Genomic DNA, 55,060 nt, shown 5'->3' with positions numbered 1-55,060 from the left:
AATGCACTTGGCCGGGTTCGTCTTCCGGTCGTGCGTCACGACCTCGCGGCCGTCGGAGGTGATCTGGAGATCCATCTCCAACGTGGTCACGCCGACTTCAAGCGCCTTGTCGAACGCCGCGAGGGTGCTCTCGACCGTCAGGCCGATCCCACCCCGATGCGCCTGGAGGTCGAACTCCCGCCCGTGGGCGTCCGCGACGCCGGGGGCCAGCAAACCGATCGCTACCGCTACCGCGAGTGCCCGCATGACTCCACCGTGGCAGAGCCAGGTGAACACGCGGTAGCGCCGAGGAAGGCAACCCAGGAGGACTCGGGGAAGGCGAGAATGCCGGCGGCGGTGTTCTTGGAGTCCCGGACACCGACCAGCGGACCGGAGAAAGCGACCTCGACGCAGTTGCCGTTGTTGCCGTTGCCACTGCGGCTGCTCTTGCGCCACACCGCGCCGGTGAAGTCCACAGTGGACACCGCGATCGCCTCTTTCACTCGGGGCCGTACTGCTCGGCAAGCACCCGTTCGATCAGCGCGATCGACTCTTCGGGATCCAGCGCCCTGGAAGCCAGGTGCTCGAACACGAGTTTAGCCTCCCTGACCTCGTTCTCAGCCTCGATGTGGAGCGACCCGGTGGGGTACTCGACGTAGAGCACCTCAGGGTCGTGGGGCTCCGGAAAACTCAGCATGGTGAAAGCGCCGTTCATGCCGTCATGGGCTCCGGCACGGTCGGGGAGGACTTGGATGGTCACCGTAGACAACCGGCTCGCCAAGATCAGGTGGCGCAACTGCTTGCGCATGACCTCCGGACCACCGACGTGCTTGCGGAGCACCGCTTCGTCGATCAGCGCCACCAACCGGAGTGAGTCGTCGGAGTCGGTGAGCCGCAATTGCCGGATGAGCCGCACCTTGACCTGGTTCTCGATGTTCGCGGTCGATCCCCGGACTCGGCGAGCCGCGAAGAACGCCCGCATGTAGGACTCGGTCTGCAAGAGTCCGGGAATGAACAGCAAGGACAGTTCTCGCACCACCGACGCCTCGGTTTCCACATCGATGTAGCCCAGGTCTTGCAATCCGTAGGTGACCCACCAGCCCGGTTTCCCGGCGCGGCGGGTCTGTTCGAGCAGGTCTGGCTCGTACTGGTCGTAGAGGTCCATCATCGAGCGGATCAGGTGGATGTCGACCCGTGTTTCGCCCTGTTCGATGCGGTGCATGGTGCTGCGGGCCTTGTCCAGGGCTTCCGCGGCGTCGTCGAGGGTCATCTTCGCCCTGAGCCGCATGGCCTGGAGCCGGGCTCCCAGTCGGCGGCGGCGAAACGGCGGTCGGGTGGGCATCCGCCGATTATGACTACGGAAAATCCGGAAGCGGGATTTCCACATCGACTCACCGGATCGTGTGGTCGTCCCGTGTGGACACTCGTTTCATGGAGGCAACCCTGTTCGCACTGGTGACCGACGAGGCCGAGCTGTTCGCGTTCGGCATGGAGATCACCAACGGCGATCACACCGAAGCCGTCGTGTACCGGCGGGATCCGGACACGCGCAAAACGATGTTCGGCGTGCACGACTCGGCCGAGCGGGCCAAGCGGCACTACTCGCGGATGGTCCCCGTGGACATCCTGTGGGCTCCCGACGACTGGGAGAACGAGACCGTGTAGCCAGGTAGCCAGGACCAGCGGTAGCCAGGACTAGCGCGCGGAACCGGCGTAGCGCTGGGCCCGCAGCGGCGGGGCGGGCGCGTCCTTCACGCCGACCACGCGCATGAACCGGACGGCGGACGGGTCGACCGGCAGCAGCAGCGTGGTGACGCGGCGGACCAGCAGCACCGTCGTCACGGCCACGGAGGCGGTGAGGAGGTCCGCGACCGCGTGCAGCAGCACGCCGTCGGCGAGCGCCTGCACGCTGGAGCGGAACGACCAGGCCAGCGTGAACGTGACGAACAGGGCGTTGGCGACCCACAGCGCCCACCAGACCCGGACGAGCCGGGACGGGTTCGGGCGCTGGTCGACGGGTTCGCGGAGGGCGGCGTGCTCCAGTTCCGCGGCGGTCGAACCGGGGACGACCAGGTTCATGCCGGGCACGACCAAGCCCACGACGACCTGGAGGTCCGAGCGGGACGGGGCGTAGCCTGCGGCGTCGGCCGCCGCGTCGCGGGCGCGGCGCAGCCACAGCAGCGTCAGCACGATCGCCAGCGCCGACGACACCCACGTGACGATCGACGACGAGACGACCAGCGCGTCCGACACGCTGACGGTCGTCGGCGACAGCGCGCCGAACCGGCTGAGCGCGAGGAGCACGTACCGCCAGATCTCGCTGCCCGCGGCCCACACGGCCATCAGGGCGGCGAGGCCCAGCGCGTTCGACGCCGCCCTCGCCTGGCTGCGGACCTGGTCGACCGAGACCGGGGCCGAGGCGTCGCCCATGACCGACGTCGGCCAGCGCCACGCCAGCAGCGGGAAACCCCACCGCGGCGGCACCGGGTACGACGGCGGACCTTGGTAGCGCGGGAGGAACCGCGGCTGCCGACGCTGGTAGGCACCGGGCGGCGGGGTCGCCACCCAGTCCACGCGCAACGGCTGCAACGGCTGCACGGTCAGATGACCTCGGGGTCCGCGCCGCCGACGCCGCCCACGAGCGGGCGGCCCTGCGCGGCCCAGAGCTGCATGCCGCCGTCGACGTTCACCGCGTCCCAGCCGTTCTGGTTCAGGTACTGGGTCACGCGCGCCGACCGGCCGCCCATCCGGCAGACCACGTAGAACTCGCTGTCGGCGGGCAGCTCCTCGAGCCTGGACGCCAACTCGCTCATCGGGATGTGCAGGGCGTCGGGCGCGTGCCCGGCCGCCCACTCGTCGGCTTCGCGCACGTCGAGCAGCACCTTGCCCTCGGGCAGGTCGACGGGCACCTCGGACACTTCGACGGTAGGCACGGTCACGTCGTAGATGGTGCCACGTGACCCGGTCGGGCGCGTGTGAGGAACGCCGTCACCGGGCCCGCGCGACGAGTTCGCCGATCGCCTTGAGCTGCTCGGTGCTCAACGGCGGCGTGGCGCGGCCATGTGCGCGGTGGTCGACGAGCGTGCCGTTCGGGTTCGTCCGGAAGTCGGGGGTGCCGTGGTCGCGCTGCACGACCTCGATCAGCACCCCGTCGGGTCGGTAGATCCGCAGCGCTTGCGACAACGACTGGAACGGCTCCCCCGGCGTGACCGAGTAGTGCTGGACCACGGTCCCGTCGTCCAGCACCAGGCGGTTCGGCGGTGCGCAGTTGCCGTAGAAGAACCCGTCGCGGTCGGCCGCCATCAGCGGTTCACCGCCGAACGCCCACTGGTTGATCGCCACGCTCCCGGTGCCCGCGGCGTCGCTCACGTCGATCCACCGCGCGTAGCGCGGCCCGTCCCCCGACCGGAACGGCGGCAGTTCGGCGGTCTGCTGCTCACCCGCGACCGCGGGCCGGGCGACCGCGTCGACCGCGGCGCCGAACGCCTCCGCCACGGCGGGCGCCACCGGGACGTTCCCGACCTCGGCGCCCACACCGATCCCCGACGAGGCGCACAGCGGGATCGAGGAGATCGACCGTCCATCCGGCGGCGTCCCGGTGACGTCCGGGTGCTGCACGGGCAGGTCGACCGCGGGCCACGGGGTCGTGGTCGCCACGACCGGACCGCCGTCGGCAGGTGGCAACGACGTCGGCGCGCTCCGCAGCGTCAACGCGGTGAACCCCGCGCCGACGATCACGGCGACCACTCCCGCCGCCGCTCCGGCGCGCAGCGCGAACACCCGTCGCCTGCCGCGGCGCAGCACGTCGTGCAGCCCGGTCGTGGCCGGGGGAACCGCCAGGTCGGCCATCGCCCGCAACTCCTGTTCGAGGTCCGACATCAGGCACGCTCCGAGGTGTCGACGGGGAGGTAGGCGGCGCGGAGCGCTTCCAGGCCGCGGGCGGTCTGGCTCTTGACGGTCCCGGACGAGCAGCCCAGCGCCTCGGCGGCCTGGTCGACCGAGAGGTCGTGCACGAACCGCAGCACCAGCGCCGCCCGCTGCCGGGGCGGCACGACCTGCAACGCGCGCAGGAGGCCGTGCCGCTCCGGGGTGATCGGGTCGTGCGACGCGACGTCCGGCGGCTCGGCCACCGACCGTTCCCTCCCCCGCACCCGGCGGCGGGCGTCGAGGAACAGCCTGGTCATGACCGTGCGGAGGTAGGCGTCCGCGCTGTCCCGGCGGATCCGCGGCCACTTCGCGTAGACCTTGACGAACGCCTCCTGCGCGATCTCCTCCGCCTCCGACCAGTTGCCGCACAGGGCGAAGGCCGAACGACGAGCCTGGTCGAACCGGCTCGTGAAGAACTGGGAGAACTCGTCGTCGCGTCGCACGGCTCACCTACGCACTTGTGGTGGCGGCGGTTGCACGGCTTTGAGATTTCTTGAAGGTGCGCCCGACATCCTGGTCCAGGGGGTACGAGGGGGAGGAGTCCGGCGTCGGGAGGGGTGGCGGGCCCCCCGCTCCCCCGCTTGCCGATCACCCCCCCACCCCGCCCCGGGCCGGGGGGCCACCCGCGACTGGCTACCGCGCGACTAGTGCGAGGTCGCCTTTTCGGCGCCGACACCGGTGAGGGCGCGCACCTCCATCTCGGCGTACTTGGCCGGGTCCTTCTCCTTGGAGAGAACGGTGCCGAGGTAACCGAGCAGGAACGACAGCGGAATCGACACGATGCCGGGGTTCGACAACGGGAAGACGTCGAAGTCCGCCGTCGGGAACATCGACGTCGCCTTCCCCGACACCGCGGGCGAGAGGACGATCAGCAGGATCGTGACCGCCAGACCGCCGTAGATGCTCCACAGCGCGCCCGCCGTGTTGAAGCGCTTCCAGAACAGGGAGTACAGGATGGTCGGCAGGTTCGCGGACGCGGCGACCGCGAACGCGAGGGCCACCAGGAACGCGATGTTCTGGCCGTTGGCCGCGATGCCGCCGCCGATGGCCACGACGCCGATGACGACCGCCGTGATGCGGGCGACCCTCACCTCCGCGTCCTTGTCCTCCATCTTCCCCTTCTTGAGGATGTTCGCGTAGATGTCGTGCGCGAACGACGCCGACGCGGTGATCGTCAACCCGGCCACGACCGCGAGGATCGTGGCGAACGCGACCGCGGCGATCAGCCCCAGCAGGATCGGGCCGCCGAGCGCCTCGGCCAGCAGCGGGGCCGCCGAGTTCGCCTTGCCGGGAGCCGCGTTGATCTTGTCCGGGCCGACCAGCGCACCGGCGCCGTAGCCGAGGACCAGCGTGAACAGGTAGAAGATGCCGATCAGCCAGATCGCCCACACCACGGAACGACGGGCTTCCTTCGCGGTCGGGACCGTGTAGAAGCGCATCAGGATGTGCGGCAGACCGGCGGTGCCGAGCACCAGCGCGAGGCCCAGCGAGAGGAAGTCGAGCTTCGACGTGCCGGTCGCGCCGTACTGGAGGCCGGGGCCGAGGATCTTCTCGCCCGCCTTCGGGGCGTTGTCCACGGCCGCGCCGAGCAGCGCGGACAGGTTGAAGCCGTACTTGCCGAGCACCCAGAGGGTCATCACGCCCGCGCCGATGATCAGCAGCACGGCCTTGATGATCTGCACCCAGGTCGTGCCCTTCATGCCGCCGATCAGCACGTACGCGATCATCAGCGCGCCGACGACCGCGATGACCAGCGCCTGGCCGCCCTTGCCGGTGATGCCGAGCAGCAGCGCCACGAGACCGCCCGCGCCCGCCATCTGCGCCAGCAGGTAGAAGAACGACACGGCCATCGTCGACGTCGCCGCCGCGGCGCGCACCGGGCGCTGGCGCATGCGGAACGCCAGCACGTCGCCCATCGTGTACTTGCCGGTGTTGCGGAGCAGCTCCGCGACCAGCAGCAACGCCACGAGCCACGCGACCAGGAAGCCGATGGAGTAGAGGAAGCCGTCGTAGCCGTTGACCGCGATGGCGCCCGCGATGCCGAGGAACGACGCCGCCGACAGGTAGTCGCCCGCGATGGCGATGCCGTTCTGCGGCCCGGTGAACGCGCGACCCGCGGCGAGGTAGTCCGCCGCCGTCTTCTGGTTGCGGCTGGCCCGGATGACGACCACCAGGGTGATCGCGACGAACACGGCGAAGATGCTGATGTTCAGCACCGCGTTGCTGTTCACGCCTGGCCCCCTTCGAGTTCGTGGCGGAGCTTCTCGGCCAGCGGGTCGAGCTTCTTGTTGGCGTGGCTGACGTACAGCGTCGTGATGGCGAACGTCGACACGAACTGGAGGAGACCGAAGATCAGCCCGACGTTGATGTTCCCGACGACCTTGGTCGCCATGAAGCCGTGGGCGTAGTCCGCCAGCAGCACGTAGGCCAGGTACCAGACCAGGAACAGCCCCGCCATCGGGAAGACGAACCTGCGCAGCCTGCGACGCAGTTCGACGAAATCAGGGCTGGCCTGAACATCGGCCCAGTTGTGTTCGTCAATGGGATTCGACCCTGCCGGGGGGTGCTCAGTCGTGCTCACAGTCCCCTCCTCGCGTCCGTGTCGTAGGTGTCAGCACCGTGACGGGCACGTAATGCCTTCCTGAGTGCTTCAGGTACGCGGTGCACCGTAGAGACGTGCGCATACTCACAGTAAGACCCCGTTGGGTGCATTGCGCTCAACAGTCGAGTGATGCGATGAGCGGTACAGATGCCGAGACGAACTGCCCTTGAGCGGACAAACCACACCGTTAACCGGATCGATGCACAAGCCTTAACCCATTCGAGACCTTCGTGACACTCCGCTGTCAGGAACGGGAACCGCGGTGCTTCACGTCCAGCCGGGCCTTTTCCTCCACGGAACCGAATCGGGCCACGTCCCGGTCCTGGATGAAACCGAGCGGGTCGGGGGCGTGCAGGCGCAGCAGGATCTGGTTCACGTCCTCCGGCTTCCGCCGCCGCGTGCCCTTGCTGACGACGATCATCGTGAGGAACGCGATCGGCACCGTGATCAACGCGGGCTGAGCCGCCACCGACGGAGCCCAGTGGCCGGTGTAGCTGCTGGCCACGGTCACGCCCTGGGCGATGATCACCAGCCCCCCGCCGACGACCAGCCCGCAGATCGCGCCGACCCACGTGAGCCCGCGCCACCAGATCCCCAGCACCAGCATCGGGCAGAACGTCGACGCGGCCAGCGCGAACGACATCGCCACCGTCAGCGACGCGTCACCGCGCGGCAGGATCAGCGCCAACCCGATCGCCACCGCGCCGGTCAGCACCGTCGCCCACCGGAAGTCCCGCACCTTGCCCGGCAGGATGTCCGTCGACACCACCCCGGCCACGCTCACGACCAGGCCCGACGACGTCGACAGGAACGCGGCGAACGCGCCCGCCGCCACCACCGCGCCGAGGATCTGGCCACCGAGGTTGGGCAGCACGGTGTTCGGCAGCATCAGCACCGCCGCGTCCGTCTTGCCCGTGACCAGCAGTTGCGGCAGGAACTGGCGGGAGATCACGCCCAGCACCGTCGGGAAGATGTAGAACAGGCCGAGCAGGTACAGCACGTGCAGCGCCGTCCGGCGGGCCGCCGTGCCGTCCGGGTTCGTGTAGAACCGCACCAGCACGTGCGGCAGGCCCATCGTGCCGAGGAACGTCGCGAAGATCAGCGAATACGTCTCGAACAGCCCCGAAAGCCCGTTCTGCTGGGGTTTCAGCCACGACTCGTTCGTCGTCGGCACGCCGTCCACGACGGGGACCGCGCTGCCCGCCCTGACGCTCAGCACGGTCTCCGCGCCGAGCGTGTACACGCCCCTGTTCCAGATCGCCGGACCGTCGATGGCCGTGCCGTCGACCACCCCGCGCACGTCGAGCGTGATCGGCTCGGACACCCGGATCCGCACGGGGTCGCCGGTGGTGAACGTGATGTCCTGGTGGAACCGCAGCAGGCCGTTGTCGTCGATCGCCTGCGCGCCGTTGCCCGGACCGCCGAGGAACACCACGAACAGGATGAACGTCGGCGCGGCGATCGCGAACAGCTTCCCCCAGTACTGGAACGCCTGCACGAGCGTGATCGCCCGCATCCCGCCGCCGAGCACGTTGACCACCACGATGATCGTGACGACCGCACCCCCGAGCCAGGCGGGGAGACCGGTGATCGTGTTCAGCGTCAGACCGGCGCTCTGCAACTGCGGCACCAGGTACAGCACGCCGATGCAGACCACGAAGAACGTGCACACGTGCCGCAGCCCCGCCGACCCCAACCGGGCCTCGGCGAAGTCCGGCAGCGTGTACGCGCCTGACCGGCGCAGCGGCGCGGCGACGAACAGCATCAGCGCCAGGTAGCCCGCCGTGAAGCCGATCGGGTACCAGAGGGCGTCGATGCCGTCCTTGAGCACCAGGCCCGCGACCCCGAGGAACGACGCGGCCGACAGGTACTCGCCGGAGATGGCGGCGGCGTTGCGGGTCGACGGCACCGACCGGCGGGCGACCAGGAAGTCAGGGGTGGAGTTGGCGCGGCGCGAGCCGACGTAGCCGAGCAGGAACGTCACCACCGCGACGACCACGACGCCGGAGAGGCTCCACAGGTCCTTGGTCATGTCAGCGGTCGACCATGTTCACGAAGTCCCGCTCGTGGCGCTCGGCGGCGCGGCGGAACCAGAAGCCGATGGCGTAGAACAGCGGGAACGGCAGCAGCGCCAGGACGATCCACGGCAACCGGATACCCACGAGCTGCACGTTCGACAACCCCGGAACCCACAGGAACAGGGCGGGCAGCGCGCACAGGAACAGCAGCGTGCCGCCACCGAGCAGGAACGCCGTCCGCAACTGCTGGTTGATCAGGTCGCGGACCAGCTTCTCCCCGACGCTGGTCTGCTCCTCCAGCTCGATGATCGTGCGCATCGCCCGACCACGGCCCTTGCTGTCGGCCAGCACGACCCGCCGCCGCCGCTGCTTGCGCCCGGAAACCTCCAACCAGGCGTCCCGCTCACCCGGCTGCGGCTGGTCCGGCTGTCCGGGCGGACCGGACCCCATGTCGTTCCTGGTCATCCCCAACTGCTCTTGGGCGGGCGCACGATGCGCTCCTTCAACTCTCGGGTGTGCCGTCGGCTGACCGGCAGCTCCTTGGCGTCGGCTCCGCTGCCGATCACGACGGCGTAGCCGTTCGACGTCATCCGCAGTTCGCTGACCAGCGGCAACGCCACCAGGTACGAGCGGTGGATGCGGACGAAGCCCGCGTTGGCCCAGCGTTCCTCGAGCTGCGCCAACGGGATGCGGACGAGGTGGCTGCCCTCGGCCGTGTGCAGGCGGGCGTAGTCGCCCTGCGCCTCGACGAAGCGGACGGTCGCCCGCGGGACGAGCTTGATCGTCCCGCCGAGCTCGACCGGGATGACCTCCTCGTCCGTCGGCTCGACGTACGCGGGCTGGTTCTCCGGCGCGACGACGGGCGTCTGGTTGACCCGGTCGACGACGCGCGAGATGGCCTTGTTCACCCGGTCGTCGTTGATGGGCTTCGTGACGAAGTCCAGCGCGCCGACCTCGAACGCGACGACGGCCTCCGAGTGCTCGACGCCCGTCACGAACACCAGCGCGGGGGGAGCGCGGAACGCGTTGAGCACGCGCGCCAGGTCGGTGCCGCTCAACCCCGGCATGTTGATGTCCGCGAAGACCGCGTCCACCGGTGGCCGCCCCTCCTTCGAGCGCTGCATGACCTCGTCGTCGTAGTCGCCGCGCAGTATGCGCAACGCCTCCGCCGCGTCGAAGGCGGTCAGCACGCGGCGGATGTGCGGGCTGCTCTCCAGCAGGAACTTGATCTCGCTCAGACCGGGCGCCTCGTCGTCCACCGCCAGGACGAGGAGGCCGGTGTTGTCTTGGATGCTCACTGTGTGCGCATCTTGCCCATCCGCGAGGGGTCGTGTCTACGCCACCGACCGTCCGTTGGGGAACCTTGATCTCACAATCCGAATCGGGACCAGCGAGCACGTTCTTCCAGCGCCGCCAAACCGTCGAGCACAAAGTCCCCCGATCGGGTGGTCGCGCCGGCCAGTCCGAGCTTCGCGAACAGGTTCTTCTTCGGCTCCGCGATGGCGATCTCGGCGTCCGGGAAGCGCTTCGACACGACCCCGCGCAGCGTCCCGACACCGTCCACGAGCCCCAGCTCGGCGGCCCGGACGCCCGTCCACACCTCGCCGGTGAACAGCTCGTCGTCGGTCGCCGTGAGCTTCGCGCCGCGCCGTTCGCGCACCCAGTCGATGAACTGGCCGTGCAACTGGCTGTGCAGCGACTTCAACCACTCCACGTCCTCGGGCTTCTCGGCCTGGAACGGGTCGAGCCGCACCTTGTTCACGCCCGCCGTGTACACCCGCCGGTCCACGCCGTACTTCTCCAGCAGCCCGTTCAGGCCGAACCCGGCGCTGACCACGCCGATCGACCCGACCATCGACGTGCCGTGCGCGTAGATCTCGTCACCGGCGCAGGCCAGCCAATAGCCGCCGGACGCCGCCAAGTCCTCGCAGAACGCCAGCACCGGCACCTTCTTCTTGTCCGCCAGCTCGCGGATCCGCTCGGCCACCAGCGCGGACTGCGTCGGCGCGCCACCCGGCGAGTTGATCAGCAGCGCGACCGCCACCAGCCGCTCGTGGTCGAACGCGCGCGTCAACGCCGACTCGAGGTTCTGCAGGCTGATCGAGTTGCGCGCCATCGGCGTGGGCGTCGGCGTGATCACGCCGTGCAGCCGCACCGCGGCCACGACCGGCGGCCGCTCCCCCCGATCGCCCACGATCTTCGGAAGACGCGCCGCAATCTTGTCCGTCACGCTGCTCATGGCACGACCCTACGTGCGGCGGGGTGAGGTCCGCGCGGGTTAGCATCAGGGCCCAGAGCAACCCCGGCGAGGCCGCCCATGACGTTCAACCCGCTCCGATGGTTGGAACGCTACGTCGAGTGGTGGGATGAGAAGGGCCGCCGGAACCCCGACGGGCCGTCGCCCATGGGCGTGTACTGGATGTGGATCCTCTGGTGCGTGTGCGCGGTGATGCTGGTGACGACGCTGGCCGTGGCGGCTAGGTAGCAGCGAGCTTCCCAAGCTTTCGCAGGTCGTTCACGAAGAAGTAGTGAAGGCGACTTCGCAGTTCGCTCTCCGCCGCGACGGAGAACAGCAAACCGCGCTTCTCGAAATCAAGTCGCCACTCGTCGAGTTTCCGCTGTTGATCCGCGTCCGCCGTTGACGGTCGTCCGTATTCGAGGAAGATCACGTGGACCTCCGCACCCCGCTCGATCGCACGTTCGACCTCTTCGACGGTTCCCGAGGCATAGCTCTCCGTGGGCGTTCCAAGACGAGATCGGAACAACGCGACCACGATGTCGGCTTGGTCCCCGACCTCGTTGATGATCGCCTGGGGTCCATCGCCGAATCCCGACACGCTGTCCCGCTCCCAGCGGAGCGGAAGCAACGCCAGGCCGTCATGGCGGCAATGGGCGGCGTTGACCTCCGCCACCACCTGCTCGACGATGCCGCGCTCGATCTTGAGATCCCCAGGAGAGGCGATGAGCAGGGAGAACATGCGCACGTCGAACCCAGGCCGCCGCTCAGGCTCAGCTGTACTGGAAGCCAGGTCCGGGTTCCGCTTGCGGTTGTCGGCCTCCACGCGCTCCACGACCCGCTCGACGTAGTCGCGGACGGTGACAACTCCCTCGTAGTTCAGGAGTTCGCGGCCAAGAGTCATGGTCCACTCGGCGCCACCCGGAGCAATGCCGAACCCGCGACTCATGACGAAGGGTTCGCTCCGGATGAGTTCGGGCAGCAACCTCACGAAATCCTCGCTGAGCCTCGGCCTCCTTGCGGCCAGCTCGGCCGAGGTGATTACCGGGTGCTCCGCCTTCAGCGCCGAGTACTTGTGCCGCTGCACGCGTTCCACCAGAACCTGCAATGCCTGGATGAAGTTCTCGGCGATGGGGAAGTAGTCGGGAAGCAGTAGTCCCGCCGCGATCGTCAGCCGGATCTCATTGTCCGCTGACAGGTTTCGATGGTCGTACCAAGTAGGACCGTATTGCCATCCGCCGTCGAACGATCCGACCTTGGGCAGGGAGGTGAGCAGCTCCCTGACGTCGCGGACCGAGGGGTACATCATCGCTTCGACGTACTGCCAGTTCGGCCAGTGGCCAGATTCGAGCATGGGTCCGGCAATGACTCGCAGCAAGTTCTCCTGTTGCGGGGACACTTCCCCGAAAACATCCGGCACGTCGCTCCCGATGCCAAGCTGATCGTCGAGAACAGCCTATAGACCGTCAGGCCCGGATGACCGGCTGCTCGTTCGTCTCGTCGATCGGCGGCTGCACGAGCGTGAGGTTGGTGCGCACGCCGCGGCTGTACTTCGGGATCTTCAGGATGATCTTCATGCCCGCGTCCGGCGCGGTCTCGACGACCAGGGCGTACTCGTCGCCGAACACGGCCCTCATGCGGTCGTTGATGTTGCCCAGGCCCACGTGGGCGCCGGTCTGGTGGGCGTCCTTCAGGTCGTCGAACAGCCGGTCCGGGTCCATGCCGACGCCGTCGTCCTCGACGCTGATCAGCGCTTCCGCGCCGTTGTCCTCGGCGATGATCGTCAGCAGGCCGCCGCCGGGCTTCTTCGCGATGCCGTGCCGGACCGCGTTCTCCACCAACGGCTGGAGCACCAGGAACGGCAGGACCACCTGGAGCACCTCGGGGGCGATCCGCAGGCGGACGTTCAGCCTCGGGCCGTAGCGGGCCTGCTCGATGGTCAGGTAGCGGTGGATGTTCGTCAGCTCGTCGGCCAGCGTCGTGAAGAAGCCGTCCGTGCGGAACGAGTACCGGGTGAACTCGGCGAACTCCTGGAGCAGCTCGCGGGCGTGCGCCGGGTCGGTGCGGATCAGCGACGAGATGGTGTTCAGCGCGTTGTAGACGAAGTGCGGGGAGATCTGCGCGCGCAGCGCCTTCACCTCGGCCTGCGCCAACGCCTGCCGGGACTTCTGGAGCACCTCCAGCTCCAGCTGCGTCGACACGAACCGGGCCGTCTCCTCGGCCATCCGGATCTGCCGCTTGTTCGCCACGCCGCTGATCACGATCAACGTCCCCGCCACGTCGTTCTCCACGACCAGCGGCACGACCACGGCGCTGTGCAGCGAGCACGGGCCGGGCAGCTCGCAGCCGAGCTTGCGGTGCTCGACGTGCTCCTTCTGCCCCTGGTTGATCGCCCGCGCGATGTACTCCTGGAGGAACTCGTAGTGGTCGTTGGCGCCGCCGTCCCACGACAGGAGCGTGCCCTCGTTGTCCGTGATGCCGACGGCCACGCACCGGAGCATCTCCCGCAGGTGCGGGGTGGCCTTGTCCGCGGCCTCCTGCGTCAGCCCCTCGCGCAGGTCGGCGGACGCCTTCGACATGCGGTGCAGCATGTCCATGACGGCGTCTTCCACGGAGGTGCTCACGCGACGAGCACGGCACAGCATCACGAACAGGCCGAGGACGGCCAGCGTCGCGATGACGCCGAGCACGGTCCGCTCGGCCAACAGGTCACCCACGGAGACCATGCTCTGCTGTCGGGGAGGCCGTGGCAAGGGCCTCAGGTCCCCAACGCCCGTACGGTCCACCGGTTTGGGTAGACATCCGATGTCTTACCGGCAAGAGTGGCGTCGTGCAGAAGGTCGCCGAGAAGTCGCCCAGGGTCGCATTGTTCGCAACATGCCTGACCGACACGCTGTACCCGGCCACGCCGCGGGCCGTCGTGACGCTGCTGGAGCGGCTCGGGTGCTCGGTGGAATTCCCGCTCGAGCAGACCTGCTGCGGCCAGATGCACTTCAACACCGGGTACCCCGACCACGCACGTGGGCTCGCCGGTTCGTACGAACGGACGTTCGCGGACTACGACGCCGTCGTGATCCCGTCCGGGTCGTGCACCGGGATGGTCCGCGACATCCACCCGCAGCTCGGGTCGAAGCCCGCGAAGACCTACGAGCTGTCGGAGTTCCTGGTCGACGTGCTCGGCGTGACCGACGTCGGCGCGTACTTCCCGCACCGCGTCACCTACCACCCGACGTGCCACTCGCTGCGGATGCTCGGCGTCGGCGACAAGCCGTTGTCGCTGCTCAGAGCCGTGCGCGGGCTGGACCTCGTGGCGCTGCCCGACGCCGAGTCGTGCTGCGGGTTCGGCGGCACGTTCGCGCTGAAGAACTCCGACACGTCCACGGCGATGCTGTCGGACAAGATGAGGCACGTGCTGGACACCGGCTCCGAGGTGCTGACCGCGGGCGACAACTCGTGCCTCATGCACATCGGCGGCGGGCTGTCCCGGCTGCGCGCGGGCGTGCGGCCGGTCCACCTGGCCGAGATCCTGGCGAGCACCGAGGAGGAGCCGTGGGCACCCGAAACCCGGTGACGTGGCTGGGCAGTCCGAAGTTCCCGGACGCCGCCCGGACCGCGCTGGCGAACACCCAGCTCCGCAGCAACCTGCGCAAGGCCACGGGCACGATCCGCGGTCGGCGCGCGGCCGCCGTGGACGAGATGACCGACTGGGAGGACCTGCGCCTGGCCGGTGAGGCGTTGAAGGACGAGGTGCTGCTCAACCTCGACGTCTACCTGGAGCGGCTGGAGAAGTCCGTCACCGAGCGCGGCGGCGTCGTGCACTGGGCGCGGGACGCGGCCGAGGCGAACGAGATCGTGCTGCGGCTGGTCCGCGAGACCGGGGCCGACGAGGTCGTCAAGGTCAAGTCGATGGCCACCGCCGAGATCGGCCTCAACGAAGCCCTCGAAGCCGGTGGTGTGACGGCGATCGAGACCGACCTGGCCGAGCTGATCGTGCAGCTCGGGCACGACCGGCCGTCGCACATCCTCGTGCCCGCGATCCACCGCAACCGCTCGGAGATCCGCGACATCTTCCAGCGCGAGATGCCGGACGTGCCGGACGGCCTGACCGACGAACCCCGTGACCTGGCCGAAGCCGCACGCGCGCACCTGCGGCGCAAGTTCCTGTCGGCGCGCGTCGCCATCTCGGGCGCGAACTTCGCCGTCGCCGACACCGGGTCGATCGTGGTGCTGGAGTCCGAGGGCAACGGCCGCATGTGCCTCACGCTGCCGGAAACGCTGATCACCGTGATGGGCATCGAGAAGCTCGTGCCGACGTGGTCCGACCTCGAGGTGTTCCTGCAACTGCTGCCGCGCTCGTCGACGGCCGAGCGGATGAACCCGTACACGTCGGTGTGGACCGGCGTGACCCCCGGCGACGGGCCGCAGCAGTTCCACCTCGTGCTGCTGGACAACGGCCGCACGGACACCCTCGCCGACACCGTCGGCAGGCAGGCGCTCCGCTGCATCCGGTGCTCGGCCTGCCTCAACGTGTGCCCCGTCTACGAGCGCACCGGCGGCGAGTCCTACGGCTCGGTCTACCCAGGCCCGATCGGCGCGATCCTCACCCCGCAGCTGGTCAACGACCCGCACGACAAGCAGGCCGCGTCGCTGCCGTTCGCGTCCTCGCTGTGCGGCGCCTGCTACGAGGTCTGCCCGGTCCGGATCAACATCCCGGAGGTGCTGACCCACCTGCGGGCCAGGTCGGTCGACGCGCGCGGCCGAACCCCGGAGTCGATCGCGATGGCCGCCGCCGCGTGGGTGTTCGCCTCCCCCAGCAGGTACGAACGCGCCCAGAAGTTGGCCACGTTCGCCAAGCTGATCAGCCGCAACGGCCGCATCACCCGCCTACCGGGTCCCGGCGCGGCGTGGACATCGTCCCGCGACGTGCCCGTGCCCCCGAAGCAGTCGTTCCGCGCCTGGTGGAAGGAGAACCGTGCCTGACGCCCGCACCGAAGTCCTGGCCAGGATCCGAGCGGCACTGGGCGACCGCCCCACCCCCGCGGCCGTGCCCCGCGCCTACCACCGCACCGGACCGGGCTCACTGGACCTGTTCGCCGAACGCGTCGCCGACTACCGCGCCGTGGTGCACCAGGTGGCTTCGCCCGACATGGTGCCCCTGCTGGCTTCACTGCTCGGCACCCGCCGCATCGTCGCCCCGGCCGACCTGCCCGCCGAGTGGCTCGTGCCATCGGTGACGTGGCTGCCGGACTCGCCACCGTTGAGCATCGAGGACCTGGACGGGGCGGACGGGGTGCTGACGGCGTGCGCGGTGGGCATCGCCGACACCGGCACGATCGTCCTCGACGCGGGCGTGGCCCAAGGCCGCCGCGTACTGACGCTGCTACCGGACTACCACCTGTGCGTGGTCCGCGAGTCCCAGGTGGCGGCCACCGTCCCGGAAGCGTTGGCCAGGCTGGATTCCGTACGCCCGCTGACGTTCATCAGCGGCCCATCGGCGACCAGCGACATCGAACTGAACCGCGTGGAAGGCGTCCACGGGCCCCGGACACTGGAAGTGGTCATCGTGCGGGACTGAGACGTCCGGCCGACACTCGGAAGATGGAAAAAGGCGACAAGGTCTCCTGGTCCAGCCACGGTCACCGCGTGCAGGGCGAGGTGGTCGAGGAGATCACCACGGACGGCGAAGCCGCGGGCCGCACCGTGCGCGCGTCCGAGGACGACCCGCAATACCGGGTGCGCAGCGACAAGACCGGCAAGGACGCCGTGCACAAACCCGACGCACTGCGGAAGAAGCCCTGACCGACTTCTCCGAAGCGGTCACCGTGAGGCGGCGAACCCCACCACGCCTCCTACCAGCGCAAACCACTCACTTTCCTCGCCCCCAACAGACGGACAGCCCCCACCCACCTCCGGGGGACGGCCCCGAGGCCAGTCTACCGGGAGGGGGTGTCGACGAGGGCTTTGTCGATCTTGCCTGTGGACAACCAGAGGGCCTGTGGACAAGGCGCGGTGGACGTGCCGTCACTTCAGCAGCCTGGACATCCTCCGGTCCGCCAGGGGTTTGCCGCCGGTCTGGCAGGTGGGGCAGTACTGGAACGCCTTGTCGGCGAACGAGACCTCGCGGACGGTGTCGCCGCAGACCGGGCACGGGAGGCCTGTCCTGGCGTGGACGCGCAAGCCTGAGCGCTTCTCGCCCTTGAGGGTGGCGGCGGACTGGCCGACGGACCTCGCGACGGCGTCGGTGAGGACGGTCGTCATGGCCTCGTGGAGCTGGTCGAGCTTGTCGTCGGTGAGCTTGCCCGCCGTGGCGTACGGGGACAGCTTGGCGGTGTGCATGATCTCGTCGGAGTAGGCGTTGCCGATGCCCGCGAGCAGGGTCTGGTCGGTGAGGGCGGTCTTCAGGCGTTCGCCGTGGCCTTCGAGGAGCGTGGCCAGGTCGTCCCGGCTAAGGCTGAGGGCGTCCGGGCCGAGTCTGGCGATGCTCGGGACCTCGGACGGGTCGCGGACGATCCACGCGGCCAAGCCCTTCTTCGTGCCCGCCTCGGTCAGGTCGAAACCTGGGCCCTGACCGGGTGGGCCGAGGTGGACGCGCAGCGCCAGCGGGCCGCGACCCGGTTTCGGCGGGGGCGCGGAGAGGTTCTCCGACCAGCGCAGCCAGCCCGCGCGGGCCAGGTGCACGACCAGGTGAATCCCGTCGCAGTCCAGGTCCAGGTGCTTCCCGTGCCTGCCCGCGCCCGTGACCGCCCGTCCGACCAGCGCCGTCCACGGCGGGTCGAACGTCTTCAGCACCTGCATGGACGAGACGTCCACGCGGTGCACCGTCCGTCCGACGGCGTGTTCGCGCAGGTGGTGGGCCAGCGCCTCGACCTCTGGTAGTTCCGGCACCAGCCCAGTGTCACCCGCGAACGCCGATCAGTCGACCGGTTGCAGCGGACCCTCGACGTCCGGGAGCGAGTACATCTCGATGTTCCGCGACACCTTGGACGCCTCCTGGCGCACGGTGAGCATCCCGCGCACCTGGCCCATCCACAGCTCCGGCGGCTGCTCGTCCGCCGTCGCCTTCGACTCCGCGACCAGCGTCCACGGCCTGCGCAGGCTCCAGCGGACCGGGAAGAACAGGAACACGAAGATCAACGCCAGGATCAGCCACGAGGGGACGACGACCTGCGCCGGTGTCCACGAGACCAGCACGACGCCCATCACGATGACGATCAGCATCATCATCACGCCGGGGCCCTGGCCACCGCTCACGTCGTGCTCGAAGTCGCCGTCCGGGGACGGGTTGCGCCATTCGATCCGGCTGCGCACCGTCCACATCCGGCCGTCCGCACCGCGCACCAGCCGCGTCATCACCGTCTCCTAGGCCTCACGAGCGATCACTCAGCGTTGGTTAACGCTACCCGCAAAGCGCTGCACCCGGTGGGTGAACCGACGGGGCCCCGCCGTGGCGGGGAGTGATCGCGAATCATGCCAGTCACCTGGGTCGGTAGGCGCTCGCGTAGGTCGGGTAACCCGGCGGGACCGACGTCGGCCGGATGATCACCGTGGTCGGGGTCGGCGCGCCGCTGGACGACGACGTGGTGGACGAGCTGCCGAGTGACTTCGTCGGGTCCGCCGAGGTCGACGAGGAGGACAGCCGGACCTGCTCGGTCGACGAGCTGTCCGTCGCCGTGGTGTCCTCGACGACCGGGTCCTCGACCACGCCGGTCGGCGCGTCCGACTCGCCGGTCGCCTCGACGTTCGACGCCACGACCTGCGTCGGCCCGCCGTCCACGGGCTTCCCGCCCGGCTTCGGGGGCGGTGGGGGCGCGGCCACGTCGTGCCGCGGCGGCTGCTCGTCCTGGGTCGGCGGCAGCTCCACGACGACGCTGGGCGGCAGGCTGGACGTCGTGGTCGCGCTGGTGGTGATCACGAGCTGCTGGCCGTGCGGGGCGTCGTGGTCGGCGCGGATCTCCGCGGGACCCGGCGACCCGGTGAACAGGCCCGCGAGCAGGCTGAACAGGCCGACGGCCGCGGCCGACGCGACGCCCGCGAGGACGAACTTCACCCGCCCGCTCAACCACGCGGCCTTGCCCGCGACGGCGACGCCGCCGAGCTGCGCGCCCAGCAGCGCGGTCGCGGCCACGGGGACGCCGAGGTGCGCCGCGTGGGCCCGCAGCGTCGAGCAGACCTCGGTCAGCTCGACGTGCAGCGCGGTGCAGCGGGCGCACGTCCGGAGGTGCTTGCGGATGCGGCGCTGCTCGGCCCCCTGCACGCCACCGGCCGTGTACGAGCCGAGCTTGGCCAGCACGGACGAGCACGACGCCTCGCCGTGGTCCTCGGCCAGGTGGGCCTGGAGGTACGCGGCGCGCAGGCCCTCGCGGGCGCGGCGGGCCAGCGCGGACATGGCGTTGGCGCTCAAGCCGAACAGGGGCGCGACCGCGGACGGGCGCTCGCCCTCCACCTCGACCTGCCACAGGACGGTCCGCCAGCGCTCGGGGAGGCTGGTGAACGCGCGGCCGATCAGCGTGTACTCGGCGCGCTGGGCGGTGGCGTCGGCGAACGGCTCGACCCGCCTGCTCAGCTCCTCGTCGTCGACCGGCACGTCCCGGCGACGCCCGCTCCACTCCCACGCGACCCGGCGGGCCACGGTCAGCAGGTACGTCCGGACGTGGTCGGTGGGGCCGCTGCCGCGGCGGATCGCCTGGAGGACCCGGAAGAACGCCTCGGCGGTCAGGTCGTCGGCCTCGGCGGGCTCGCGGACGTGGCGCAGCGAGAACCGGCGCACGGCGTCCGCGTGCCGCGAGAACAGCTCGCCGTAGGCGGCGTCCTCCCCGGCGCGGACCCTGGCGAGCAGTTCCCGGTCGATCTCGGTGCCGTCGGTGCCATCGATGTGCTCGGCCATCCCGACCCGACACCTCCACCCGGCCACGTGCTCCCAGGTCAACATGCCACAAACCCGTCGCGCCGCCCGAGGATCGGCCCGACCCGGTACCGAAGACCACCCGGTCGGCGTGAGCCGTTCGGCCCAACCGAAAACCTCCGCCGCTGGTGACGACCTGGTCACGGGTCGGCGTCGGGTGGTCGCCGCGCCGTCGGTAGGGGGTCGGCGAACCGGTAATCTTCCGCCGTGTGGCCGACTGGCGTTCGAGAGCAGCAGCTCTGCTCCCCGAGCTGAACGATGTCGTCGAGCACGAGTCCTGGTCGTGCCACGTGTACTTCGGCGAACTGTGGCACCTCGCGCTGGAGGCGCACCGCGCCGCCGACGAGGAGACCCTCCGCCGGGTGTACGGCTTCGCGCACTGGTGCTTCGAGCAGCCGGAGCAGTTCCTCAGCAACGCGATCATGGTCAGCTTCTACGAGCACGTGTTCGACGACTGGGACCTCCGCGACGACGTGGCGCACCGGTTGCCGCCGGAGGTCGTGGCGAAGGTGCGCCCGCTGTGGGAGTGGCGCATGACGACGGACCGGTTGGCCGAGGTAGATCGCCTTTTCGACGAAACGGGACCCCCCGGTCGAAATGCTGTTTGAGACTGGGTTATAGTTACCTCGCACCAAAGAACACCGGTGCGGACGTGGCGCAGCTGGTAGCGCATCACCTTGCCAAGGTGAGGGTCGCGAGTTCGAATCTCGTCGTCCGCTCTTCGCAAATCGAGGGCGAGTGCTCGCATAGAGCGCTCGCCCTCTTTGCTTTCGAATCACACCGGGGGTCCAACCCCCGGACCCCGGCCAGGGGGCAAGCCCCCTGGACCCCCGCGTGGTCGCCGGCGCGATTAGGTTTGAGCCCGTTAGGAAGACACCTCTTCGAGACGGAGCTTTCAGATGGCCACCACGCGCACGGCGACCACGAACTGGGAAGGCAACCTGCTGGAGGGCAAGGGCGCTGTCTCGCTGGACTCGTCCGGCGTCGGCACCTTCGACGTCAGCTGGCCCTCCCGCGCCGAGGCCGCCAACGGCAAGACCAGCCCGGAAGAGCTGATCGCGGCGGCGCACTCGTCCTGCTTCTCGATGGCGCTGTCCCACGGTCTCGCGGGCGCGGGCACCCCGCCCACCTCGGTCCAGACGAAGGCCGACGTGACCTTCCAGCCCGGCACCGGCATCACCGGCATCCACCTGACCGTCAACGCGGTCGTGCCCGGCCTGGACGCCGACGGGTTCGCCGCCGCCGCGGAGAACGCCAAGGCGAACTGCCCGGTCAGCCAGGCGCTCGCGGGCACCACGATCACGCTCACCGCCGAGCTGATCGGCTGATTCGCCGACGGGGGTTCGGCTCGGCCGCGATCCGGTCGAGCCGCACCTATTGGAACGCCCGATTTGACCCGATCGGGTGATCCACATTAGTCAGGCCGGATGCGGCTGGGGGGTCAGGGGCGAATCGCGGTCGGCGCGTTGACGGGCGCCGTGGTGGCCGCGTTGTTCAGCGCGGGCCTCGCGACCCCCGCGCCCGCCGAGGTCCTTCCGGTGGGTGACGGCCCGGCCGTGGTCGTGCTGACCGGCGGCCAGCCCCAGACGCGGCTCAAAACGGCCGTCCCGTCGGTCCGGTCGACCGCGTCCACCCCGGTTTCGACGTCCTCCGAGGCCAATGTGACGACTTCGCGGACGACCACGACGACCGAGCAGACGACCACCACGACCACGACCACCACGACGACAACGACGCAGGTCCAGACCACAACGACGACTACGAAGCCGCCACCGCCGACGACGACCACCACGACCAGGAGGCCCTGCGGTCTGCTGTCGTGCTGATCTCTCCCCCTGGAAGTCCACGCGGTGCAGCCGGCAGAATCCGAGGCGTGACGTTGAGCCAGGAGCACAAGCAGTTCACACCCGGTAACGAACCGACGATCAAGTTCCAGAGTGACGCGACGGTCAAGTTCCAGCCGGTCGCCCCGCCGCCACCGTTCAACGCCTTCGCACCGGCCCTCCCGCCGCTGCCCACGCCCCCCGCGCCGCCGGTGGTGGCAGCGCCCGCTCCCCCGGCCCCCCAAGCCCCTCCGGCTCCACAGGCCCCTCCGGCCCCACCGGCCGTCCAGGCCCCTCCGGTCGCTCCCGCGGCGCCCGTGGCCCCACCAGCCGCCCCGCAGCCCCCCGCCGCGGCCGTGCCCCCGAAGCCCGCCGCGCCGAAACCGCCGCGCAGCGCCGCCCGCCGCATCGCCCGCCGGATCCTCGGCCCGACGCTGATGACGAAGAAGAACTAGAGCGAGTCGACCTTGAACGGGTCGTGCTCGGCCAGCAGCTTCTCCAGGCGGGCCTGGTCGACCCGGCTCGCGAGGTAGCCCTCCTCCTGCCGGTCGCGGATGCACTTGGCGAGCGTGAACGCCGAGGTGACCGTGAACAGCAGGCCCAGCGCCAGGAAGGCGCGCACCCAGCCGTCGACCGGCAGGTAGGCCACACCGAGGCCGACCGCGGCGACGGACACGGCGAACGAGATGACGGCCTGCGCGTAGAACGCCGTCGAGGTCGGGGTGTGCTTCTTCGTGGTGTTGGCCATGCGGAAATTCTGCGTGCGCACGCGTGCGCTGTCTTGAGTACCGCTACTCAACTTCGCCCGGCAGCCCCTCGACCACGGGCCGCTGCGATGTTCTCGTGGGCCCGGACACCGCTGTGCGGAACCCATCCCGGTGGCGTATTACCGAAGTGATACGGCAGCGACCCATCTCACCTGCGGATTTGCCACACCGGCTGAGCGGTGTGCTCCGGGTCCGCCAAGATAGGCTCCGCTGGCTTGGCCACTGGTATGGACTTGTTCCCAACGGCCACCACACGGACGTCCGAGTATTCACGGACTGCATCGCCGAGAGGGATTTCAGATGGGCTGGCAGGAAGAGCTGAGCGCTCTGGACGAGGCGCTGGCCGCCGGGCGGATCACCCCGGACCAGCATCGGTCACGTCGCGACGAGCTACTTGCCGCGGCGTCCGGCGGCGGACCTGCACCGATGCGGTGGCAGGCCAGTCAGCCTTCCGATCCCGAGCAGACCGGGATCATCAGGACGAACCAGTTCACCGACTCGGAGAAGACGCAGAAGGTGCGCCCGGTCGGGTTCCCCCCTTCCCCGCAGCAACCCCAGTCGCAGCAGCCGCAGTTCCTGCAGCAGCAGTTCGGCCAGCCGCGGCCCCCGGTGCCGCCGTGGGGCGAGCAGACCTTCGGTGGCACGCCGAGCACGTCCGGGATGCACGGGCCGGAGGTGTTCGAGTCGGGTGGCGGCAAGAGCCCGCGGGTCGGGATCTACGTGCTGATCGGCGTGCTGGCGTTCGTCGTGATCGGCGGTGGCGTCTTCTGGTTCGGGCTGAGCGGGGGCATGGGGACCAGCACCGGTGACCAACCCGCCGCGTCCTCGACCGCCGCCGCGCCGGGCACGCCGCCGAACCTGGCGGCCGTGCCGGAACCGCCGGGCAAGGCGAGCCCGAAGAACGGCGAGTACACGCTGGCGAAGGCCAAGGACGCGAAGATCCTCAGCGACAAGGACGTCAAAGCCCTCGAAGCGGCGGGCGTCGACCAGGTCTTCGACAAGTCCAGCGGTGACAACGGGCTGAACTACGCGGTCGCGGTGTACGTCGCCAAGGACGCGGACTCGGCGAAGAAGCTGTCGTCCACGCTGGTGGACAACCAGGTCGCGGCCGGTATGTCCACTGTGGAGCAGATCGACGTGCCGGAGTCGGTGTCGCTGATGAAGCTCGCGGCGTCGGACCAGTTCCTGTACCGCGGCGTGTACACGTCCGGCAAGGTGACGGTCCGCGTGGCGACCGCGGGCCCGAGCACGGTGCCGGAGCAGGACGTGGCGAAGAAGTTCAACGAGTTCGTCAAGAAGGTCATCGGATCGGTGAAGGTCGACTGATGTCCGTGGTCGACGTCCCGCCCGCGGAGGTCGTGCCTCCCGTCGAGCGGGAGACCGGGTCCCGGCTGCCCCGGCTGCTGCTGTGGGCGCTGGTCCCGGTGCCGGTGGTGCTCGCCGTGGTCGAGGTGCTGCGGTCGCCGCGGCTGAACTTCAACGACTACTGGGCGGTCCTCGCGAAGGTGGCCGACCAGGACGGCGGACTGCGGTTCTCGCCGCTGTTCGACCTGTACAACGAGCACCCGATCACGCTGGTGGGCCCGGTCTTCTGGTTGGACGCCAAGTTCTTCGACGGCTACAACTGGACGCTCGGCATCGCCAACGTGGTGCTGGTGCTGATCCTGCTCGCCGCGCTGGTCACGATGCTGCCCGCCCGCCTCGCCGGCACGCCCCGCGCGGCCGTGGTCGCGGGCATCGCGCTGATGCTGTTCTCCTCCAGCGCGCTGGAGTACTTCGGCATGGGCATGAGCGGCATGCACTGGCTGCTCGGGCTCGTGCCCGCGGTGGTCGCGCTGCGGTTCGCCCACCGCGGCAACACGGTCGCGGCGGTCTTGTTCGGCGTGCTGGGCTGCTTCGGCCACGGCAGCGCGTTCCCGGTGTGGGCGGGCCTGGCGCTGATCGCCTGGCTGCGCCGCGACCAGCTGTGGCGGGTCGTGCTGCCGATGGGCCTCGGTGTGCTCACGCTCGTGCTGTGGCTGCTGCCGTCCCGGCCGGTCAGCTACCCGACGTCCGCGCTGATCGGCGCGGACACCGTGCTGGGCACGGCCGTCGGGATGCTCGGCCAGGTGTGGGCGGCGCGCAGCGCGGACGTGGCGTTCGTGACGGGCACGGCGACCGTGGTGCTGTTCGCGATCCTGCTGCTGCGCCGGGTTCCGCGCCGACCGGCCGCCGAGTCCACTGTGGACGATCCGGGCTGGTTCGGGCTCGCGCTGCACGTGGTCCTGGTGGCCGTGATGGTCGGCGCGAGCCGGTCGCGCTTCGGCACCGGCGAGGCGCTGGGGCCGCGGTACGCGATGGTGGCGCTGCTCGGCGCGTGCGCGCTGCTGGTGCTCCTGGTGCTGCACGGGCCGCGGCTCGCGCGGCTGAACGTGGTGCCGCTGGCGCTGGTGATGGGCCTGGCGACCTACGCCGTGGGCAGCGCCCAGTCGACGGCCGTGCGGGAGAACTACCCGCTCCAGCCGGTGCTGGCCGTGGCCATGAAGGTCGAGGCGCCCTCGGTCATCGAGTCGATGAACTCGACCACGAAGGTGCTGCCCGTGCTCCGCGCCCTGCACGCGTACCCGTTCAACGACAGCTTCTCCCTGGGCTGCAAGGGGTACGAGCTGGGCGACCTGGTCGACATGAGCCGGGTCGCCGAGCTGCCGGGGCCGGTGGGGTCGTCGAAGACGGCGGGCGCGGTCGAGACCGGACCGGTCCGCGGCGACGCCAAGGTGTTCGGCTGGGCCGTCATCGACGGCAAGGCCGCGGACTGCGTGATGGTCGTCGACGGCGGCAGCGTCGTGGTCGGCGGAGGCGCGGTCGGAGTCCCCCGAGCCGATGTGGCGAGTACCACTCACACCACCGGACGGGGCGGATGGCACGCTGTGGCGAAACCAGGCGTCCAAGACGCGGTTGTGCTGGTCGGTGCAGGCGGCCGGCTGTACCGGGTCACCCTGGTGGTCCAGGTCGGTTGACGAAGCCCGACACCAACATGGTTGCGATGTCGGCCAACAGATGTGAGCGGCAGGGCGGGTTCGGTAACAATGTCCTCTGCTCTCGCTACGTGGAAGGGGCCAGATGTCCTGGCAAGAGGACCTGCAGCAGCTCGACCGAGCGCTGGCGGCAGGGCAGATCTCCGCGGACGACTACCGCCTTCGCCGCGATGAAGTCCTTGCCAACGCCGCGCAGGCCCTGCCCGGTGGCGCTCAGCAGTCCCAGCAGCAGGCGCCGCCGCAGCAGCCCGCGGGACCGTTCCCTCCCCCGTTCCGCTGGGGGGCGCAGTCCGAGGCGACGCAGGTCGTGCCGTCCGGCGACGGCGAGCGCACCCAGGTCGTGAGGCCGGGCGCCACACCGCCGCCGGGCGCGACACCGCCGCCCCCGAAGCAGCCGGACGCCGAGCGGACGCAGTTCATCCGCCCGACCCAGCCCCCGGCGGGCGGGGACGCGGAGCGCACGCAGGTCGTGCCGACCGGCACGCCCAGCGGTGGTTTCCCGGCGCAGATCTTCCCGCAGCAGCCGCCCGCGCCGCCCGCGTGGCAGGACGGCGGCGGGTCCGCCCCGCCGTGGGGTTCCGGCGACGGCGAGGGCGGCAACGTCTGGGCGAACGTGCAGGGCCCCGAGGTCTTCGAGGAGAGCGGCCGCAAGGGCAAGGGCAAGGTCGTCGCGATGATCGTCGTCGGCCTGCTCGTCGTGGGCACGGCGGTCGGCGCGTACTTCCTGTGGGGTCCCGGCAAGGGCGAGACGACCGCGGCGTCGAGCACGCCCCCGGCGACGTCGACCAGCACGCCTCCCCCGTCGCCGCCGCCGGTGCGCAAGACGCCGGACGGGCCGTTCGTCGAGGTCGAGGGCAAGGCCAGCCAGTTCAAGACGCTGGACATGGCCGACGCGCTCGTGGCGAAGGTGCCGACGTTCGACGAGGCGCAGCTGCTCCAGCAGTCGGGCGTGACGAGCGTGCGGTTCGCCGTGAGCCAGGACGACGGCACGAAGCTGTCGCAGGGCATCTGGGCGTTCAAGTCGACCAACCCGGCGGCGACGCAGGCCGCGGTCGAGCAGCTCTACCAGGCGGCGCAGTTCGAGCTGCTGCCGACGAGCCAGAAGAACGTGCCGATCCGGCACCTGCCGATCACGAAGGACAACCAGATCGCGACCTACCGCGCGCACTACATCAGCACGGACTTCGTCGTGCGGGTGGAGGCGTACGCGCCGGACGAGGCGGCGGCGAAGCTCGCGTTCGACACGCTGCTCCAGCGCCAGCTCGCGAAGTTCCCGCCGACGGCGTAGGACGGACGACCAGCGGCCCCCTCCCGACGTCGAGAGGGGGCCGCTGTCGTGCTCACGGGGTGGGCGCGACTCCGCAGTCGGCGAGGACCTCGTCGATCTCGGCCCGGAAGGCCTTGCGGGAGAAGAAGGTCCGGGCGATCGACAGCAGCTCCTGCTGCACGTCGGTCCACAGCGCGTCGTCGGACAGCAGCGCGCTGGTCAGCTCGACCACCTCCGCGTTCGTCTCGCCGACGAGGTGCTTGGTCAACGACCCCAGCCGCAGGCCCTCCGCGCCGACCGGGGTCGTCACGAACGGCAGCCCGGCGGCCATGGAGTCGAGGAACTTCAGCTTGATGCCCGCGCCGAGGCGCATCGGCACGACCTGCACGCGGGACCGGCCGAGCCACCACGCGGGGTTCGGCACGCGGCCCACGACGTCGATCAGGTCGGACCCGAGCGCCCGCACGGTCGCCGTCGGGTCGGCCCCGACGATCGCCAGCCCGAGGCCGGGGTGCTTCTCCCACAACGCGGGCAGCAGCTCGTCGGCCAGTTCCAGCACGGCCACCTCGTTCGGGCTGCCCGCACCGGCCATGAACCCGCCGAAGAACGCGATGCCCGACCGCGCGGCCACACCGGGGACCTGGTCCGCGATGTCCACGGGGTAGCCCGCGACCCGGATCGACGCGTCGGGCGCGATCTTCGCGGCCCACTCGGCTTCCAGCTCCGTCACGCACACGCCGACGTCGGCCCAGCGGAACGCGGCCTCCTCGACCTCGCGCTGCTCGTCGGCCTCCTTGCGCCGCTTCGCCCGGTCCGCCGGGGTCTTCGCGGCGTTGACGTACTGCTCGGCCCGCCGGAAGAACAGCGACTCCGAGTCGTAGACCTTCACGGCCTGCGGCTGGCTCTCGGCCACGGCGTCGGCGATCCACGAGTAGTTGTGCGGCCGCATGACGATCACGACGTCGTACAGCCCTGCCCGTTCGCGCAGCACCTGGAACGGGTTCGCGTGCTGCCACACGACTTCCACGCCCAGCTCCAGCAGCGCGGGCGCGTACGCCTCGGCGCGCAGGATGTCCCGCGCCAGGAACGTGACCCGGCGGTTCGGCGCGGCCAACGTCTCCAGCAGCCGTTGGGTGCGCGGGTCGCCGCTGCCGCGGTCGGCGTTCGGCACCCGGTCGTCCACGACCAGGATGCGCTCGTCGGCCAGGATGTCGCGGGCGTGGAAGAAGGTCCGCAGCGCCTTGTCCGGCGCGGGCAGCATCGGCCGTCCCACCAGTTCGGAACCCCAGCGCCGCAGGAAGGTGCTGCGGTTGAGCTCCATCAGGTCCTTGGCGGTCGAGCCGTCGGACGACCCGTGCCGCTGGTGCACGACGGTGCTGCGCGGGTCGACCACCACGTCCCACCCGGCCCGGCGCAGCAGGAACGCCAGGTCGACGTCCTCGAAGTAGGCCGTGTCGTACTCGGTGGAGAACCCGCCGACCGCGTTGAACGCCCGCCGCCGCACCAGCAGGCACGCGGCGGAGGCGTAGTCGACGGGGTGCGGGAACAGCGCGTCCTGGTTGACCAGCGGGGCTCCGTCGCCCCACGCGCGGCACCAGCCGTCCGCGCCGACGACGGACCCGTACTCCTGGATCGCACCCGACTCGTCGCGCATGACCGGCGCCACCGCGGCCACGCCTTCTTGCGTGTCGAGCACGTCCACCAGCGGTTCGAGCCAGCCGGGGCCGACCTCGACGTCCGCGTTGAGGAACAGCACGTACGGGGCCCGCGCGTCGATGACGCCCAGGTTGCAGCCCGACCCGAACCCGATGTTGCGGCCCGCCACGTGCCCGCGCGCGCCGCGCATGTGCTCGGCGACCCACTGGTCCGTGCCGTCCTTCGACCCGCTGTCCACCACGATGACCTCGTGCGGCACGGGCGTGTGCTCGCCGACGAGGTACAGGCAGGCGTTGAGCATCGACCGGCCGCCGTAGGAGACCAGGATGATCGAGACCTGGGGCGGGACCTCGGCGTCGTAGGCCGTGTCCGTCACGAGCCCGCCTTCCGGATCCGCCCGTACACCTGGCGCAGCGGTTGGCTCCAGCGGATGAGCTTGGTGTTCTGCAAGGCCGCCAGCTCCTTGCTGTCGTGCTGGTACCGGTTGGTGATCTCGTCCACCGCCGCGTTCCACCGGCCGCGCAGCTCGTCGATCTCGTCGCGGGTCTCCTCGACCCGCTCGACCAGCACCCGGCGTTCGGCGATCTGCCGCTTGCGGAGCTGCTGGTTCGCCTGGCGCAGCAGGGCGTTCTCGCGGGTCAGGTCGGCGATCCTGGCGGCCGCGTCACCACCGCGCTCCTGCCAGGACCTCATGGCCAGGTCGGCGATCTTGTCGAAGTGCGCGTCCACCCTGACCTGGAGCGCGCGCAGGCGTTCCGGGTCGGCCGGACGCCCGAAGGCGGCGCGGATCGCGTTGGCGAGGGTGTCCTCGTCGATCCCGCGCTGGTCCGGGTGGCCCATGGTGTCGGCGAGGGCCTTCAGCTTGCTCTGGTCGGACAGGTCCAGGATCACCCACGGCTTGCCGTAGACGAACGCGGCGATGTTGGCGTGGAAGCTCATCGCGACGACACCGGCCGAACCCCAGATCGCGGCCAGGATGTCCTCCGGCGGCTGGCCGGACGGCAGGCGGTACACGGTGCGGGTCGGCAACTTCGCCTGGAGCGCGTCGGCGAACAGGTCGTCGCCGTGGCACGGGCCGGTCTCCATCAGCACGACGTCGCCGACGAGCCCCTCGTCCAGCGCCCAGTCGAGGACCTTCGCGATCCCGGCGACCTGGTGCACGGCGGACCGGTTGGCCTGCACGATCAGCGCGGGCCGGTCGTTCGGGAACCAGCCCATGAACTTGAGGTACCGCAGGCGCTCGTCGAGCACGGTCTCGTCGACCAGCCGGTCGAGCAGGAACCCGAGGTCCGGCACCACGGCCACGTCGCCCTCGACGCCGCACGCGCGCAGGCGTTCCAGCGACAGGTCGTCGCGCACGGCCGTGTACTCGCGGCGGGACACCGCGTCCTTGATGGTCCCGGCCTTCTCGGCGTCCGGGACGAACGGGATGCCGACCGCGTTCCAGACCACCGGGTGGTCCTTCTCGTAGTCGCCGAGCCCGTCGACGAAGAACCGGCTGGGCGCGCGGGCGGCCAGCTCCTTCTCCGTCGTGTGGTACGCCCCGGCGAGCAGCTCGTCGCGGAAGTGCACGATCTCGCCGCCGCCGATGAGGGTCAGGTCGGCCGTCTCGGCCAGCTGCTCGACCCGGACCGGCGACCACTCGCCGAGCGCCTCCGCGATGAACCCCCCGTCCATCCGGCAGGGGTGCTCGGCACCGAAGGGGGAGAAGGGGCGGACGCGCCAACCGTCGAGGCGGCGGGTGATCTCCTGCTCGGTGACCCGCGGGAACAGGTGGTCCCCGAAGTTGTCGAGATCGAAGGTCCCCCACACCGCGACCGTGCCGACCGGCCGAGAGGTGTCACGACTGCTCATCACCGCGCAACTGTATCCGGACGGGTGACAGCGCTTCCCGGTTTCCGGTGCTAGCGGGGCTTCTTCGCCAGCTCCTCGGCGATGGTCGCGATCGTGCCCTCGTCGAGCAGCGGGTTCACGCCCCCGACCAGCGACCTCTCCGCCGCCTCGAACACCACGACGTCCTGGTCGGCGAGCATCGCGCCGGTCCGGTGCGGGTCCGCGGGCACGAAGTCGCTGTTCTGGAGCGTGATGTCGGCGAACCCGGCCACCACGTACTGGTGCACGTAGAAGGTGAAGGAGTCGCCGAGCACGCCGACCTTCGCGTCGACGACGCCCTTGCCCGAGGACTGCGTGACGCGGCGGGGTTCGGCGAAGCTGCCCTCGACCTCGCGGCTGCGCACGTCCACGCCGTCCGGGGCCAGGCGGTAGGACTGGAGGACCACGGACTTGCGCTGGCCGATGAGCGACGACAGGTCGCCCGGCACCTGCACGACCTTGCCCTGCGTGCTGCGCCACGTCACGGAGACGCCCGGCTTCGCCTGCTCGGCGATGGCGCGGGCGTAGACGAGGCCGCCGTCGAACGTCCAGTGCGTGTCGAACTTCGAGTACACCGGGCCCTTGATCTTCTTGGCCGCCAGTTCGAGGTTGGGCCGCAGGTCCACGGCCCCGGTCTCGGCGACGACCCCCTTCCAGAACTCGTCGCGGGCCTTCGTGGCGCAGTCCTTGCCGAAGTAGCCCGGCGGCAGGTGCTCGGGCACCATCGTCGACTTGTTCGGGGCCACGACGAACACGAACTTGCGGCCCGACGCCTCCACGACCTGCCGCAGCCGGGCGACCCGCTGGAACACCACGTCCAGCGGCAGCTTCGGCTCGCACGCGCCCTGCACGTCGAACCCGAGGTACAGCCAGTTGTCGCTGCCCTCGATGACCTGCTGGTACTCCGAGGGCGCGGGCGGGGCGGGCACGCCGGCCTCGGTCGTGGTCGGCGCGACGACCGGGCCCACGTCGTTCTTCTTCTGCTGGTCCGTCTTGAACTGCGGCGGCTCGCCGAACACGCCCCGGCTGATGCCGTCCTCCGCCTGCACGGCCTTGTCGCGCAGCGGCAGGTGGTCGGTCGCCCACTGGTCGAGGCCGGTGAACAGGCCGAAGCCGTCGGTGATCGACGGGAAGTCGGCAAGCCTGCGGTTCTCGAACTCCGGCGCCCGCACGCCCACGACCAGCAACAACAGCGGGACGCAGAAGAACACGAGCGCGGCGACCCGTGACGACGTCTGGCGCACGCCGTGCCTCGGCCGGTGCAGCGGGTGCTCCCGCGGCAGCCACGACTCCGGCAGCGGCGGTAGGCCGGGACCACCTCCGGGCGGAGTCGACGAATCGAGCCGGTTGGCGGTCACCGGGTCAGGGTATCCAGCCGCGTCGTGACGGGTCGGATGGATCTGCAACCTCACACGAGTGCTACACGTCTATACGGGTGGGTCACGCCCATCCGGACCCGCCGAGTCGACGGAGGCCGCGATGTGGTTGAGTGTGACCCTGGTCACTTTGGCAAGTGCCGCATTCCTCACGCGGACCTTCCTGGCGCTCAGAGCCGTACCCAAGAGAACAAGACAAGAACAAGACAAGCTTCTCCCCCCGTCCCCGATTGAGACATAGTCTGACCGCCACAGGTCTATGTCGGATTCGCTTGGTTGACGTACGATCCATTCCAGTTGATATTGGGATCGGTCTACGCTCGATCCGGGACCTCACAGAGGTAGGTGCGTCATGGATCTCGCACTGAGCAAGGTCATCGAGTTGCGCGAAAGCGGCTTCCAGTTCCTGCACCTGCGGGACGGCGAGGGTGAGCTCGATCGGATCATGGCGTTCAAGCAGCGCAGAGGTTTCATCGACTCGATCCTCTTCTGGTCCGAGACCGAAGCCCGCGCGGGCCGTCTACCTGCGGTAAGGGACAGCACGCGTCCCGCGCAGGCCGTCTGGATCTACGAGGGCCAGCTCGTCGAGGCGGTCGACCGCCTGCTGCACCTGCCCGAGCCGGGCGCCCGCAACGCGCCCACGTTGATGAAGAGCACGGCATCGGATCTCGCCGTCGTGACAACGTTGCCGTTCAAGCTGAACCTCCCGCCCGGCGCCATCGCTTAGTGCCCAATCGGTCGCGCAGCGTGAATGAATGACATCGTGACCAATACGACCAATACAGCCGGTAACGAGTTCATGAATGGCTCATAATCTTTTCGGGGTCACGAGTCCGGATTCATAAGCGAGAACAACGAGCTGCGCCCGGTCCCGAGCGCCAATCTTCGTCATGATGCGGCTGACGTGCGTTCTGGCCGTCGCCGGGCTGATGACCAGGTGTTCCGCTATCTCGTCGTTCGACAACCCGCCCGCCACCAGCACGAGCACCTCCCGCTCCCGCTCGGTGATCTCCCGCAGCGCCGACGGGTGCGGCCGCCGGTTCTCCGGCCGCGACGCGAACTCCGCGATCAACCGCCGCGTCACGCTCGGTGCCAGCAGGGCGTCACCAGCAGCGACGACGCGCAGGGCGTGCAGCAGCTCCACCGGCTCGATGTCCTTGAGCAGGAACCCGCTCGCCCCGCCCCGCAGGGCCGCGAACACGTACTCGTCGACGTCGAACGTCGTCAGCACGAGCACCTTCGTGCTTCGGAGTCCCGGATCCTCGGAAATCAGCCTCGTGGCCTCCAACCCGTCCACACCGGGCATCCGGATGTCCATCACGACGATGTCCGGCTGGTGCGCTTTCGCCTGCGCCACGGCCTCCGCCCCGTCCCCGGCCTCCCCCACGACCTCGAACCCGTCCTCGGTCTCCAGCAGCAACCGGAAACCGGCCCGGACCAGCGCCTGGTCATCGGCCAGCACGACGCGAATCATTGCTCTCCCCCCACCGGCAGAACCGCCCGGACCTCGAAGCCACCGGGCTTTCGCCCCGCTTCCAGACTGCCCCCGAGCGCTTCCGCCCGTTCCCGCATACCGGTCAGTCCGGTGCCCGCGCCCATGCTCGGCATGCTCGACCGCCCGTCATCGCTGATGACGATCTCCAGTTGGCCTGCGGTCCGGGCGAACTCGATGGTGATCACGGTGGCGTCCGGCGCGTAGCGCAGGGCGTTGGTCACCGACTCCTGCACGATCCGGTAGGCCGCCACGTCCACCGGCGCGGGTAGATCGCCCGGTTCGCCGTGGACCTCGACCGGCTTCCCCACCGGCGTGATCAACTCGTCCAGCCTCTTCAGACTCGGCGCGGGTGCCGTCCCCTCGCCACTCCGCAGCACTCCCAGCGTTGCCCGCAGGTCCACCAACGCGGCCCGGCTCGCCTCCTTGATGGCCAGCAGCGCCTTCACCGCCTCCTCGGGCTTCCGATCCGCCACGTGCGCCGCCACCCCGGCCTGCACGTTGATCATCGCCAAGCTGTGCGCCACCACGTCGTGCACCTCGCGCGCGATCCGCAGCCGCTCCTGCTCCGAGTGGAACCGCCGCCGCTCCACCGCCCGAGCCCGCCCCAGGCTGACCACCGCGAAGGCGGGCACGATCACCAGCGGCCCGACGTACCCGACCAGGTAGTACCCCCACGTGGACGCCCCGGTGAGCGCGATGACCGCGACCGGGTACCGCCTGCGCAAGAACAGGAGCGCGACCGTGACCGCGATCCAGACGTAGGGCACCGCGTGCGCTAGGGACACGGCTCGAAGGTACGGGAGGAGGAGCCGGTCGGCGTCGGTGCTGAGGCGGCTCGGGGACGTACGTCAGGCGCGGTACGCGAACACGGGTCGCCCCTCGGTGGTCGCGGTGCGGGTGTGCACGGTCGGCTGGAGCGGGTTCGCCCCTCTCGCGGGTGAACGAAGTCGCCCGGACGAAGTACGCGCCTTGCCCCGGACGGCCTGGATGCGACATTTTCGCGCCCATGGACCTCAGGAAGACCACGGCGGACGCCGCCGTCGACGGCGGCTGAGCCGCCCCAGGGACCGGAACGGCCCTGGCCCCCTCCCCCCTCGGGTCAGGGCCGTTCCACCAGCAGTTCCAGGAACCGCGCGGGGTGGGTGAACGCGGCGAAGTGGCCCGCGCCCTCGACCAGCGCCATCCGCTTGCTCGGGGCCGTGACGCGCTCGAAGAAGTCCTCGGCCAGCGACCGCACGGTGACGTCGTCGTCCGAGCCCTGGAGGATCACGACCGGCACCTCGAACACCGGGTCCGCGCGGAAGCTCATGAAGTCGCGGAACAGGGCCTTCTTCGAGTACCCGAACCCGGCCATCACGTGCCGCAGGTCGCGCCACCCGTAGACCTCGCGCCGCAGCACCAGCGGCAGGAACAGCTTGCCGAGCACGGCGTTGTCCATGCTCCAGCGCATCTTCACCTCCCACGCCCTGTGGTCCCACTTCGCCGGGTCGGGCCCGATCGCGGCCAACGCCTTGGCCGCCTTGGGGTTCTTCAGCGCCCGCCGGTACGACTCGGCCTCGTTGTCGATCATGTCGACATAGAGATCAGTCGCCACGTAGACCTCGAACAGGTCCGGCCTGCGCTGCACCAGCGGGGTGCCGATCATCGTGCCCATCGAGCCCGCGAACAGCACCACCTTGTCCTTGCCCAGGTGCGCGCACAGGTGCTCGACCAACTCGACCGCGTCGGCGATGCACCTCTCGAACGACATCTCACCGCAGCCCTCACGTCCGTTGCGCCGCAACGTCTTCCCCGCGCCCCGCCGGTCCCACTGGACGACGGTGTAGTGCTTCTCCCACTCCCGCAGCAACGGCGTGAACAGGGCGTACGGGGAGCCGGGGCCGCCGTGCAGCACCAGCATCACGGGGTTGTCGCGGTTCTCGCCGCGGATCTGGATCCACTGCTCGACGCCGCCGATGGACTGGTACCGCTGCTCTTCGATGTTCGTCATGCGACAAGGTTCGCGCCGCCGACGATCCCTACCCAGATGCCCGTTCAACCTAGGTCTGGCAAACCGTGGTTACCTGTCCGGCATGACGGAGCTCGGGGACTTCCTGCAATCGCGCCGGGCCAAGCTGACGCCCGAGGAGACCGGCCTGCCGACGTTCGGCGGCCGACGCCGCGTGCCCGGTCTGCGGCGGGAGGAACTCGCCCAGCTCGCGGGCGTCAGCGCGGACTACTACGGCCGCCTCGAACAGGGTCGGCTGGCCAACGTGTCCGACGAGGTGCTGAACGCCGTGGCCCGCGCGCTCCGGCTCGACGAGGGCGAGCGCACCCACTTGCACAACCTCGCCCGCCCGCCGAAACGCCCGCGGCCCGCGGGCGTCGTGCGGCCCGGCCTGCGGTGGCTGCTGGCGAACATCACCGGCTCCGCCGCGTACGTGCTCGGCAAGCACATGGACATCGTCGCGTGGAACCCGTTGGCGCGGGCCATGTACGGCGTCGACCTGGCCGAGCACGACAACATGGCGCGGCTGATCTTCCTGCACGAGTCGTCGCGGAAGCTCTGGACGCCGTGGGAGGCCAAGGCCAACAACACCGTCGGCGGCCTGCGGATGCAAGCCGCCCTGCACCCCGGCGACCCGCGGCTCGACGCCCTGGTCACCGAGCTGTCCGCCGTCCCGGAGTTCCGCGAACTCTGGGCGGCGCACGAGGTGTGGACCGTCCCGCACGGCACGATGCACCTGACCCACCCGGTGGTCGGCCCGCTGGAACTGGCCTACCAGGCGCTACCGGTGCCGGACGCGCCGGAGCAGACCGTCATCACCTACACCGCCGAACCCGGTTCGCCCAGCGAGGCCGGGATGCGCGCGCTAGCGGCCGACGGCGTACCCCTGGGCGCCGCGGGGGTTGGCGGCGGCGCGGAGTAGGCCGTCGCGGGAATCCCGTCCCACGGCGGACATCCGGCCCAGCGACCACTCGCCCGCGTCGACCACGGTGTGCCCGCGCTCGGCCAGCGCCGCCAACGCCGCCGCGCCGACCCGCGACTCCACGACCAGCTCGCCGGGCGTCCACGTGCGCGGGAAGAACGAGCTGGGGAACGCGTTGCTGTGCCACAGCGGCGCGTCGATCGACTCCTGGAGGTTCAGCCCGCCGGTGGTGTGCGCGAGCCAGAACCCGAGCTGCCACTGGTCCTGCTGGTCGCCGCCGGGCGTGCCGAACGCCAGCGCGGGCAGGCCGTCGCGCAGCGCGAGCGTCGGGCTCAGCGTCGTGCGCGGCCGCTTGCCGGGGGCCAGCGAGTTCGGCAGGTCCCGGTCCAGCCAGAACATCTGCGCCCGGCTGCCGAGGCAGAAGCCCAGCGACGGGATCGTCGGCGACGACTGGAGCCAGCCGCCGGACGGGGTCGCGGAGACCAGGTTGCCCCAGCGGTCCACGACGTCGACGTGCACGGTGTCGCCCTTGGTGGTGCCGCTGCGCTCCACGGTCGGCTCGCCGATCGCGCCGCCGAGGTCCGACACCGCGCTCGGCCCGCGCCGGATGTGCGCGGGCAGCACCGGCGCGTGGCCGTGCGGCGATCCGGGCCGCAGGTCCAGCGACGCGGTCTCGTCCACGAGCTTGCGGCGCACGTCCGCGTACTCGCGGGACAGCAGGACGTCCAGCGGCACGTCACCGCTGTCGCCGTACCAGGCCTCGCGGTCGGCGAACGCCAGCTTCGCGCACTCCACGGCCAGGTGGATCGTCTCGGCCGTGGGCTTGCCGTCCACGTACGCCAGCCGGTCCGCGAAGCCCTCCAGCAGCCGGAGCTGTTGCAGCAGCACGGGTCCCTGCGACCAGGCGCCCGCCTTCGCGACGGTCCAGTCGCCGAAGTCGGCCGTCACGGCGTCCTCGTAGGTCGCCTGCCAGCCCGCCATGTCCTCGCCGGTCAGCACGCCCGCGTGGTCGCGCCCGGAGTCGTCGCGGTACGCGGTCCGGCAGAAGTCGTCGACCTGCGCCGCCACGAACCCCTGCGACCAGGCCCGGCGAGCGGCCTCGATCTGGGCCTCCCGGTCGCCGCCCGCGGCTTCCCCGGCGGCCAGCAGCCACTCCCACGTCTCGGCGAGCTTCGGGTTCCGGTGCCGCGACCCGGCCTCGGGCACGCGCCCGCCCGGCGTCCAGTGCGCCGCCGACGTGGGCCAGTGCTCGCGGAACAGGTCGGACACGCGCGAGATGGTGAACGAGACGCGTTCCAGCAAGGGGAACCCGTCCCGCGCGTAGCCGATCGCGTGACCGAGGACGTCGCGGAGCGATTTGGTGCCGTAATCGCGGAGCAGGGTCAGCCAGCCGTCCCACGCGCCGGGCACGGTCGCCGCGAGCAGCCCGCTGCCGGGCACCAGGTCCAGCCCGAGCCCCGTGTAGTGGTCGATCGTCGCCCCCGCGGGCGCGACGCCCTGGGCGCACAGCACGCGCGGCGCGGCCTCGTTGACCGACGAGAAGACGATCGGGACCTCACCGCCCGGCCCGTTCAGGTGCGGCTCCACGACCTGGAGCACGAAGCCCGCCGCGACGGCGGCGTCGAACGCGTTGCCGCCCGCCTCCAGCACGGCCATCCCCGCCGACGAGGCGAGCCAGTGGGTGGACGCGACCATGCCGTGGGTGCCGACGAGTTCCGGCCGGGTGGTGAACACGTGGCCAACTTACGCGGTGGACGAGCTTTTGGTTACCCCCGCTAACGAATGGCTGGGCAGAAATGTCGATCACCGAGGTGTAGCTCAGCGTGACTTGGGCTATCCCCTGAGTGCACGAACCGAACCCCTCTGGCGGACGACGCGGGAGGACCGATCAGGGGAGCACTGTTCACCACATGGAATTGCTGGCCATCCTCGGCTTGTTCGTCGGACTAGCGGCACTCGCGGCTGTGCCGTTGGTCGCACTGCTGCACCTCTCCGACCACCGGGGCAAGGGCTGGCGCTGAACGAGCGTTAACCTGGCCCCATGCAGATCACGGGTACCGCGGCGATCGTGACGGGTGGTGCGTCGGGCCTCGGTGGGGCAACCGCACGCGCTCTGGCGGCGAAGGGCGCGCACGTCTTCGCGCTCGACCTCCCCGGAGCCATCGAGAAGGCCGAGGCGGTCGAGGGCGTGACTTACCTGGCCGCCGACGTCACCTCCCCCGAGCAGGTCCAGGCGGCGGTCGACACCGCGGCGGGCTCCGGCCCGGCGCTGCGCATCGTCGTCAACTGCGCGGGCATCGGCCCGTCGACCAGGACCGTCGGCAAGAACGGCCCCCACGACCTCGACCTGTACCGCAAGGTCATCGAGATCAACCTGGTCGGCACGTTCAACGTCCTGCGCCTCGCGGCCGCGGCGATCGGCAAGACCGAGCCCCTCGAGGACGGCCAGCGCGGGATCGTCATCAACACCGCGTCCATCGCCGCCTTCGACGGCCAGATCGGCCAGGTCGCCTACGCCAGCTCCAAGGCCGCCGTGGTCGGCATGACCCTCCCCGCGGCGCGCGACCTGTCGTCCGTGGGCATCCGCGTGATGACCATCGCCCCCGGCATCGTGGACACCCCCATGCTCGCCACGGTCTCCGACGAGTTCCGCGCGGGCCTGGCGGCGGGCGTCCCCTTCCCGAAGCGCCTGGCGCTGCCCGCCGAGTACGCGCAACTGGCGTTGACCATCGTCGAGCACGACTACCTCAACGGCGAGGTCATCCGCATGGACGGCGCTCTCCGGATGGCTCCCCGCTAGTCACGAAGTCGGTTCGGGACCATCCTTCGGCAGGTCCCGAACCATTCTTCGGCAGGAGTCGGGCGACCCCCTCACCAGGCAAGACTTCGCGACATCACCGGATCTCGCGAAGGAGTAGTCATGCGCATCGGGGTTCTCGGCACGGTCGTGGCGCTGGCCGCGTCCACGCTCGGCGGCACCGCCGCGGCCACGCCGGACCGGATCGACCGCCAGGTCGTCCAGCGGGCGATCGACAAGCTGTCGCGAAACGGCGCGGCGGGCGTCCAGGTGCGGATCACCGACGGCAGACGCACGTTCACCGCTCGAGCGGGCACGGCCGAGTGGGGCACCACCCGCCCGGTCCCGCTCGACGGCCGGTTCCGCGCGGGCAGCGTCACCAAGGTCTTCGTCGCTACCGTCGTCCTCCAGTTGGTCGGCGAGCGCAGGGTCGACCTGGACGCGCCCGTGGAGCGGTACCTGCCCGGCCTGCTGCCCGACGGCGGCCGGGTCACCGTCCGGATGCTGCTCCAGCAGACCAGCGGCCTGCACGACTACGCCGACGACGTGCCGGACGACTTCGAGGCCATCCGCTTCAAGCACTGGACTCCACGGGAGGTGCTCGCCCTCGCCACGGCGAAGCCCCTGGACTTCCCGCCCGGCACGGCGTGGAAGTACTCCAACACCAACTACGTCGTCGCGGGCCTGCTGATCGAGAAGGTCACCGGCGAGCCGTACGCGCGGGCCGTGGAGCAGCGGATCACCACCCCGTTGCGACTGCGCGACACGTCCGTCCCCGGCGACCGCACCGGCATCCCCGGCCCGCACGCCCACGGCTACCGCCGCATCGGCGACCGGGTCGTCGACATCACCCGGCTCAACGCCTCCGTCGGCCAGGCCGCGGGCGAGATGATCTCCACGACGGCGGACCTCGACCGGTTCCTCAAGGCCGTCGCGCGCGGCGAACTGCTCACGCCCGCCCAGGCCGCGGAGATGACGACCTTCACGGCCGTCTCCCCCGGTTACGGCCTCGGCCTGGAGCACGAGGTCCTGCCGTGCGGGGCCGAGGTGATCGGCCACAGCGGGATCATCCCCGGCTTCAGCACCCTCATGATCGGCAGCGCGGACGGCCGCACCCGGCTCACGGCGTCGTTCACCACCTCACCCGACGGCGGGTCCGGCGACGGCGCGCAGGACCTCGTCGCCGAGGTCTTCTGCGACTAGAGGTCTCCCGCGAACGGCAGCGCGTCCAGCTCGTCCGACGACATCCAGTTCCGCAGCGCGTGGGTGGCCCGAACGTCGTCCTCGTTGTACTCCACCAGCCGCCGCCGCTGGTCGTCGTCGGGCGGGTTGCCGTCCATGCCCACCGCGTCCCGGTACCACCGCATGGAGTTCTCCCCACCGGCCTCCGGGTCGCGCCAGGCGAACCCGGCCACGGGGGCGATCGTCTTGAGCCCCTTCCCGTGCGCGCACAGGAACTGCTCCCGGACGATCCCGAACAGGTCCACCCAGGCGTCGGACTTGATGAACTCCCGGACCTGCGCGACGGGCGGGATCCCCGGCATCCCCTTGAACCGCTCGGCCGAGCCCAGCAGCCACCGGTTCTCCGCCAGCTCGTTGTAGCAGTAGGCCTTGAAGCTCAGCCCCCGCGCCCGAGCCCGCAGTCGCACGGCCGTCAGCCACGTCCAGAACTCCGCGAACGACCGGGCCTCGTCGTCGGACGGCACCGGGTCCCAGGTGGCGAACGCCCGGTAGCCGGGCTCCTCGTCCACGTCCTCGCCCGACAGCCAGCAGCCCCACATGTAGGCCCCGAGGTCGCCGAAGCTCTCCATGTCGACGTCCACCTCGACGTCCGCCCGCGGCACCACGAAGCTCCGCGACCGCCGCACCACGGTCAGGTCCCGCAGCCAGGCGCGGGCCAGGATCACCGCGTCGTCGAACGGCATCCCCACGAGCTGGAGCGGGGGCGTCCCGCCGACGGGCAACGCGGCCAGTTCGTCCACAGTGGACACCCCGACCTTGCGCAGCGCCACGGCGTCCTCGCCGCGCGCCACCAGGCTCACGTCCCGCGTGGCCTTCAGCTCGGAGTCGCACGTCGGCCACCACGGGCACGACTTGCACTCCACGATCCGCGACGGCCGCGCCAGCGGCTCGTCACCGCGGTTGGCGGCGCCGGCGACCGCGAGCCGGTCCGAGAACCGCGCGTCGTACTCCGACAGCGCCGTCCGCCCGCCGGGCCACGTCGGCGCCTCCAGGTCGTGCCACACCACGACGTCCGCGTCCATGCCGATGACGCCCGCCATCGCGCGTCCGTGCTTCGCGAACCCGGCGGCCTGCAACTGCCGCTGCGCGTGCGCCAGCCGGAGCTGGTCGCGCGGCTGCGGCCGCACCTTCCGCACCGGGTCGACCCGTGCGCCGTTGGGCTGCGGGTGCGACAGCGGCGACGTGCGGGCGCCCTGGCCGGGATCGCTGGTCTTGTGCCGCACCACCAGCACCGGCACGTACCCGGTCGAGTCCTTGACCAGCAGGTCGATCCCGCCGCGCCGACCGCCGGTGAGGTCGCGGGGCAGCGCCGGACCCCAGATGTAGGGAGTGCCCATCTGCATCGCCGCCAGCGTCACGCGCTCGCGGTCGGCCGTGCTGATGTCCGGCCCGTGCGGGATCTCCATCAGCTCCGAGCCGAACACCTTGGCCAGCGCCGACGCCACGAGGCGGCGGTGCTCGGTCGCGTCGGCCTTGCGCTGCTCACCCGCCGGGTCCGGCGGCGCCTTGACGACGTCGCGCATCGCCGGATCGTGTTCTAGGTGCACCCGCCGCCGACAACGAGTGACCACACCGGCGTCGAGCTGCACCTGGGAAGTCACTGGTGAAGGGTATGCCGCGACCTCGCGGCCCGTGCGCGCAACCTGCGTACTCCTGTCGATCTTTTGTGCGGCGACCGGGTCTCGGCTCTACTGTTCCGGGTAGGAGGTGGCGCCACCATGGCACGCAAAGCTCTCGGTCCCCGGCTCACGCCCTCGAAGGCGAAGAACCTGCTGGGCGTGGCCAAGGTCGTCGGCCCGGTCCTGATCCCGGTGCTCGCGCCGTTCGCCGCGAAGGCGGCGGGCCTGGTCAGCGACCAGTACGACCAGTACCGCGCCCGCAGGCTGGGCGTCGGCATCGAGGACCTGACCAAGTACACCGGCAAGGGCGCGCGGCTGCACGCGCGCATCGCGGGCTTCGCGCAGGCGTTGGACGAGCTGCGCGCGAAGGACGCGGACTACGTGACCGAGACGGAGTCGCGGCTGGTCAAGCTGGCCGCCGCCGTGCGGGCGTCCGAGCGGATGCCGACGCCGCGGCGCAAGGCGGCGCACCGGGCCGTGAGCGCGGACCTGGACGTGCTGGAGAACGACCTGCTGCGCAGGCTGGGCGTGTCCTGACCGGTGCCGCCCCGGTTCGCCGGGGCGGCACCGCGCCGGGTCAGCGCTTCGCGGTCACGGTCTCGACCGCCCGGAGCGCGGCCTCCTCCGGGCCGAGGTCGGCCGTGGCCTTCTCCATCGCCTCGGCGACCCGTTCCTCGCGCTTGATCAGCGGGTCGCTGCGCAGGTCCTTGGCCAGCGACACGCACAGGCCGATCATGATCACCAGGAACGGCAGCGCGGCGATGATCGTGAGGTTCTGCAACCCCGTCAACGCGTTCGAGCCGCCGACCAGCAGCATCACCGCCGCCACCGCGCCGGTCAGCACACCCCAGAACACGACCACGCGCTTGCTCGGCGCGATCGAGCCCCTCTGGGACAGCGTGCCCATCACGATCGACGCGGCGTCCGCGCCGGACACGAAGAAGATGGCCACGAGCAGCATCACGACCACGCCCGCGACGGCCGCCAGCGGGAAGTTGTCCAGCAGCGTGAACAGCTGGCCCTCGGGCGTCGACTGGCCAGCGATGTCCACACCGGACCGCTGGGTGAAGATCGCCGTGCCGCCGAGGATCGCGAACCACACCAGGCTCACGCCGCTGGGCACCAGGATCACGCCCGCGACGAACTGGCGGATGGTGCGGCCGCGGCTGATCCGGGCGATGAACATGCCGACGAACGGCGTCCACGAGATCCACCACGCCCAGTAGAAGATCGTCCAGCCGGACAGCCAGGTCTCCGTGGCGTCACCGCCGGACGCGGCCGTGCGACCGGCCATGTCCGCGAGCTCCCGCACGTAGTCGCCGAGCGCCGTGGGCACGAGGTTGAGGATGAACACCGTCGGCCCCACCACGAACAGGAACGCGGCGAGCACCACGGCCAGCACCATGTTGATGTTGGACAGCCACTGGATGCCCTTCGCGACACCCGACACCGCCGACGCGACGAACGCCGCCGTCAGCACCGCGATGATGCCGACCAGGACCCCGTTGCCGATGTCACCGGCCCAGCCCGCGACCTTCAGGCCGCTGCCGATCTGGAGCGCGCCGAGCCCGAGCGAGGCCGCCGAGCCGAACAGCGTGGCGAAGATCGCCAGCACGTCGATCGCCTTGCCCGCCGGGCCGTTCGTCCGCTTCTCGCCGAGCAGCGGCGCGAACGCGGCGCTGATCAGCTGGCTGCGGCCGCGGCGGAAGCTGCCGTACGCGATGGCCAGCCCGACCACGGCGTAGATCGCCCACGGGTGCAGCGTCCAGTGGAACATCGTGGTCGCCATGGCGGTCTGCACCGCCTGCTCCGAGCCGCCCTCGACGGTGCCCGGCGGCGGCTTCACGAAGTGCGTGAGCGGCTCGTTCACGCCGTAGAACATCAGGCCGATGCCCATGCCGGCGCTGAACATCATCGCGACCCACGAGATGGTCTTGAACTCGGGCTTCTCGTCGTCCTTGCCCAGCGGGATCCGGCCGTAGCGGCTGAACGCCAGCCACAGCGCGAACACCACGAACCCGGACGCGGAGAGCACGAACGCCCACCCGAGGTTGCCGATGATCCAGCCCAACGAGGTTTTGGACGCCGAGGCGAGGGAATCCGTACCGAGGACGCCCCAGGCGAGGAAGCCGAGGGTGACGACGGCCGCGACCCCGAACACCGCCTTGTCGGTGCGGCCTGGTCGTTCGGCGCGCTCGGCCGTGGGTTCTCCGGGCAGGGCTTGTTCGGGCGGCGTTGTCACACCTGGCCTCCTGGTCGCTTCTCCACACAACGGGACTGCATCCGGTTAGCCGGTACCCGCTGGTCCGAATGCCCAAACACCGCGCCTTACGCCCGTACGGGGTGTTCTCCTAGGCTCAGGGCGTGACCCCCAAGCCGGCGCCTACCCGCGTAGCACGCGGTCTGCTGCTGGCCGTCACGTCCGCGTCACTGAGCGTGGCCGCCCACGGCGCCGCCGGTGGCAGCCTGGTGGAGTTCCTGCCCGCGCTGCCGTTGGTGCTGCTCATCGCCCTCGCGGCCACCGCGCTGGCGGACCGCCGCCGCAGCCCGCTGGTCATCCTCGCGGCGCTCGGGGCGGCGCAGTTCGCCCAGCACGAGCTGCTCGGCCTGATGCACCACCACCACGGCCCGGCGGGCGCGTTCGGGTTCGACCCCGTGCAGATGACGACCGCGCACGCGCTCGCCGCCCTCGGCACCGGCCTGGTGCTGGTCAAGGCGGACGACGCGCTGGTGTCGCTGGTCGACGCGGTGTCCCGGCTGCTGCCGAGGACGCTGACCCCCGGCCCGGTCCTCCGGGCCCCTCGCACCACCGCGTGCCGCGCCGCCAGTGGTCCGGCACTCATCGAACTGCTCCTGAAGAGGGTGAACGGTCGCCGCGGACCGCCCGTAGTCCTGGTCAACCGCGTCCCCTAGACACTCCGGTCTACCCCCCAGGAGCAACCCCCTCATGTCGACAAATCGATTTGGTGTGCGCACGCTGGCCCGCGGCGCGGCCGTCCTCTCCGCCGCGGGCGTGATCGCCCTCGGCACCGCGGGCCTCGCCTCGGCCCACGTGACGGCCTCGACCCCCAGCCCCGCCACCAAGGGCGGCTACACCAAGGTGACCATCCGGGTCCCCAACGAGCGCCCCGACGCGGGCACGGTGAAGCTCCAGCTCACCCTCCCGCCCGAGTACCCGCTGGCCTCCGTGAGCAGCAAGCCCGTGCCCGGCTGGAAGGTCGAGGTCGTCAAGGCCAAGCTGCCCAAGCCGATCACCAGCCACGGCAAGGAGGTCACCGAGGCCCCCAGCACGGTGACCTGGACCGCCGACCCCGGCGTGCAGATCGAGCCCGGCCAGTTCAACGAGTTCGACCTGTCCGTCGGCCCGCTGCCGGAGGACACCGACCGCCTGCTGCTGCCGACCACGCAGACCTACAGCAGCGGCGAGGTCGTCGCCTGGGACGCTCCCCCGGCCGCCGAGGGCGCCGCCGAGCCCGCGAAGCCCGCCCCCGTGCTGAACCTGGTCGCCAAGGCCGGTGGCGCGGACGCGCACAACGCCTCCGCCACCGTCGCGGGCGCCGAGGGCCACACCGAGGCCGCCGCGACCTCCGGCACCGACACCACCGCCCGCTACCTGGGCGGCGCCGGACTCGCCGTCGGCGCGCTCGGCCTGGGCTTCGGCGCGGGCGCGGTCCTGCGCTCGCGTCGCAGCACGGGGAAGCCCGCGGCATGAGGCGCGGGTTCTCCTTCCTCCTCGCAGGCGTGATCGCGGGCGGCATGATGCTCGGCCTCGCCGGGCCCGCCCTCGCGCACAACGTGCTGGTCAGCAGCGACCCGCTCGCGGGCTCGTCCATCGAGGCCGGACCGTCGTCCATCGCGCTGACGTTCGACCAGCCGGTCAACGGCGGCCCCGGACTCAACGCGATCTCCGTGACCAGCACCGACGGCGGCCACTGGGAAACCCCCGGCGAGCCGACCATCAAGGACAACGTGGTGTCGCTCCCGCTGCGGCCACTCGGTCCGGCGGGCGAGTACACCGTCAGCTACCGCATCCTGTCGGCCGACGGGCACCCCGTCGCCGACTCGCTGAAGTTCACCCTCACCAAGGCGGGCACCGGGACCCCGGCCCCCGCCAACGAGGTGGCGGCCAACCCGGCGTCCACCCCCGCGACGGGCACCACCGGCGAGACCGGTGGCGGCGTGCCGATCTGGGTGTGGATCCTCGGAGCCGTGGTGCTGCTCGGCGGCGGCGTGTTCCTCGCGCTGCGCGGTGGCGTCAAGGAGGACCAGCACCAGTGACAGCGCACTGGACCACCGCTCCCACCAGGTACTACGTCCTCGGCGGCCTCGTCGCGGGCGGCGTGGCGGGCGTCCTGCTCGGCCTCGGCCTCTCGACCACCACGACCGTGGTCGGGATCGCCGAGGCGGGACCGGTGGTCCAGTTCCTGCACCCGCTGGTGCGCGTCCTGCTCGACCTCTCGGCGACCGTCGTCGTCGGGCTGAGCCTGCTGCCGAAGCTGCTCGGCTTCGGCAGGCCGACGATCACCGAACCCGTCCTGCGGATCGCCCGGCCCGCCGCGGTGGTCGCCGCCGCGGTCTGGGTGTTCACCGCGCTGCTGTCCATCGTGATCAGGGCCTACCAGGTCCGCCCTGGTCAGCCGCTCACGATGAGCAGCGTCGTCGACTACGTGCAGCGCGTCGGCGCGGGCCAGGGCCTGCTGTTCAGCGCCGTGTGCGCGCTGGTCTACCTGTGGGTGGGCTCGCTCGCCGCCCGCAAGGGCGAGACCGTGCCCGCGGAACTGCGCATCCTGATCGCCATGTTCGGCCTGCTCCCGCTGCCGGTCACCGGGCACGCGTCGAACTGGACGTTCCACGACTACTCGATGATCTCGATGGAGCTGCACGTCCTCGGCGCGGCGACGTGGACCGGTGGTCTCGGCGCGCTGATCGCGCTGGTCGCCCACCGCAAGGGCCTGCTGGCCGAGGCGCTGCCCAAGTTCTCCAAGCTCGCCACGATCAGCCTGGTCCTGGTGACGGTGACCGGCCTGTTCAACGGCCTGCTGGAACTCGGCCTCAACCCGGTCGTCTCGCTGCCGGGGTCGCTGTTCACCACGTCCTACGGCCTGCTGCTGATCGGCAAGGCCCTGTGCGCGGGCGCGCTGGCGCTGCTCGGGGCCAACATCCGGTGGCGGCTGCTGCCGCACATCGCCAAGCACCAGCCCACCGCCGTGTTCGCCTGGGCGGCCGTCGAACTGACCGTGATGGGCGTGGCGTTCGGTCTGGCCGTGGTCCTCGCGAGCGCTCCGGTCGCCTGACCAGCTACCACCGGGGAAACAGCAGGTGAACACGGGTCAACCGGATGATCACACTCGCCGAGCGGTCCTTCTGGCGCGCTGAGCTGCGAAACCGGTCTCAGTCGTTGATCAGCCGCGCGGTCGGGTCCTCGCGCAGCCTGCTGAGCTGCGTGATCGCCACCTGACCCCGCCGGTCGAGCTCCTTGGCGTCGATCCAGCCGTTCGCGAAGTACCGGTAGTCCTGCGCCAGCTTCACCAGCTCGGCCAGGTAGTCGGCCGAGCGGCGGCGGCGCTCCTCGCTGAACGCGGCGAGCAACGGCAGTTGGGTGTCCACGACCTCGTCGAGCAGACGGGCCGACCGGAGGGCACGCCGTGCGCGCCACCGCCGCATCCCCATCCGAGTCACGATCTCGCGCATCGTGGCTTCCACCTCGCCCGTCACCACTTCCCCGACAACGCCAGAGCGCCGCAAAAATGCGCCCTTCCCACCGAACGTCGGAAATCGACGTTCGGGCGTTACCGGTTCGTGGCCTGGAGGACAGGGGTCAGCGGTACGGCGACCACCTCGACGCCGTGTCACCACGGCGCAGGGAGTCGAGGCGTAGTCGCAGCTCAGCCCGTACTCCGGGGTGGCTGCGCAAGATCGGCAGCGCACTCGTGGTGAGTTTCAGCTCACGCACGTCGCGCAGGACGGCGAAACCATCCCACCGGGTGACGTCGAACCGGTAGCCCCGGACGAGCTGCCGCTGCCACCGGGCCGAGTGGCCGAACCGGGCCACGCCGACGGGCAGCGAGCTCAGGTCCCACTCGCGCGGGCCGACCGACGTGGAGTCGAAGTCGCACAGCACCGGACCAGACGGGCTCGCGATCAGGTTCCCGAGGTGCGCGTCGCCGTGCAGGACGCCCCGCGGGAGAACCGGTCGCAGATCGGCGAGCCGTTCGTCGAGGGACGTGCAACGCGATTCGAGGAACTCGCGGTCGGAGTCGGAGAGCTCCTCCGCATCGGCGAGTCGACGCCGGACGTCGTCGAGCGGCGCCCATCCGGGCAGTTCGAACGGCGGCGCGGGCAGCTCGTGCATCCGCCGGAGCACCCGCGCGAGGTCCCGCCCGTCGAGCGCGCGAGCCGGTTGGACGGGGCCGGGGACGTGGTGCCAGAGGGTCGCGAGGTGGTCCCCCACGACCACCGGCCGCGGGAATCCGGTCAGGAGCCGGACCGCGGGGACGTCGTGCTCGGCCAGCCAGGTGGCCACCCGGACCACCTTGGCGGCGCGGTGCCGGAGGCGGGTCGAGCCCACGATCCGCACCACCGCGCGCTCGGCGGGGAGCTCGAAGACGGCGTTGCTGGTGAACTTCAGGAGCTTCGCGCCGCGGTGGTCGAGCCCGTGCTCGACGCACAGCCCCCGCAGCGCGTCGGCCAGCTTCTCCCTGGTGAACCGACCGTCCAACGCGACCGTCGAGGACATCAGGCGGCCGGACTCACGCGGCGGTGTCGCTGCCGGTGAACTTGGCAAGGCGGTCCGCCAGCTCACGGGCATCGGGGTTGTTGCGGCGCTTGTCCGCCTCGCGCAGCAAGGGCTTCATGCGGTCCTTGGTGCGGATGGACTTCAAGCCCTCGGACAGGTCGACGGCCTGGCGGCCGACCTTCGCGCCGTGGTCGACGTCGCCCTCGATGAGGTGGTTGATCGACAGCGAGGTCAGGTTGAACGACCGGCTGCGGCTCATGTCCTCGCCGAAGCTGTTGATCGCCTTGGACAGCGCGGGGATCGCGGTCCGCGTGTACCTCGGGTCCACCGTCTGGGCCAGCTCCGTGTGCACCGTGCCGATCATCGACGACAGGTCGATCTCGGTGAAGAACTTGGCCCACGCGGGCGCTTCGCCGACGTTCGCCCTGGCGAACTCGTCACGGGCCCGGCCCAGCAGCTTGATGGCCTGGTCGTCCGACCCCATCTTCGCGTAGGCCCACGCCTCGTTCGCGCAGAGGATGCCGACCGCGAGCTCGGAACCGGAGTTCTGCGCGGCCAACTGGCCGAGCTGGAACACCTTGAGCGCGTCGTCCGGAGCGTCCTGGTGCAAGTACACCCGGCCCATCCGGTAGAGGATGTTCGCCACCAGCGCCTCGTTGCGGCCCTGCTTCGCGAGGTCGAGCGCCTGCCCGAAGTGGTTGCGGGCGGAATCCATCAGACCGGTGTCGAACGACGTCCACCCGGCCAGGTTGTGCAGGTCGGCGAGAGCCACGAAGAGCCGCTCCCGCACCAGGTCCGTCGCGTTCGCGCCCAGCATCTGCTGTCCCCACGACAACTGGGCCACCACTGCGTCGCGACAGGAGCCGCCGCCGTACTGGTAGTCCAGCGCTCGCAGAGCGCGGGTGGCGGCTTCCACCTGCCGGACGTCGGTCATGCCGATACGTCCAGGGGCCGGAGTCTGTGTGGGGTTGGAAACCCACGACCCGGAGTCCGTACCGAGCACGGCCGCGCCGACTGTCACGGCGGCGGCGTGCGCGAGGAACTTCCGACGCTTCACCGACTCGTCCTCCTCAGAATTGGGTGAGTCCGCGGTCGCGGCCACCCGTACTGCTGTCGCCTCGTCGTAAGCGAGGCCCATGTACCCCCTGGGCACGCCCAGGCCCATGGCGATCCGCGTCAGGACGTCGTAGGCCATGACCTGACGACCCTTGAGGATCTCCGAGACCTCGGACTGCGACTGGCCGGTGAGCGCCGCGATCTGGCGCTGGGACACGCCGTGTCGACGGAGCAGCCGGTACACCGAACTGATCTCGCGCCTTGCCAACGCGTCCCGCATCTCCTGCTGGTCCCAGACCTCGGGAGTCACAGGTGAGCCTTGCGAACCCATGGTGTTCACTTTCGCCGCCTCACAGTCCTTTGGGCGTCAACGGCAGAGTAGGGGCACTCCCCCAACTGCGAGAAGTACCGATCGGCGGAGCTGATCGGCTCCGCTGAACTCCACTGACCGCTCATCGTGGAACTTCCACCGGCCAGCGTTTTGACGTCCCGATCCGGCATGAATCATCGCAATCTAAGTTCCGGTAAGCGAGTGAGCACGGAGAGGAACACCAAGTGGATCTGATCGAGCGGGCGGTGACCACCACACGTGGTGGCGCGACGGAGCCTGCCGTTCCCACGGTTTCCTCCCCTGGTTCCCTGTCTGTCCAGGAGTCGAACGACCTCGGCTCCGGATGGCGCGGTTCGACTGGGCAACGTCGGTGGTGGCGGATCCGCTGCTCCGACGTGGTCGACCGTGAGCGCTGCCTCACCGTTGTGGTGGACGAGGACCGCGTGGTCCTGGTCGGCCCTCCCGGTGAGACCGCGGTGCTCTCGGCCGATCAACTCGTACAGCTCAGGGCTGCGCTACGCGAAGCCGCCGAGCAGGCGGAAAGGTGACGGTGACGTTTCGATGGACGAGATCCTTGGACAAGTCCTCCGCAACGCGGTGTGGGAGCGATTGGACCTGCTCACAGAGCTGGCCAGTCAGGCTGACGCCCCGTCCCTGCTCTCGGTGGCTCGATCCGAACTCCCTCGGCTGACCGAGGGATGGCGAGCGCTGCTCGCCGCGCACGAACCGGACGAGAAGGGCAACTGCCCCGAGTGCTCCGGTCGGTGGCGGCAGCAGAAGTCTCCTTGTTCGGTGTGGCGCGCCGCGTACGAACACCTGGTCGCGGGCGGTTTGGCCCCGCGCCCGGCTCGCCACCTGCGCGCAGCCCCGGTGACCCCTCCTGTCACCCGGTCTCGCCGCGCGGTGGTCCGAGCCCACTAACGGGCGGCCCCGGCCGTGTCGTTCCCCCGACACGACACGGCTGGGCCACCGCCTACTGGCCGGCGATCCGGGACGTGCGACCCCCCGACCGCGACGAACCGGTTCGCCGGCCAGCTCCTACCAACTGAATGACAAGAACTTCCGCGGACTGGTGTTGTGCACCTTCCTCCCCGACCGATACCGGTCCGCGGACTCCACCTCGGCCCCGATGTGCGCACCTCCCGCGCGTGCATCGGGGCCGATTTCAGGTCACCGGTGGGTGCCGGTCTTCCAGGCCAGGTAGTGGGTCATTCCGGGGAACAGCCGTGATCCGATCTCGAAAGCCTTGAGCTGCCAGGGAAAGATGAGTTCCGCGCGATCTTTCTCGATGACGGACACGATGGCGGCGGCGCACTGCTCGGGCGTCACGTCGGGAATCAGCTGGGAAATGCTGGGCACCCGGTCCTCGGCGCCGGGGTTGTTGACCCAGTACTGGCTGTCCACCTTGCTCGGGATCACCTCGCTCACCCCGATCCCGGTGCTCCGCAGGTCCAGGCGCAGGGCGGCGGTCAACCCGCGCAGCGCGTACCGCGCCGACGTGTAGCCGGTCGCGCCGGGGATCGGCATCCGCGAGATCGGCGAGTTCACGTTCACGATCCGGCCGGTTCCGCGCTCCCGCATGGCGGGCAGCAGCTCGCGGGTGAGCCGGGCCGCGGCCAGGTACGGCACCGCGGCCATCCCCGTGAGCTCGTCCTGCTCGGTTTCGTCGAGGAACAGCCACCTGCCGACGCCCGCGTTGTTCACCAGGACGTCCGGCGGCCCGAACTCGCCCAGGACCCGCTCGGCCAGCGCGACGATCTGGGCGCTGTCCGCGAGATCCGCGGTCTGGACCACGGCACGGCCACCTGTCGCCGTGATCCGTTCGGCGTGCTCGGACAGCCCTTGAGCGCTGCGGGCCACAAGTACCACCCGTGCGCCGCGCGCCGCCACGAGTTCGGCGGTCGCCGCGCCGATCCCCTGGGAAGCCCCGGTGATCAGCACCGTCTTGCCGTCCAACTGCACGAACGTCCTCCTAGGAAACGGATTTCACGCGAGTCACGAGGAACCCTGCGATGAGCGTGGCGAGGGCCGACACGGCGAACAGGCCGCGGTAGCCGCCGAGGTTCGCGAGCACGACCGTGGTCAGCAGCGGGGCCACGACCTGCGGCAACGCGTTCGCGATGTTGACGACGCCGAGGTCCTTCGCCCGGTCGGCCGCGGCGGGCAGCACCTGCGTGAGCAGCGCCAGCGCGACGGCCATGTAGACGCCGAACCCGATCCCCAGCAGCGGGGCGGCGATCAGCGCGGCCGTCCACGTCTGCCAGACGACGAGGATCAGCGCGGCGGCGGCCATGACGGCGACCGCCAGGTAGACGAACGGCTTCCGCTTGCCGGTGCGGTCCGACATCGAGCCGAACACGACCGCGCCGATGACGAGCGCGACGCCGTAGAGGCCCATCAGGATCAGCAGCCCGTCCTCGGGCGACGGGTAGTGCACCACGTCGGCGAGGAAGAACAGCAGGTAGAGGGTGCCGAACGCGTTGCCGAGGTTGATCATGAAGTGGCAGCCCCACGCCCAGCTGAAGTCGGGGTGCGCCCGCGGCGAGATCCACATCTCGCGCAGCACGAACGACGGCCGCAGCGCCTTCGGCAGCCGGACGTCCGGCGTGATCACGACGAACAGCAGCGCCCCGGCCACGACGATCGCCGCGCACGCGAGGTAGCCGTTCGTCAGACCGGTCACCAGCAGCGTCACCACGACCGCGCCCAGCACCGTGCCCAGCATCTGGCTGATCCCGACCAGACCGCCGACCGTCGCCCGCTGGCCGACCGGCACCTGGTCCGGCACCACCGAGGTCAGGCTGGCGAGCATCCCGTTCAAGCCCGCCTGGACGAGGCACCAGCCGATCGTCATCACGGTGATGCTCGGCGCGTTGGCCAGCACGACCAGCCCGGCCGCGCCGAGCAGCGCGCCCGCGAGCGTCCACGGGTGGCGGCGGCCGAACCTCGACGTCGTGCGGTCCGACAGCAGGCCGATCACCGGGTTCGCCAGCAGCGCCGCGATGGCGCCCGCGCCCGTGACCAGGCCGAACACGAGTTCCTTGTTCGCCTTGTCGAACAGCTCCGCCTGCTGCGGGAGCAGCACCTGGATGGGCGCGTAGACCCCGAGCCACAGCCCGAGGTTCGCGAAGAACAACCACGTCATCCAGCTGCGGCGAACCGGGACAACCGGTTCGCCGAGCGCCTCAGTTGTCGCCGGAGATGACATCGCGGTACCACCTGTACGAGTCGCGCGGAGTCCGTTCCTGCGTCTTGTAGTCCACGTGCACCAGGCCGAAGCGCTGGGAGTAGCCCGAGTCCCACTCGAAGTTGTCCATGATCGACCAGACGAAGTACCCGCGCGCGCCGGATTCCCTTGCCGCGCGGAGGTGCCCGTCGAGGTAGTCGATCCGGGCCTGGTCGTTCAGGTCCTCGGGGTAGCTGCACCCGGACTCGGTGATGTAGACCGGCGGCAAGCGGTCGCCGTAGCGCTGCTGGAGCGTGGTCAGCATCTCGCTCAGCCCGGCGGGCACGACCGGCCAGCCGAACGACGTCTTCGGGTACTCGTCGATGTCGACCAGCTCGAACGGCAGCGGCTCGCCCTCGGTCGTCGCCTTGAGCCGGGTCGGGTTGTAGTAGTTCACGCCGTAGAAGTCGAGCGGCGCGGCGATCTTCTCCAGGTCGCCGTCGACGATCGGCAGGAACGGGGCGGCCTCCTCGGGGTACGCGCCGGTGAGCTGCGGGTCCGCGAACAGCCAGTTGTGGATGGTGTCGTAGAAGCCGGCCGCGAACTGGTCCTCGGGGGACTCGGACGCGGGCCAGGCGGGCGAGTGGTTGTTCGCGGTGCCGACCGCGTTCGCCCCGTTCGCCCGCAGCGCCTCGACCGCCAGGCCGTGCGCGAGGTTCAGGTGGTGCGCGGCGGGTAGCGACCCGAACAGCAGCGACTTGCCCGGCGCGTGCTCGCCGATCGCGTAACCCGAAAGCGTGACGACGACGGGTTCGTTGATCGGGATCCACAGTTTCACCCGATCGGCGAGCCGGTCGGCCACCAGCGCGGCGTACTCCGCGAACCGCTCGGTGATGTCGCGGGTCAACCAGCCGCCCTCGTCCTCCAGGGTTTGCGGCGTGTCCCAGTGGTACAGCGTGACGACCGGGTCGATCCCGGCCTCGACGAGCCCGTCGACCAGCCGGTCGTAGAAGTCCAGCCCCTCGACGTTCGCCGGGCCCTTCCCGGTCGGCTGCACGCGTGGCCAGGCGACGGAGAACCGGTACGCGCCCACCCCGAGGTCCTTCATCAGGGCGATGTCCTCGGCGTAGCGGTGGTAGTGGTCGCACGCGACGTCGGCGGTGTCGCCGTCCTTGATCGGACCGAACCCGTCCCACACGGAGGGACCGCGACCGCCTTCGGTGAAGGCGCCCTCGATCTGGAAGGCGGAGGTCGACACACCCCACAGGAACTCGTCAGGCAACGGCATGCAACGCCTCCGGGTGGTTTTTCCAGGTCCAGAACGTGAAACAGATTCGGATCGTAAGCGTGTTGCGGCTCACAGGGAAGTGCGAACGCCGTCCAACAGGCACTATGGGAGTCCCAACGTCGTCGCATGGAGTCGCCGTGACCAGTTCCACCCCGCTGCGCCGTCAACCGGTGCAGCAACGGAGCGCCAAACGCGTAGAGCGGATGCTCGAAGCGTGCGCCTCGCTGATCGAGGAAGTCGGCTACGACGGGGTGACGACAACACTCATCGCGGAACGCGCGGGTGTTGCCGTGGGCTCTCTCTACCAGTTCTTCCCCGACAAGCGCGCCGTCGTCCAAGCCCTCACCCAGCGCAACCTCGACAAGTTCATGGACAGCATCACAGCCAGGTTCGCCAAGACACCCCTGGAACACTGGTGGGACGCCGTCGACACGATCTTCGACGTCTACGTGGGCATGCACCGCGACGTACCCGCGTTCAGCAAAGTCCGCTTCGGCGACGCCGTCGACATGCGCCTGCTCGACGACAAGCGCGAGAACAACACAGTGATCTCCGACCGCATGGTCGAGCTGATCGCAGCCAAGTTCGCCATCCCCCTGGAAGAACTCCAGATGCCGATCGCGATCGCGGTCCAAGCAGCGGACGGAGTGCTGGACCTGGCGTTCCGGATGGACCCGAACGGAGAACAACGGGTACTGGACGAAGCCAAGTCCCTGATCCGCGGATACCTGTCGACCCGACTGCCGAAGTAGAACGACAAGCCTGAAGCGCACCGGCTGGCGACCGTCGGCCGGTGCGCTTGCCGTTTGACTGCCTGGTCGAGGACTCGTGCTGTGTGACTGCCTGGCCGGACAGTCCTGCTGATTGACTGCCTGGCTGCGCGCGCTTGCTTTTGAGAGGCCGGCTTTACTTGGGGGATTTGAGCCTTAAAATTTGTCGGGCTGCGGCTTCTGAACCTGCCGTTTTGGCCCGACAAAGGCTC

Annotated in this window: 59 protein-coding genes and 1 tRNA gene (1 of these 60 cut by a window edge); 25 read left to right on the top strand and 35 right to left on the bottom strand. The window is 70.2% G+C overall.

Annotation, left to right across the window (positions count from 1 at the left end; all coding sequences use genetic code 11):
- The 3 genes in view from ACFWW9_RS05470 to ACFWW9_RS05460 are tightly spaced (each overlapping or abutting the next) and all read right to left on the bottom strand, a layout consistent with a single transcriptional unit that may run on beyond the window.
- On the bottom strand, positions 1–246 hold the beginning of the coding sequence (locus ACFWW9_RS05470; RefSeq protein ID WP_390371782.1) for a glycerophosphodiester phosphodiesterase family protein. 756 nt of this gene lie to the left of the window's left edge; only the first 246 of its 1,002 coding nucleotides appear in the window; it begins with the start codon at positions 244–246; the stop codon falls past the left edge of the window.
- Complete coding sequence (locus ACFWW9_RS05465; protein WP_390371779.1) at positions 228–482, bottom strand: DUF397 domain-containing protein; 255 nt, start codon at positions 480–482, stop codon at positions 228–230. The genes ACFWW9_RS05470 and ACFWW9_RS05465 overlap by 19 nt, the downstream gene beginning before the upstream one ends.
- Positions 479–1,321, bottom strand: coding sequence for a helix-turn-helix domain-containing protein (locus tag ACFWW9_RS05460; protein WP_390371777.1), 843 nt, complete (start codon positions 1,319–1,321; stop codon positions 479–481). The genes ACFWW9_RS05465 and ACFWW9_RS05460 overlap by 4 nt, the downstream gene beginning before the upstream one ends.
- Positions 1,322–1,410: 89 nt before the next feature.
- On the opposite strand from ACFWW9_RS05460, the gene ACFWW9_RS05455 reads away from it, so the two are divergent.
- Entirely contained in the window at positions 1,411–1,644 is a 234-nt protein-coding gene (locus ACFWW9_RS05455) for a hypothetical protein (RefSeq protein WP_390371771.1), read from the top strand.
- A 30-nt stretch (positions 1,645–1,674) separates the two neighbouring features.
- Here ACFWW9_RS05455 and ACFWW9_RS05450 read toward each other — a convergent pair whose 3' ends face one another.
- The 10 genes from ACFWW9_RS05450 to ACFWW9_RS05405 form a co-directional block, all read right to left on the bottom strand.
- A complete protein-coding gene (locus tag ACFWW9_RS05450) occupies positions 1,675–2,577 on the bottom strand; it encodes a DUF4328 domain-containing protein (RefSeq protein ID WP_390371768.1) in 903 nt (300 codons plus the stop codon).
- Between the two features lie 2 nt (positions 2,578–2,579).
- Positions 2,580–2,918, bottom strand: a complete 339-nt coding sequence (locus ACFWW9_RS05445) for a rhodanese-like domain-containing protein (protein ID WP_390371766.1) — start codon at positions 2,916–2,918, stop codon at positions 2,580–2,582.
- 49 nt (positions 2,919–2,967) lie between these two features.
- On the bottom strand, positions 2,968–3,858 hold the full coding sequence (locus ACFWW9_RS05440; protein ID WP_390371763.1) for a hypothetical protein: 891 nt from the start codon (positions 3,856–3,858) through the stop codon (positions 2,968–2,970).
- The gene (locus ACFWW9_RS05435; RefSeq protein WP_390371760.1) at positions 3,858–4,349 is read right to left on the bottom strand and encodes a SigE family RNA polymerase sigma factor; all 492 of its coding nucleotides are present in this window, start codon (positions 4,347–4,349) and stop codon (positions 3,858–3,860) included. Before ACFWW9_RS05435 ends, ACFWW9_RS05440 begins: the two co-directional genes overlap by 1 nt.
- Before the next feature lie 201 nt (positions 4,350–4,550).
- A complete protein-coding gene (locus ACFWW9_RS05430; protein ID WP_390371757.1) occupies positions 4,551–6,137 on the bottom strand; it encodes a cation acetate symporter in 1,587 nt (528 codons plus the stop codon).
- Positions 6,134–6,487 (bottom strand): DUF485 domain-containing protein, encoded by a 354-nt coding sequence (locus ACFWW9_RS05425; protein WP_390371754.1) that lies wholly within the window; start codon positions 6,485–6,487, stop codon positions 6,134–6,136. The genes ACFWW9_RS05430 and ACFWW9_RS05425 overlap by 4 nt, the downstream gene beginning before the upstream one ends.
- Before the next feature lie 265 nt (positions 6,488–6,752).
- Positions 6,753–8,540 carry a cation acetate symporter gene (locus ACFWW9_RS05420; RefSeq protein ID WP_390371751.1) on the bottom strand — a complete coding sequence of 596 codons (1,788 nt, stop codon included), beginning with the start codon at positions 8,538–8,540 and terminating at the stop codon, positions 6,753–6,755.
- Between the two features lies 1 nt (position 8,541).
- Positions 8,542–8,991 (bottom strand): hypothetical protein, encoded by a 450-nt coding sequence (locus ACFWW9_RS05415; RefSeq protein WP_390371748.1) that lies wholly within the window; start codon positions 8,989–8,991, stop codon positions 8,542–8,544.
- A complete protein-coding gene (locus ACFWW9_RS05410; protein WP_390371745.1) occupies positions 8,988–9,824 on the bottom strand; it encodes a LytR/AlgR family response regulator transcription factor in 837 nt (278 codons plus the stop codon). Before ACFWW9_RS05410 ends, ACFWW9_RS05415 begins: the two co-directional genes overlap by 4 nt.
- 71 nt (positions 9,825–9,895) lie before the next feature.
- Positions 9,896–10,765 carry a S49 family peptidase gene (locus ACFWW9_RS05405; protein ID WP_390371742.1) on the bottom strand — a complete coding sequence of 290 codons (870 nt, stop codon included), beginning with the start codon at positions 10,763–10,765 and terminating at the stop codon, positions 9,896–9,898.
- 102 nt (positions 10,766–10,867) lie between these two features.
- On the opposite strand from ACFWW9_RS05405, the gene ACFWW9_RS05400 reads away from it, so the two are divergent.
- A complete protein-coding gene (locus tag ACFWW9_RS05400) occupies positions 10,868–11,011 on the top strand; it encodes a hypothetical protein (RefSeq protein WP_390371740.1) in 144 nt (47 codons plus the stop codon).
- On the opposite strand, the gene ACFWW9_RS05395 is transcribed toward ACFWW9_RS05400, so the two are convergent.
- Positions 11,004–12,182, bottom strand: coding sequence for a hypothetical protein (locus tag ACFWW9_RS05395; RefSeq protein ID WP_390371738.1), 1,179 nt, complete (start codon positions 12,180–12,182; stop codon positions 11,004–11,006). The two genes, ACFWW9_RS05400 and ACFWW9_RS05395, sit on opposite strands and share 8 nt — an antisense overlap.
- A gap of 46 nt (positions 12,183–12,228) precedes the next feature.
- The gene (locus ACFWW9_RS05390; protein WP_390371736.1) at positions 12,229–13,488 is read right to left on the bottom strand and encodes a sensor histidine kinase; all 1,260 of its coding nucleotides are present in this window, start codon (positions 13,486–13,488) and stop codon (positions 12,229–12,231) included.
- Between the two features lie 104 nt (positions 13,489–13,592).
- Here ACFWW9_RS05390 and ACFWW9_RS05385 point away from each other — a divergent pair, with 104 nt between their 5' ends.
- The 4 genes from ACFWW9_RS05385 to ACFWW9_RS05370 are packed head-to-tail and all read left to right on the top strand — an operon-like array spanning position 13,593 to position 16,561.
- The gene (locus ACFWW9_RS05385; RefSeq protein ID WP_390371733.1) at positions 13,593–14,333 is read left to right on the top strand and encodes a (Fe-S)-binding protein; all 741 of its coding nucleotides are present in this window, start codon (positions 13,593–13,595) and stop codon (positions 14,331–14,333) included.
- Complete coding sequence (locus tag ACFWW9_RS05380; protein WP_390371731.1) at positions 14,312–15,742, top strand: LutB/LldF family L-lactate oxidation iron-sulfur protein; 1,431 nt, start codon at positions 14,312–14,314, stop codon at positions 15,740–15,742. Before ACFWW9_RS05385 ends, ACFWW9_RS05380 begins: the two co-directional genes overlap by 22 nt.
- Positions 15,735–16,337 carry a lactate utilization protein C gene (locus tag ACFWW9_RS05375; protein ID WP_390371729.1) on the top strand — a complete coding sequence of 201 codons (603 nt, stop codon included), beginning with the start codon at positions 15,735–15,737 and terminating at the stop codon, positions 16,335–16,337. Before ACFWW9_RS05380 ends, ACFWW9_RS05375 begins: the two co-directional genes overlap by 8 nt.
- Positions 16,338–16,360: 23 nt before the next feature.
- Positions 16,361–16,561 carry a DUF2945 domain-containing protein gene (locus tag ACFWW9_RS05370; RefSeq protein ID WP_390371726.1) on the top strand — a complete coding sequence of 67 codons (201 nt, stop codon included), beginning with the start codon at positions 16,361–16,363 and terminating at the stop codon, positions 16,559–16,561.
- 222 nt (positions 16,562–16,783) lie between these two features.
- Here the strand turns inward: ACFWW9_RS05370 and ACFWW9_RS05365 are convergent, their stop codons facing one another.
- From ACFWW9_RS05365 to ACFWW9_RS05355, 3 genes are all read right to left on the bottom strand, one after another.
- A complete protein-coding gene (locus ACFWW9_RS05365) occupies positions 16,784–17,647 on the bottom strand; it encodes an Fpg/Nei family DNA glycosylase (protein ID WP_390371723.1) in 864 nt (287 codons plus the stop codon).
- Positions 17,648–17,674: 27 nt separating this feature from the next.
- Positions 17,675–18,112 (bottom strand): DUF983 domain-containing protein, encoded by a 438-nt coding sequence (locus ACFWW9_RS05360; RefSeq protein WP_390371721.1) that lies wholly within the window; start codon positions 18,110–18,112, stop codon positions 17,675–17,677.
- Positions 18,113–18,236: 124 nt separating this feature from the next.
- On the bottom strand, positions 18,237–19,646 hold the full coding sequence (locus ACFWW9_RS05355; protein ID WP_390371720.1) for a sigma-70 family RNA polymerase sigma factor: 1,410 nt from the start codon (positions 19,644–19,646) through the stop codon (positions 18,237–18,239).
- A 227-nt stretch (positions 19,647–19,873) separates the two neighbouring features.
- Here ACFWW9_RS05355 and ACFWW9_RS05350 point away from each other — a divergent pair, with 227 nt between their 5' ends.
- From ACFWW9_RS05350 to ACFWW9_RS05340, 3 genes are all read left to right on the top strand, one after another.
- The gene (locus ACFWW9_RS05350; protein WP_390371718.1) at positions 19,874–20,272 is read left to right on the top strand and encodes a hypothetical protein; all 399 of its coding nucleotides are present in this window, start codon (positions 19,874–19,876) and stop codon (positions 20,270–20,272) included.
- A 38-nt stretch (positions 20,273–20,310) separates the two neighbouring features.
- Positions 20,311–20,383 (top strand) — tRNA-Gly (locus ACFWW9_RS05345).
- 180 nt (positions 20,384–20,563) lie between these two features.
- The gene (locus tag ACFWW9_RS05340) at positions 20,564–20,992 is read left to right on the top strand and encodes an OsmC family peroxiredoxin (protein WP_390371715.1); all 429 of its coding nucleotides are present in this window, start codon (positions 20,564–20,566) and stop codon (positions 20,990–20,992) included.
- Between the two features lie 113 nt (positions 20,993–21,105).
- Here ACFWW9_RS05340 and ACFWW9_RS05335 read toward each other — a convergent pair whose 3' ends face one another.
- Positions 21,106–21,456, bottom strand: a complete 351-nt coding sequence (locus ACFWW9_RS05335; RefSeq protein ID WP_390371712.1) for a hypothetical protein — start codon at positions 21,454–21,456, stop codon at positions 21,106–21,108.
- 81 nt (positions 21,457–21,537) lie between these two features.
- Between ACFWW9_RS05335 and ACFWW9_RS05330 the strand changes: the two genes are divergently transcribed.
- The gene (locus tag ACFWW9_RS05330) at positions 21,538–21,942 is read left to right on the top strand and encodes a hypothetical protein (protein ID WP_390371710.1); all 405 of its coding nucleotides are present in this window, start codon (positions 21,538–21,540) and stop codon (positions 21,940–21,942) included.
- Here the strand turns inward: ACFWW9_RS05330 and ACFWW9_RS05325 are convergent.
- Positions 21,939–22,235: a YiaA/YiaB family inner membrane protein gene (locus ACFWW9_RS05325; RefSeq protein ID WP_390371708.1), complete on the bottom strand. Its 297-nt coding sequence runs from the start codon at positions 22,233–22,235 to the stop codon at positions 21,939–21,941. The two genes, ACFWW9_RS05330 and ACFWW9_RS05325, sit on opposite strands and share 4 nt — an antisense overlap.
- A 319-nt stretch (positions 22,236–22,554) precedes the next feature.
- On the opposite strand from ACFWW9_RS05325, the gene ACFWW9_RS05320 reads away from it, so the two are divergent.
- The 3 genes from ACFWW9_RS05320 (at position 22,555) to ACFWW9_RS05310 (ending at position 26,556) form a co-directional block, all read left to right on the top strand.
- Entirely contained in the window at positions 22,555–23,580 is a 1,026-nt protein-coding gene (locus tag ACFWW9_RS05320; protein WP_390371705.1) for a hypothetical protein, read from the top strand.
- Positions 23,580–25,250 (top strand): hypothetical protein, encoded by a 1,671-nt coding sequence (locus tag ACFWW9_RS05315; protein ID WP_390371703.1) that lies wholly within the window; start codon positions 23,580–23,582, stop codon positions 25,248–25,250. The genes ACFWW9_RS05320 and ACFWW9_RS05315 overlap by 1 nt, the downstream gene beginning before the upstream one ends.
- Positions 25,251–25,353: 103 nt before the next feature.
- A complete protein-coding gene (locus ACFWW9_RS05310; RefSeq protein ID WP_390371700.1) occupies positions 25,354–26,556 on the top strand; it encodes a hypothetical protein in 1,203 nt (400 codons plus the stop codon).
- A gap of 52 nt (positions 26,557–26,608) precedes the next feature.
- On the opposite strand, the gene ACFWW9_RS05305 is transcribed toward ACFWW9_RS05310, so the two are convergent.
- The 3 genes from ACFWW9_RS05305 to ACFWW9_RS05295 are packed head-to-tail and all read right to left on the bottom strand — an operon-like array spanning position 26,609 to position 31,421.
- A complete protein-coding gene (locus tag ACFWW9_RS05305; RefSeq protein WP_390371698.1) occupies positions 26,609–28,567 on the bottom strand; it encodes a glycosyltransferase in 1,959 nt (652 codons plus the stop codon).
- The gene (locus ACFWW9_RS05300) at positions 28,564–30,045 is read right to left on the bottom strand and encodes a polysaccharide pyruvyl transferase family protein (RefSeq protein WP_390371695.1); all 1,482 of its coding nucleotides are present in this window, start codon (positions 30,043–30,045) and stop codon (positions 28,564–28,566) included. The genes ACFWW9_RS05305 and ACFWW9_RS05300 overlap by 4 nt, the downstream gene beginning before the upstream one ends.
- 50 nt (positions 30,046–30,095) lie before the next feature.
- Complete coding sequence (locus tag ACFWW9_RS05295; RefSeq protein ID WP_390371692.1) at positions 30,096–31,421, bottom strand: hypothetical protein; 1,326 nt, start codon at positions 31,419–31,421, stop codon at positions 30,096–30,098.
- 370 nt (positions 31,422–31,791) lie between these two features.
- On the opposite strand from ACFWW9_RS05295, the gene ACFWW9_RS05290 reads away from it, so the two are divergent.
- The gene (locus ACFWW9_RS05290; protein ID WP_259627598.1) at positions 31,792–32,166 is read left to right on the top strand and encodes a hypothetical protein; all 375 of its coding nucleotides are present in this window, start codon (positions 31,792–31,794) and stop codon (positions 32,164–32,166) included.
- An 81-nt stretch (positions 32,167–32,247) separates the two neighbouring features.
- Here ACFWW9_RS05290 and ACFWW9_RS05285 read toward each other — a convergent pair whose 3' ends face one another.
- The 3 genes from ACFWW9_RS05285 to ACFWW9_RS05275 all read right to left on the bottom strand — a co-directional run bounded on the left by ACFWW9_RS05285 (position 32,248) and on the right by ACFWW9_RS05275 (position 34,924).
- Positions 32,248–32,913, bottom strand: a complete 666-nt coding sequence (locus ACFWW9_RS05285) for a response regulator (protein ID WP_390371688.1) — start codon at positions 32,911–32,913, stop codon at positions 32,248–32,250.
- A complete protein-coding gene (locus ACFWW9_RS05280) occupies positions 32,910–33,719 on the bottom strand; it encodes a sensor histidine kinase (RefSeq protein WP_390371685.1) in 810 nt (269 codons plus the stop codon). Before ACFWW9_RS05280 ends, ACFWW9_RS05285 begins: the two co-directional genes overlap by 4 nt.
- A 314-nt stretch (positions 33,720–34,033) precedes the next feature.
- Positions 34,034–34,924, bottom strand: coding sequence for an alpha/beta fold hydrolase (locus ACFWW9_RS05275; protein WP_390371682.1), 891 nt, complete (start codon positions 34,922–34,924; stop codon positions 34,034–34,036).
- Positions 34,925–35,006: 82 nt separating this feature from the next.
- Here ACFWW9_RS05275 and ACFWW9_RS05270 point away from each other — a divergent pair, with 82 nt between their 5' ends.
- Positions 35,007–35,843, top strand: a complete 837-nt coding sequence (locus ACFWW9_RS05270) for a helix-turn-helix transcriptional regulator (RefSeq protein ID WP_390371680.1) — start codon at positions 35,007–35,009, stop codon at positions 35,841–35,843.
- Here ACFWW9_RS05270 and ACFWW9_RS05265 read toward each other — a convergent pair.
- Positions 35,787–37,577, bottom strand: coding sequence for a gamma-glutamyltransferase family protein (locus ACFWW9_RS05265; protein ID WP_390371677.1), 1,791 nt, complete (start codon positions 37,575–37,577; stop codon positions 35,787–35,789). The two genes, ACFWW9_RS05270 and ACFWW9_RS05265, sit on opposite strands and share 57 nt — an antisense overlap.
- 307 nt (positions 37,578–37,884) lie before the next feature.
- Between ACFWW9_RS05265 and ACFWW9_RS05260 the strand changes: the two genes are divergently transcribed.
- Together ACFWW9_RS05260 and ACFWW9_RS05255 are read left to right on the top strand one after the other, a co-directional pair.
- Positions 37,885–38,643 (top strand): SDR family NAD(P)-dependent oxidoreductase, encoded by a 759-nt coding sequence (locus ACFWW9_RS05260; RefSeq protein WP_390371674.1) that lies wholly within the window; start codon positions 37,885–37,887, stop codon positions 38,641–38,643.
- Positions 38,644–38,763: 120 nt separating this feature from the next.
- The gene (locus ACFWW9_RS05255; RefSeq protein ID WP_390371671.1) at positions 38,764–39,843 is read left to right on the top strand and encodes a serine hydrolase domain-containing protein; all 1,080 of its coding nucleotides are present in this window, start codon (positions 38,764–38,766) and stop codon (positions 39,841–39,843) included.
- Here the strand turns inward: ACFWW9_RS05255 and ACFWW9_RS05250 are convergent.
- Complete coding sequence (locus ACFWW9_RS05250; RefSeq protein ID WP_390371668.1) at positions 39,840–41,483, bottom strand: TM0106 family RecB-like putative nuclease; 1,644 nt, start codon at positions 41,481–41,483, stop codon at positions 39,840–39,842. The two genes, ACFWW9_RS05255 and ACFWW9_RS05250, sit on opposite strands and share 4 nt — an antisense overlap.
- A 117-nt stretch (positions 41,484–41,600) precedes the next feature.
- Here ACFWW9_RS05250 and ACFWW9_RS05245 point away from each other — a divergent pair, with 117 nt between their 5' ends.
- A complete protein-coding gene (locus tag ACFWW9_RS05245) occupies positions 41,601–42,038 on the top strand; it encodes a DUF6474 family protein (RefSeq protein WP_390371665.1) in 438 nt (145 codons plus the stop codon).
- 40 nt (positions 42,039–42,078) lie between these two features.
- Here ACFWW9_RS05245 and ACFWW9_RS05240 read toward each other — a convergent pair whose 3' ends face one another.
- Positions 42,079–43,743, bottom strand: coding sequence for a BCCT family transporter (locus tag ACFWW9_RS05240; protein ID WP_390371662.1), 1,665 nt, complete (start codon positions 43,741–43,743; stop codon positions 42,079–42,081).
- A gap of 122 nt (positions 43,744–43,865) precedes the next feature.
- Here ACFWW9_RS05240 and ACFWW9_RS05235 point away from each other — a divergent pair, with 122 nt between their 5' ends.
- From ACFWW9_RS05235 to ACFWW9_RS05220, 4 genes are read left to right on the top strand one after another with little or no spacing between them, the layout of a single operon-like run.
- The gene (locus tag ACFWW9_RS05235) at positions 43,866–44,414 is read left to right on the top strand and encodes a hypothetical protein (RefSeq protein ID WP_390371659.1); all 549 of its coding nucleotides are present in this window, start codon (positions 43,866–43,868) and stop codon (positions 44,412–44,414) included.
- A gap of 55 nt (positions 44,415–44,469) precedes the next feature.
- Entirely contained in the window at positions 44,470–45,213 is a 744-nt protein-coding gene (locus tag ACFWW9_RS05230; RefSeq protein ID WP_390371656.1) for a YcnI family protein, read from the top strand.
- Positions 45,210–45,779 (top strand): copper resistance protein CopC, encoded by a 570-nt coding sequence (locus ACFWW9_RS05225; RefSeq protein ID WP_390371653.1) that lies wholly within the window; start codon positions 45,210–45,212, stop codon positions 45,777–45,779. The genes ACFWW9_RS05230 and ACFWW9_RS05225 overlap by 4 nt, the downstream gene beginning before the upstream one ends.
- Positions 45,776–46,795, top strand: coding sequence for a copper resistance D family protein (locus tag ACFWW9_RS05220; RefSeq protein ID WP_390371650.1), 1,020 nt, complete (start codon positions 45,776–45,778; stop codon positions 46,793–46,795). Before ACFWW9_RS05225 ends, ACFWW9_RS05220 begins: the two co-directional genes overlap by 4 nt.
- A 97-nt stretch (positions 46,796–46,892) precedes the next feature.
- Here the strand turns inward: ACFWW9_RS05220 and ACFWW9_RS05215 are convergent, their stop codons facing one another.
- The 3 genes from ACFWW9_RS05215 to ACFWW9_RS05205 all read right to left on the bottom strand — a co-directional run bounded on the left by ACFWW9_RS05215 (position 46,893) and on the right by ACFWW9_RS05205 (position 49,624).
- Positions 46,893–47,192, bottom strand: a complete 300-nt coding sequence (locus ACFWW9_RS05215) for a hypothetical protein (RefSeq protein WP_390371647.1) — start codon at positions 47,190–47,192, stop codon at positions 46,893–46,895.
- 127 nt (positions 47,193–47,319) lie between these two features.
- Positions 47,320–48,237, bottom strand: a complete 918-nt coding sequence (locus ACFWW9_RS05210; RefSeq protein WP_390371644.1) for a phosphotransferase family protein — start codon at positions 48,235–48,237, stop codon at positions 47,320–47,322.
- A 13-nt stretch (positions 48,238–48,250) separates the two neighbouring features.
- Positions 48,251–49,624, bottom strand: a complete 1,374-nt coding sequence (locus ACFWW9_RS05205) for a helix-turn-helix domain-containing protein (protein ID WP_390371641.1) — start codon at positions 49,622–49,624, stop codon at positions 48,251–48,253.
- A gap of 224 nt (positions 49,625–49,848) precedes the next feature.
- Between ACFWW9_RS05205 and ACFWW9_RS05200 the strand changes: the two genes are divergently transcribed.
- A complete protein-coding gene (locus ACFWW9_RS05200) occupies positions 49,849–50,172 on the top strand; it encodes a hypothetical protein (RefSeq protein WP_390371638.1) in 324 nt (107 codons plus the stop codon).
- 13 nt (positions 50,173–50,185) lie between these two features.
- Positions 50,186–50,545 carry a hypothetical protein gene (locus tag ACFWW9_RS05195; protein WP_390371635.1) on the top strand — a complete coding sequence of 120 codons (360 nt, stop codon included), beginning with the start codon at positions 50,186–50,188 and terminating at the stop codon, positions 50,543–50,545.
- A 249-nt stretch (positions 50,546–50,794) separates the two neighbouring features.
- On the opposite strand, the gene ACFWW9_RS05190 is transcribed toward ACFWW9_RS05195, so the two are convergent.
- Genes ACFWW9_RS05190 through ACFWW9_RS05180 form a run of 3 tightly spaced genes read right to left on the bottom strand, consistent with a single transcriptional unit; the run spans position 50,795 to position 54,078 of the window.
- Entirely contained in the window at positions 50,795–51,586 is a 792-nt protein-coding gene (locus tag ACFWW9_RS05190) for an SDR family NAD(P)-dependent oxidoreductase (RefSeq protein ID WP_390371632.1), read from the bottom strand.
- A 10-nt stretch (positions 51,587–51,596) separates the two neighbouring features.
- Positions 51,597–52,832 carry an MFS transporter gene (locus ACFWW9_RS05185; protein ID WP_390371629.1) on the bottom strand — a complete coding sequence of 412 codons (1,236 nt, stop codon included), beginning with the start codon at positions 52,830–52,832 and terminating at the stop codon, positions 51,597–51,599.
- On the bottom strand, positions 52,810–54,078 hold the full coding sequence (locus ACFWW9_RS05180; protein WP_390371627.1) for a GH1 family beta-glucosidase: 1,269 nt from the start codon (positions 54,076–54,078) through the stop codon (positions 52,810–52,812). Before ACFWW9_RS05180 ends, ACFWW9_RS05185 begins: the two co-directional genes overlap by 23 nt.
- 104 nt (positions 54,079–54,182) lie before the next feature.
- Here ACFWW9_RS05180 and ACFWW9_RS05175 point away from each other — a divergent pair, with 104 nt between their 5' ends.
- Complete coding sequence (locus ACFWW9_RS05175; RefSeq protein ID WP_390372009.1) at positions 54,183–54,830, top strand: TetR/AcrR family transcriptional regulator; 648 nt, start codon at positions 54,183–54,185, stop codon at positions 54,828–54,830.
- Positions 54,831–55,060 lie beyond the last annotated feature (230 nt).

Source organism: Umezawaea sp. NPDC059074, from assembly GCF_042738955.1.
Lineage (GTDB): Bacteria > Actinomycetota > Actinomycetes > Mycobacteriales > Pseudonocardiaceae > Umezawaea.
The sequence above is the reverse complement of the archived record's forward strand: the minus strand, read 5'-3'. Positions and strand labels throughout refer to the sequence as shown.

Excerpts from the sequence above, each read along its gene's own strand:
- ACFWW9_RS05405 (WP_390371742.1), bottom strand. The coding sequence starts at position 10,765 with ATGAGCAGCGTGACGGACAAGATTGCGGCGCGTCTTCCGAAGATCGTG.
- ACFWW9_RS05340 (WP_390371715.1), top strand. The coding sequence starts at position 20,564 with ATGGCCACCACGCGCACGGCGACCACGAACTGGGAAGGCAACCTGCTG.
- ACFWW9_RS05210 (WP_390371644.1), bottom strand. The coding sequence starts at position 48,237 with ATGTCCTCGACGGTCGCGTTGGACGGTCGGTTCACCAGGGAGAAGCTG.
- ACFWW9_RS05275 (WP_390371682.1), bottom strand. The coding sequence starts at position 34,924 with ATGACGAACATCGAAGAGCAGCGGTACCAGTCCATCGGCGGCGTCGAG.
- ACFWW9_RS05175 (WP_390372009.1), top strand. The coding sequence starts at position 54,183 with ATGGGAGTCCCAACGTCGTCGCATGGAGTCGCCGTGACCAGTTCCACC.
- ACFWW9_RS05325 (WP_390371708.1), bottom strand. The coding sequence starts at position 22,235 with ATGGCCAACACCACGAAGAAGCACACCCCGACCTCGACGGCGTTCTAC.
- ACFWW9_RS05440 (WP_390371763.1), bottom strand. The coding sequence starts at position 3,858 with ATGTCGGACCTCGAACAGGAGTTGCGGGCGATGGCCGACCTGGCGGTT.
- ACFWW9_RS05195 (WP_390371635.1), top strand. The coding sequence starts at position 50,186 with ATGGACGAGATCCTTGGACAAGTCCTCCGCAACGCGGTGTGGGAGCGA.
- ACFWW9_RS05415 (WP_390371748.1), bottom strand. The coding sequence starts at position 8,991 with ATGACCAGGAACGACATGGGGTCCGGTCCGCCCGGACAGCCGGACCAG.
- ACFWW9_RS05260 (WP_390371674.1), top strand. The coding sequence starts at position 37,885 with ATGCAGATCACGGGTACCGCGGCGATCGTGACGGGTGGTGCGTCGGGC.
- ACFWW9_RS05455 (WP_390371771.1), top strand. The coding sequence starts at position 1,411 with ATGGAGGCAACCCTGTTCGCACTGGTGACCGACGAGGCCGAGCTGTTC.
- ACFWW9_RS05460 (WP_390371777.1), bottom strand. The coding sequence starts at position 1,321 with ATGCCCACCCGACCGCCGTTTCGCCGCCGCCGACTGGGAGCCCGGCTC.
- ACFWW9_RS05360 (WP_390371721.1), bottom strand. The coding sequence starts at position 18,112 with ATGACGCGGCTGGTGCGCGGTGCGGACGGCCGGATGTGGACGGTGCGC.
- ACFWW9_RS05420 (WP_390371751.1), bottom strand. The coding sequence starts at position 8,540 with ATGACCAAGGACCTGTGGAGCCTCTCCGGCGTCGTGGTCGTCGCGGTG.
- ACFWW9_RS05285 (WP_390371688.1), bottom strand. The coding sequence starts at position 32,913 with ATGATTCGCGTCGTGCTGGCCGATGACCAGGCGCTGGTCCGGGCCGGT.
- ACFWW9_RS05245 (WP_390371665.1), top strand. The coding sequence starts at position 41,601 with ATGGCACGCAAAGCTCTCGGTCCCCGGCTCACGCCCTCGAAGGCGAAG.
- ACFWW9_RS05300 (WP_390371695.1), bottom strand. The coding sequence starts at position 30,045 with ATGAGCAGTCGTGACACCTCTCGGCCGGTCGGCACGGTCGCGGTGTGG.
- ACFWW9_RS05320 (WP_390371705.1), top strand. The coding sequence starts at position 22,555 with ATGGGCTGGCAGGAAGAGCTGAGCGCTCTGGACGAGGCGCTGGCCGCC.
- ACFWW9_RS05370 (WP_390371726.1), top strand. The coding sequence starts at position 16,361 with ATGGAAAAAGGCGACAAGGTCTCCTGGTCCAGCCACGGTCACCGCGTG.
- ACFWW9_RS05315 (WP_390371703.1), top strand. The coding sequence starts at position 23,580 with ATGTCCGTGGTCGACGTCCCGCCCGCGGAGGTCGTGCCTCCCGTCGAG.
- ACFWW9_RS05225 (WP_390371653.1), top strand. The coding sequence starts at position 45,210 with ATGAGGCGCGGGTTCTCCTTCCTCCTCGCAGGCGTGATCGCGGGCGGC.
- ACFWW9_RS05270 (WP_390371680.1), top strand. The coding sequence starts at position 35,007 with ATGACGGAGCTCGGGGACTTCCTGCAATCGCGCCGGGCCAAGCTGACG.
- ACFWW9_RS05180 (WP_390371627.1), bottom strand. The coding sequence starts at position 54,078 with ATGCCGTTGCCTGACGAGTTCCTGTGGGGTGTGTCGACCTCCGCCTTC.
- ACFWW9_RS05355 (WP_390371720.1), bottom strand. The coding sequence starts at position 19,646 with ATGGCCGAGCACATCGATGGCACCGACGGCACCGAGATCGACCGGGAA.
- ACFWW9_RS05205 (WP_390371641.1), bottom strand. The coding sequence starts at position 49,624 with ATGGGTTCGCAAGGCTCACCTGTGACTCCCGAGGTCTGGGACCAGCAG.
- ACFWW9_RS05290 (WP_259627598.1), top strand. The coding sequence starts at position 31,792 with ATGGATCTCGCACTGAGCAAGGTCATCGAGTTGCGCGAAAGCGGCTTC.
- ACFWW9_RS05215 (WP_390371647.1), bottom strand. The coding sequence starts at position 47,192 with ATGCGCGAGATCGTGACTCGGATGGGGATGCGGCGGTGGCGCGCACGG.
- ACFWW9_RS05310 (WP_390371700.1), top strand. The coding sequence starts at position 25,354 with ATGTCCTGGCAAGAGGACCTGCAGCAGCTCGACCGAGCGCTGGCGGCA.
- ACFWW9_RS05255 (WP_390371671.1), top strand. The coding sequence starts at position 38,764 with ATGCGCATCGGGGTTCTCGGCACGGTCGTGGCGCTGGCCGCGTCCACG.
- ACFWW9_RS05390 (WP_390371736.1), bottom strand. The coding sequence starts at position 13,488 with ATGGTCTCCGTGGGTGACCTGTTGGCCGAGCGGACCGTGCTCGGCGTC.
- ACFWW9_RS05185 (WP_390371629.1), bottom strand. The coding sequence starts at position 52,832 with ATGTCATCTCCGGCGACAACTGAGGCGCTCGGCGAACCGGTTGTCCCG.